Annotated in this window: 39 protein-coding genes and 1 riboswitch; of the genes, 7 read left to right on the top strand and 32 right to left on the bottom strand. The window is 45.1% G+C overall.

The features are described from left to right. Positions 1-103: 103 nt before the first annotated feature. From DV872_RS21580 to DV872_RS21555, 6 genes are read right to left on the bottom strand one after another with little or no spacing between them, the layout of a single operon-like run. Positions 104-637 (bottom strand): VOC family protein, encoded by a 534-nt coding sequence (locus tag DV872_RS21580; RefSeq protein WP_114632044.1) that lies wholly within the window; start codon positions 635-637, stop codon positions 104-106. Positions 638-670: 33 nt separating this feature from the next. Next, a complete protein-coding gene (locus tag DV872_RS21575) occupies positions 671-1,474 on the bottom strand; it encodes a hypothetical protein (protein ID WP_114632043.1) in 804 nt (267 codons plus the stop codon). A gap of 2 nt (positions 1,475-1,476) precedes the next feature. Then, positions 1,477-2,484 carry a transketolase family protein gene (locus tag DV872_RS21570; RefSeq protein WP_114632042.1) on the bottom strand — a complete coding sequence of 336 codons (1,008 nt, stop codon included), beginning with the start codon at positions 2,482-2,484 and terminating at the stop codon, positions 1,477-1,479. Between the two features lie 30 nt (positions 2,485-2,514). Then, on the bottom strand, positions 2,515-3,366 hold the full coding sequence (locus DV872_RS21565) for a transketolase (protein ID WP_114632041.1): 852 nt from the start codon (positions 3,364-3,366) through the stop codon (positions 2,515-2,517). A 40-nt stretch (positions 3,367-3,406) separates the two neighbouring features. After that, positions 3,407-4,690, bottom strand: coding sequence for an aminotransferase class III-fold pyridoxal phosphate-dependent enzyme (locus tag DV872_RS21560; RefSeq protein ID WP_114632040.1), 1,284 nt, complete (start codon positions 4,688-4,690; stop codon positions 3,407-3,409). 18 nt (positions 4,691-4,708) lie between these two features. Beyond that, on the bottom strand, positions 4,709-5,464 hold the full coding sequence (locus DV872_RS21555; protein ID WP_114632039.1) for a hypothetical protein: 756 nt from the start codon (positions 5,462-5,464) through the stop codon (positions 4,709-4,711). Between the two features lie 205 nt (positions 5,465-5,669). Between DV872_RS21555 and DV872_RS21550 the strand changes: the two genes are divergently transcribed. Then, a complete protein-coding gene (locus tag DV872_RS21550; protein ID WP_114632038.1) occupies positions 5,670-6,344 on the top strand; it encodes a TetR/AcrR family transcriptional regulator in 675 nt (224 codons plus the stop codon). On the opposite strand, the gene DV872_RS21545 is transcribed toward DV872_RS21550, so the two are convergent. The 6 genes from DV872_RS21545 to DV872_RS21520 all read right to left on the bottom strand — a co-directional run bounded on the left by DV872_RS21545 (position 6,341) and on the right by DV872_RS21520 (position 11,013). Beyond that, positions 6,341-7,948 carry a methyl-accepting chemotaxis protein gene (locus tag DV872_RS21545; protein WP_114632037.1) on the bottom strand — a complete coding sequence of 536 codons (1,608 nt, stop codon included), beginning with the start codon at positions 7,946-7,948 and terminating at the stop codon, positions 6,341-6,343. The genes DV872_RS21550 and DV872_RS21545 overlap by 4 nt on opposite strands. A gap of 245 nt (positions 7,949-8,193) precedes the next feature. Continuing rightward, positions 8,194-9,069, bottom strand: coding sequence for an ATP-binding protein (locus tag DV872_RS21540; RefSeq protein WP_114632036.1), 876 nt, complete (start codon positions 9,067-9,069; stop codon positions 8,194-8,196). Beyond that, a complete protein-coding gene (locus DV872_RS21535) occupies positions 9,069-9,923 on the bottom strand; it encodes a P-loop NTPase (protein WP_147283235.1) in 855 nt (284 codons plus the stop codon). The genes DV872_RS21540 and DV872_RS21535 overlap by 1 nt, the downstream gene beginning before the upstream one ends. 3 nt (positions 9,924-9,926) lie before the next feature. Next, positions 9,927-10,292: a NifB/NifX family molybdenum-iron cluster-binding protein gene (locus tag DV872_RS21530; protein WP_114632034.1), complete on the bottom strand. Its 366-nt coding sequence runs from the start codon at positions 10,290-10,292 to the stop codon at positions 9,927-9,929. After that, positions 10,292-10,543, bottom strand: a complete 252-nt coding sequence (locus DV872_RS21525; protein ID WP_114632033.1) for a DUF5320 family protein — start codon at positions 10,541-10,543, stop codon at positions 10,292-10,294. The genes DV872_RS21530 and DV872_RS21525 overlap by 1 nt, the downstream gene beginning before the upstream one ends. 116 nt (positions 10,544-10,659) lie before the next feature. Then, positions 10,660-11,013 (bottom strand): NifB/NifX family molybdenum-iron cluster-binding protein, encoded by a 354-nt coding sequence (locus DV872_RS21520; RefSeq protein ID WP_158547108.1) that lies wholly within the window; start codon positions 11,011-11,013, stop codon positions 10,660-10,662. A gap of 145 nt (positions 11,014-11,158) precedes the next feature. On the opposite strand from DV872_RS21520, the gene DV872_RS21515 reads away from it, so the two are divergent. Further along, positions 11,159-11,455, top strand: a complete 297-nt coding sequence (locus tag DV872_RS21515; RefSeq protein WP_114632031.1) for a DUF134 domain-containing protein — start codon at positions 11,159-11,161, stop codon at positions 11,453-11,455. Here the strand turns inward: DV872_RS21515 and DV872_RS21510 are convergent. Then, positions 11,445-12,425, bottom strand: coding sequence for a Gfo/Idh/MocA family protein (locus DV872_RS21510; RefSeq protein ID WP_114632047.1), 981 nt, complete (start codon positions 12,423-12,425; stop codon positions 11,445-11,447). The two genes, DV872_RS21515 and DV872_RS21510, sit on opposite strands and share 11 nt — an antisense overlap. A 164-nt stretch (positions 12,426-12,589) precedes the next feature. Here DV872_RS21510 and DV872_RS21505 point away from each other — a divergent pair, with 164 nt between their 5' ends. Continuing rightward, positions 12,590-13,162 carry a manganese efflux pump MntP family protein gene (locus DV872_RS21505; protein WP_114632030.1) on the top strand — a complete coding sequence of 191 codons (573 nt, stop codon included), beginning with the start codon at positions 12,590-12,592 and terminating at the stop codon, positions 13,160-13,162. Here the strand turns inward: DV872_RS21505 and DV872_RS21500 are convergent. Then, positions 13,144-14,496 carry a chloride channel protein gene (locus DV872_RS21500; RefSeq protein WP_114632029.1) on the bottom strand — a complete coding sequence of 451 codons (1,353 nt, stop codon included), beginning with the start codon at positions 14,494-14,496 and terminating at the stop codon, positions 13,144-13,146. The genes DV872_RS21505 and DV872_RS21500 overlap by 19 nt on opposite strands. A gap of 73 nt (positions 14,497-14,569) precedes the next feature. Further along, the gene (locus DV872_RS21495) at positions 14,570-15,721 is read right to left on the bottom strand and encodes an ROK family transcriptional regulator (RefSeq protein WP_114632028.1); all 1,152 of its coding nucleotides are present in this window, start codon (positions 15,719-15,721) and stop codon (positions 14,570-14,572) included. A 191-nt stretch (positions 15,722-15,912) separates the two neighbouring features. Here DV872_RS21495 and DV872_RS21490 point away from each other — a divergent pair, with 191 nt between their 5' ends. After that, positions 15,913-18,351, top strand: a complete 2,439-nt coding sequence (locus DV872_RS21490) for a GH36-type glycosyl hydrolase domain-containing protein (protein ID WP_114632027.1) — start codon at positions 15,913-15,915, stop codon at positions 18,349-18,351. A 6-nt stretch (positions 18,352-18,357) separates the two neighbouring features. Here the strand turns inward: DV872_RS21490 and ribH are convergent, their stop codons facing one another. From ribH to DV872_RS21460, 6 genes are all read right to left on the bottom strand, one after another. Then, on the bottom strand, positions 18,358-18,831 hold the full coding sequence (ribH, locus tag DV872_RS21485) for a 6,7-dimethyl-8-ribityllumazine synthase (protein ID WP_114632026.1): 474 nt from the start codon (positions 18,829-18,831) through the stop codon (positions 18,358-18,360). Positions 18,832-18,867: 36 nt separating this feature from the next. Beyond that, positions 18,868-20,067 carry a GTP cyclohydrolase II gene (gene ribA / locus DV872_RS21480; RefSeq protein ID WP_199563522.1) on the bottom strand — a complete coding sequence of 400 codons (1,200 nt, stop codon included), beginning with the start codon at positions 20,065-20,067 and terminating at the stop codon, positions 18,868-18,870. After that, positions 20,064-20,696, bottom strand: a complete 633-nt coding sequence (locus tag DV872_RS21475; RefSeq protein WP_114632024.1) for a riboflavin synthase — start codon at positions 20,694-20,696, stop codon at positions 20,064-20,066. The genes ribA and DV872_RS21475 overlap by 4 nt, the downstream gene beginning before the upstream one ends. Continuing rightward, positions 20,681-21,685 (bottom strand): bifunctional diaminohydroxyphosphoribosylaminopyrimidine deaminase/5-amino-6-(5-phosphoribosylamino)uracil reductase RibD, encoded by a 1,005-nt coding sequence (ribD, locus tag DV872_RS21470; RefSeq protein WP_255526177.1) that lies wholly within the window; start codon positions 21,683-21,685, stop codon positions 20,681-20,683. Before ribD ends, DV872_RS21475 begins: the two co-directional genes overlap by 16 nt. A 184-nt stretch (positions 21,686-21,869) precedes the next feature. Next, positions 21,870-22,000: riboswitch (FMN riboswitch) on the bottom strand. A gap of 54 nt (positions 22,001-22,054) precedes the next feature. Next, positions 22,055-22,783 (bottom strand): hypothetical protein, encoded by a 729-nt coding sequence (locus DV872_RS21465; protein WP_114632022.1) that lies wholly within the window; start codon positions 22,781-22,783, stop codon positions 22,055-22,057. Beyond that, positions 22,780-23,613, bottom strand: coding sequence for a 4Fe-4S binding protein (locus DV872_RS21460; protein WP_233516444.1), 834 nt, complete (start codon positions 23,611-23,613; stop codon positions 22,780-22,782). The genes DV872_RS21465 and DV872_RS21460 overlap by 4 nt, the downstream gene beginning before the upstream one ends. Positions 23,614-23,773: 160 nt before the next feature. Between DV872_RS21460 and DV872_RS21455 the strand changes: the two genes are divergently transcribed. Beyond that, positions 23,774-24,403 (top strand): ThuA domain-containing protein, encoded by a 630-nt coding sequence (locus DV872_RS21455; RefSeq protein ID WP_114632020.1) that lies wholly within the window; start codon positions 23,774-23,776, stop codon positions 24,401-24,403. Between the two features lie 38 nt (positions 24,404-24,441). On the opposite strand, the gene araA is transcribed toward DV872_RS21455, so the two are convergent. The 3 genes from araA to DV872_RS21440 are packed head-to-tail and all read right to left on the bottom strand — an operon-like array spanning position 24,442 to position 27,779. Further along, complete coding sequence (gene araA / locus DV872_RS21450) at positions 24,442-25,959, bottom strand: L-arabinose isomerase (protein WP_114632046.1); 1,518 nt, start codon at positions 25,957-25,959, stop codon at positions 24,442-24,444. 41 nt (positions 25,960-26,000) lie between these two features. After that, positions 26,001-26,702 carry an L-ribulose-5-phosphate 4-epimerase gene (locus DV872_RS21445; protein ID WP_114632019.1) on the bottom strand — a complete coding sequence of 234 codons (702 nt, stop codon included), beginning with the start codon at positions 26,700-26,702 and terminating at the stop codon, positions 26,001-26,003. A 3-nt stretch (positions 26,703-26,705) separates the two neighbouring features. Beyond that, positions 26,706-27,779, bottom strand: coding sequence for a LacI family DNA-binding transcriptional regulator (locus DV872_RS21440; RefSeq protein ID WP_114632018.1), 1,074 nt, complete (start codon positions 27,777-27,779; stop codon positions 26,706-26,708). Between the two features lie 142 nt (positions 27,780-27,921). Between DV872_RS21440 and DV872_RS21435 the strand changes: the two genes are divergently transcribed. After that, a complete protein-coding gene (locus tag DV872_RS21435) occupies positions 27,922-29,508 on the top strand; it encodes a xylulokinase (protein ID WP_114632017.1) in 1,587 nt (528 codons plus the stop codon). 38 nt (positions 29,509-29,546) lie between these two features. On the opposite strand, the gene DV872_RS21430 is transcribed toward DV872_RS21435, so the two are convergent. The 7 genes from DV872_RS21430 to DV872_RS21400 form a co-directional block, all read right to left on the bottom strand. Further along, a complete protein-coding gene (locus DV872_RS21430) occupies positions 29,547-32,348 on the bottom strand; it encodes an HD domain-containing phosphohydrolase (RefSeq protein WP_158547107.1) in 2,802 nt (933 codons plus the stop codon). Positions 32,349-32,396: 48 nt separating this feature from the next. Continuing rightward, on the bottom strand, positions 32,397-34,889 hold the full coding sequence (locus DV872_RS21425) for an ATP-binding protein (RefSeq protein ID WP_147283234.1): 2,493 nt from the start codon (positions 34,887-34,889) through the stop codon (positions 32,397-32,399). 97 nt (positions 34,890-34,986) lie between these two features. Next, complete coding sequence (locus DV872_RS21420; protein WP_114632014.1) at positions 34,987-35,985, bottom strand: GGGtGRT protein; 999 nt, start codon at positions 35,983-35,985, stop codon at positions 34,987-34,989. A 17-nt stretch (positions 35,986-36,002) separates the two neighbouring features. Beyond that, positions 36,003-36,698 carry an iron-sulfur cluster assembly scaffold protein gene (locus DV872_RS21415; RefSeq protein ID WP_114632013.1) on the bottom strand — a complete coding sequence of 232 codons (696 nt, stop codon included), beginning with the start codon at positions 36,696-36,698 and terminating at the stop codon, positions 36,003-36,005. Positions 36,699-36,897: 199 nt separating this feature from the next. Then, positions 36,898-37,548, bottom strand: coding sequence for a GNAT family N-acetyltransferase (locus tag DV872_RS21410; RefSeq protein ID WP_114632012.1), 651 nt, complete (start codon positions 37,546-37,548; stop codon positions 36,898-36,900). A 13-nt stretch (positions 37,549-37,561) separates the two neighbouring features. After that, on the bottom strand, positions 37,562-37,891 hold the full coding sequence (locus DV872_RS21405; protein ID WP_114632011.1) for an AzlD domain-containing protein: 330 nt from the start codon (positions 37,889-37,891) through the stop codon (positions 37,562-37,564). Next, positions 37,888-38,622: an AzlC family ABC transporter permease gene (locus DV872_RS21400; protein ID WP_114632045.1), complete on the bottom strand. Its 735-nt coding sequence runs from the start codon at positions 38,620-38,622 to the stop codon at positions 37,888-37,890. Before DV872_RS21400 ends, DV872_RS21405 begins: the two co-directional genes overlap by 4 nt. A 168-nt stretch (positions 38,623-38,790) precedes the next feature. Between DV872_RS21400 and DV872_RS21395 the strand changes: the two genes are divergently transcribed. Then, positions 38,791-39,363 (top strand): class I SAM-dependent methyltransferase, encoded by a 573-nt coding sequence (locus tag DV872_RS21395; protein WP_114632010.1) that lies wholly within the window; start codon positions 38,791-38,793, stop codon positions 39,361-39,363. 15 nt (positions 39,364-39,378) lie between these two features. Here the strand turns inward: DV872_RS21395 and DV872_RS21390 are convergent, their stop codons facing one another. Then, the gene (locus tag DV872_RS21390; RefSeq protein WP_114632009.1) at positions 39,379-40,779 is read right to left on the bottom strand and encodes a glycosyltransferase family 4 protein; all 1,401 of its coding nucleotides are present in this window, start codon (positions 40,777-40,779) and stop codon (positions 39,379-39,381) included. Positions 40,780-40,944: the final 165 nt, after the last annotated feature.

Here is a 40,944-nt window from a genome sequence, read left to right as displayed (position 1 = left end):
CTGTCCAAACGTTGTAGTATGATGACTCATAGCCGATTTCCTTTTGTTGTATTGTTTTAGTCGACTTAAGAATAAACGGAGATCGGCTTTTATAAAACCCCTTTCAAATTATCTTGGACAGCTGTGAACTATAATAGGATTTATAAGGACCTTTTCTCATCAGGAAACCTGCAAGCTTCCCCAGTCTTCTCATAAGGAAATAATTAAACTTCAGGTCTATCAGCTCAATCAGATTTCCATCGGGATCTCTAAAGAAAAACCACTCATTTCCATCTGTTGTCTGAGGAGGACAGAGAACGTCCACATCATCTCTGGCTGATAATTTTGCATGCCATTTCTTGATATTTTTAGCATCAAGAGTGAAATGAGTGACCCCGGGGGCATTCCAGCGGTGACTGGCTGCTTCAGTCCGGGAAAACTCAAAAATCTCCACTACTCCACCCTTTGGACAGAGAAGAAAACCGAGGCGCACAGAACAGTCCTCCAGTCTATAGAGATCCTTTTTAGCTTCAACTTCCTCTTTTGTAAGCTCACTTACACTAACCAGGGGCATTTTAAATACATCCCAGTACCAGCGAGCGGACTTCTCAATGCTGCTGACTGTTATACCGGCATGACTTAATGACTTAATTCTCATTATACATTCCTTTATTCATAGAACCCTGAGATCCTACTGAATCAGACCACCGACCATAAGCATATGTTCACCCAGCTGAGCTCCATATTCAGGAGCACCCTTCATGGTCAGCTTACCGCTCATGGTAGACTCAATCATGTCATCCGTATCAAGGAGGATTCCCAAAGCACTGGCCACAGAATCAAAGTGCATAGTAAAGAAAGGCATACTCCTGCGGTAAATACCCCGGGAAGCTTTGCTCTTACCAGCCTTAATTCTGATATAGGCTGCCATCTCTTCATCTTCACCCACAGTCCATGCATACACACGGTCGGGACTTTTCTCGGTCCAGGCCTTAACTTTAGGATGTCCCAGCTTATTCAGGGTACTTATCCCCGTCGAGAGGAGATTAAACATACTTTTTACCAGTACTCTCTGATCTTCTTCTGTCTTGGGAGCCTCAGTTGAGGCGAGCAAACCACCCATACCAACAAGTGATTTCATGAAGGGTAAAAATAATCCCTTCCCTTTGATCACACCTTTCATGGCAGGAAATGGAAACTGTTTCCCCTTAAAAAACTGATTCAGATGAGCCCTGGATTTAAAAACCAGCTCCACATTGGGCTTTTCATCACAGAGCCCTCTTTTAACGGTCCATGAACCGTCTTCTATCAGAAAATGAGTTCCATCATCTCCATCATCTGCCATGCATCGGATCTGACAGATACCGCTTTTTCCTTCCCAGACTTTTTTGAGTGATTCCTTTCCTTCCGCTACGGTCTTCAACAGGGGAAGAACGGCATTAAGAAAGACCTGATTGGCAAAATACTCTTCAGTTTGTTTATATTCTTCACTCATGATTAAATCTCATCATTCCAGTCGTCATCTTCTTCGAAATCGGCGCCCATCACTTCCCTGACAGCCGCTATGATTCCATTCACATCATAACCGTAGTGGGCCATCAGATCTTCGTGGAGTCCGATGATGGAGAAGGTATCTGGAACACCCAGGCGTTTGAAGGCACAGGCTTTTCCACTTTCTGCCATAACCTCGGCAACTGCAGAACCCAGACCGCCGATTATATTATGATCTTCAACAGTTATGATTCTTCTTGTTTCATGAACTGCCTTGAGAACAGCCTCTTTATCCAGAGGCTTAATGGTATGCATGTTCAGGACACGGACACTGATGCCGTCGGTAGACATCAGAACCTTAGCCGCCTCACGGGCACTCCAGACAGCAGAGCCACAGGCAATCAAGGTCAGGTCCGTACCCTCATGAAGCTCTACAGCTTTACCGATTTCATAGTCATATTCGGTTGTATCATACACCTGCTGGTCAAAGCCGCGATTGATCCGGATATAGATAGGTCCGGGAGTCTCATATGCAGCCTGAACGGCGTTGGCGGTTTCCATTCCATCTGCCGGGATAATCACCTTACAGTTGGCCATGGACCTCATGATACTGATGTCTTCGGTACAATGGTGGGTTGTTCCCGCCTGGCCGAAGGAGAGACCGCCATGTGTGGCAATCATCTTCACATTCAGGTTTTGGTAACAGATATCTGTATGAACCTGATCCAGGGCTCTCATTGTTGTGAATACCGCAAAAGTAGAGACAAAGGGTACCATGCCGTTCAAGGCCATTCCCGCCGCTGTCCCCATCAGATTTTGCTCGGCAATTCCGACGTTGATAAGTCTTTCTGGATATTTTTCACCCAGAACACCGATTTTTGTCGACTTAGCGAGGTCACTGGTCAAACCTACGACCTCGGGGTGCTGATCTGCCAGATCAACCAGGGTCTTTCCATACAATTCAGCTGTAGACAGCTTGGCTGTATCTTCCATTGTATAATTTAATCCGCCCATTTTTTACTCCTTTATTTAGCCGCTCAGGGTCTAAGCATTCATCCGTTCATCGTGGTAACGGTCTATTTCTTTTTTACAGTGCTCAGCCCGTTCTGCATCAAAACCGGCATAGTGGTATTTATAATTTCCGCTCATAAAATCTACACCGCATCCCTTCAATGTATTCATTATAATGACAGAGGGTTTTTCTGTTTCCTTATGAGCGGCCTCTATGGCATCATAGAGTTCATTCATATCATGACCATTGGCTTCGATCACATTAAAACCAAAGGCTCTCCATTTGTCGGCAAAGGGTTCCAGAGTCATGACATCCTTAGTTTCGCCATCTATCATACAGCGGTTTCTATCAACGATAGCAACGACATTAGTAGCTTTATAATGGGAGATGGCCATGGCTGCTTCCCAGACGGAACCTTCATCACATTCACCGTCACCCATGAGACAGTAGGTCTTGAAATCCTGTTTTTTCAGGCGGGCCGAAAGAGCCAGACCCAGAGAGAGAGGCAATCCGTGACCCAATGAGCCTGTTGAGGCATCCAGACCGGGAACCTTATGCTTATCCAGATGCATACCCAGCAAACTGTGAGTATGATTATATGTTTCCAGCCACTCCTTGGGAAAATAACCCTTGTCTGCCAGAACCGGGGCAAGACCCACACCGATATGACCCTTGCTCAGGATAAATCGGTCTCGATCTTCCCATTCAGGACGCTCAGGATCAATCTTCATTACTTTATGATACAACAGAGTCATCATATCGATGGAACTCAATGCACCGCCGACATGTCCACTGCCGGCCCATACAACTGTATCTATTATCAATTTCCGAAGTTCTCTGGATTTCTGTTCCAGCATCTGGAAATCATCTTTATCTAAAGGCATAAATTACTCCTCTTTCAGGGCTGTTGAATGGCCCGAATTGTTATTTGTTTAGTTTTCCAGGGTTATTTTTGGCCACAATGCTGAAAGCATCGGCCGCCACATTCACGGTGTCATTGATATCATCATCTGTAAGAGAACAGTTGATAAAATGGTTATGATGACTGGTGAAAAAGACACCCCGCCTGGCACATTCAGATGTAAATTCCTGCTGCATCATCAGAGAGTTATCATTGGTCAGTCTCATATAAAACATCGAAGGAATACCGCTGATCTGAAGATTAAGATCTACAGCAGAAGCCGCTTTCACAAGGCCTTCTGTCAGTTTCTTACCCATAGCCATCATCAGATTGGCACCATCCAGTCGTTTAAGCTCGTTGATACAGGCAACTCCTGCGGCCATGGGTGCTGCACTTGACCAGTAACTTCCTGTATAGAACACTTTGGCTGCAGAGTCTTTCAGGGAATCAACTCCTACGACTGCCGAGATGGGATATCCGTTGGCAAGGGCCTTGCAGTAACATGTCAGGTCCGGTTTGAACCCAAAGTATTTTGCCGATCCCCCAAGATCCAGTCTGAATCCACAGCGAACATCATCTATGATCAGCACAATACCGTTATCAGTACAGATCTTGCGGATCTTCTGCCAGTACCCCTCTTCGGGCAGTGTATTATCAGTAAAAACCCGATGATCATAGGGAGTAGCCATAAATGAGGCGATTCTACCGGGATATTGTTTAACCAGGCGTTCAACAGCAGCCACATCGTTCCAGGGAACAATCAGATTATTTCCAACATCCCCTTCGGTTACTCCGGCATGAGTCAATGGCTGTGTCCAGGGAGCAACTCCGTGGTATCCGCCCTCAACCATGATTGCCATATCCCGACCTGTAGCGGCATGAGCAATCATTCTTGCAAAACCAGTGGCATCCCCTCCATTCTTCATAAAGAAAGCCCAGTCGGCCATCTCGATTGTATCTACCAGAAGTTCAGCAAACTCCACCTGTTTCTTTCCGGGAAGAGCCATGCAGTTCCCCATATCGTACTGTTCACGGGCAGCCTGATCTACAACATCATTGTTATAACCAAGAACATTAGGACCGTAGGCACACATGTAATCGATGAACTTATTTCCATCCAGATCCCAGAAATAGGAGTTCTTTGCCCTTTCTGCATACAGAGGATAGGCTGATGTCGGGATAAACTGGGACTGAACAGGTCCAAGATGTCCGGGGATTCCCGCAGGAATAACTTTCAAAGCTCTCTTATAGAGCTCCATAGATTTTTCATAGCTGTTTAAAGCTTCAGTTTCTTTTAATTCTGTCATTTTTTTTTCTCCTCAGTCTCAGCTCAGATACAGTGGGACAAGATCCAGCAGAGGATTCATATTATCCAGCATGGGAATAAATCCGCGCATAGCCATTTCGCCGTTTCCGAGACCTGTATAAGTATCCAATTGTCCGTTAAGAACCCTATGAGCAACATCAAGAGTCTTAAAACTGAGAATGGCCCGGGGATCATCATGATGTCCCTTTGTACAACTGAGTGTCCCATTTTTCACATGAACCTGGACACCAAGGCCATCTTCCACCATGACTTGCAATACACCATCAGGCATATGATGAGCGCTCATACGTCCCATTCTGTCATAATTTCCGATTTCAGCCAGAGCAAAAAATGCTGCATAGGCTGTCATTTCTGTATTCATCTTGAAATACTCAGGATCTTTTAACAGATCCCCCTCAGGACGTAGATAGTAATTAAGTTTATCTGCGAGTTTCATAAAAGGGCCGGTGAGGAATCCTATTTTTGTAAATCCCTTGAGAGGGATAGGATTACCCGTTCCATCAATCATCTTATTGAAGTGATCAGGGGATGTGAAAAACAAGAGAATAGTGCTTCTATGCTTCCCCTCTTTCATCTCGGCTTTGCCGTCTTTAAAACTCAGGTTTCCGCTGGGTCCATTCTTTACATTGAACTGAATGGACAGATTCTTTCCTTTTACCAGTTCTGCACATTCACTGTCATTCTCCACCAGGTATTCAATACCTCTTAAAACAGCAAAGAGATTACATCTGGCTTTGACTTTTGAATCAGTCATTTATTCCTCCTGTACTTATTGTTCACACCTTTTCAATAAGAGTGCGAGCGCTCGCTCTCTTTTTATGATACAATAGATCTGAAATAACGCAAGGCCTTTTTATCCTCCAGGTCAAGTCAAGTCATAGCTCTTGTGTTTTATCCCCGAATTTGCAAGAATTCCGGTGATAATGGATGACTATCCAATATTTTTGTAAGGAATAAAGATGAAGAAAACCGGTGAAACAGGTTTAAACGAACATTACCATAAGAAAACATTTGAAAATATAGCTCCGGAAAAACGGGAAAGAATATTAAATATTGCCATAACTGAGTTTGCTGCAAAGGGTTACAATGCGGCCAGTATCAATACCATAGCCAAAAATGCGGGGATCAGCATCGGAGGGATGTACAGGTATTTTGACTCCAAAGAAGCCCTGATCATGACCGTTCTGGACTGGGGATATGCTCTGCTGGAGAAGGCTCTCAGTGAAATAGTTGAGATGGAAGGTGACATCTTCGTATGTATTGAGGCCCTGCTGAGAACAAGTATGGATTATTCCAGAAAATACAAAGAGATTAATCAGATTTATCTGGATGTTTCAACCGAAGGACTCAGTGCCCTGGCCAACAAAATATCTCTTAAGATGGAAGGAATTACTGCAAAGCTGTACAGAGAATACCTGGATGAGGCAAAAGAAAAGGGAATTATCCGAAATGAGGTTCATCCAGGCATAATATCCTTCTGCCTGGACAACCTGATCATGATGGTTCAGTTCTCTTCTTCCAGTGCCTACTACAGAGAAAGACTCAAAGTCTATGCCGGCACAGACATCGCCGATGATGACGATGCCCTGATCGCCGGAATCATGGATTTTATCAGAAACGGGCTGGCGATCTAAATCTGCTCGAGATTTCTGTTCAGATCTTTCATAGACCCGGTAGTCTTCTGTCCCAGTTCCTTCACTTGCTCGATGCTGCTGATTATGCCCAGGAAGGACGTTAGAGTCCGATCGATCTTCTCCTGGCTGCTTCCGGACATCTCAGAGATTCTTCCTACTTCCTCGTCATTTGATGTAATTTTTTCTTTAAGCTCAGTAACCATCTCTCCAGTCTCTACAGAAATATCCCGAAGGGAACTTACAGCTGTATTGACCTCATGGGTCCCGTTGGCAATCTCCTGAAGGCTGTCAATTATCTCACTGATGATTTTTGCGAAGTCATCCACATCTGTACGAATTTTTTCAATAAGAGTGCCTACCTCACTGTTTTGTACACTGGCGGTTCGGATATTTTCATTTGATGTTTCTATTGTTCTTTTTATCCGTTCGGTATTTTCATTTGTCGTTACAGAGAGCTTTCTAATTTCATCGGCGACTACCGAAAAGCCCTTTCCGGCATCCCCTGCATGAGCTGCTTCGATAGCGGCATTCATTGCAAGAAGATTGGTCTTTGCAGCAACATCCTCAATAATGCTTATTACATCCATAACCTCATTGCCGGTTTTTTCGATGTTTCCCATGGCCTGTTTCATCTGTCTCATCATACCCCGGCTGTTATCGGCAAGATTTACCAGATTTTCTATATTGGATTTTTTACTTTCGGAGACACGGGAGATATTAACGATAGACGCTGACATTTCCTCTATCGACGAAGCAGACTCTGTGATGGCGGAACTCTGATCCTTATTGGAGGCATCCAGTTTCTCTGCCACATCCAGGGCGGCCTCAGAGTTGCGGCTGTAATTGTCTACAGTATTTGAAAGGGAAAAGATCCCCTCCTGAACTTCCGAAATATCGATTCTCATATCATTAACCGCATCCAGAGTTGTGTTGGATGTTTCCTCCAGTGTGTCTCCAATCAACATGGAGCTCTGGGACTGGACCACCAGTTTCCGAACCTTCTGATAACGCTGTTCACTGCTTTCTGCTTCAGAAAGTGTCATGGACAGGAGATTTTTTGAATCCCGGAATTGTACAATAATGATTAATCCTACCCCCATGGCCATGATTAAAAGAGTGCTCAGATCTATAAGGGTCATTCTCTCGGCTTCTTCCATGAGGGGGTCCATCAGAAAAAGGTAACTGGACAGTATGGGAGTGAGAACAATGAGACTGGCCATAAAGTACAACCGCCAGGACTTTGTTGTTGTAAGCAGAATATCCATAAGAAAGAAGGTTCCTGTTATAGTAAAAAAGGCAACATCATATATCCTATCGGTTGCAAAAAGAAGCAGGACTGTATGGGTGATAGCCAGAGACAGGAAATGCAGATTTTCTGAGACCGATAGCTTTCCCCTGATGACCATAATTATGGCCGCGCCGTTGGCAATGGCCAGAAATATGATTGTGATAAGAATGGGGATATATATATATACAATCGGCAGTATCAATATTAACAGTCCGAGGATCAGACATTCCAGAAAAAAAAGCCGTTTTACTCTCAGTTTCCTTGATAGAGGATCATTTTCAAATTTCTTCAGGATTTTTGGTAACTTGACAGTCATATATCTGTTCCTTAATGGTTTTTAAATAAGTGAGCGTGTGCTCGCATATTCAGATATAATAATTCAGCTATTGCAGACAGGCAAGACATTTATAAATTGAAATAGAAAAAATAGTCATTTCTCTAATATTGTATCAGATACCACTCTTCAGGCCCCAACCACTCCGCAGGCCCCAACCACTCCGCAGGCCCCAACCGCGGTAGTAGAATCACTTATCCCCTGAAGGAACAGGGCATTAAATACTTTTACTGAATCTCAGAAGGATTAAGCTTTTTAATCAAATCCTCCCATCCCAGATCCCGAAAAAACTCTTTTTCAGCCAGTGAAGGGATCTGTTTATCCGAGAGAGCCTCAATTATCTCTTTTCGAAACGGAATTTTCAGGGTTACGGGTATATCATTTTCAGCGGCAAAGGCCTCAATATCGCTGCATACTTTTTCAGACAAATCCGATTTATTAATGATGATAAAAACCTCGGGATTAAAACGTAAAATCATGGTGTAAACACGCTTTAAATCGTGCAGTCCGGAGAGTGTAGGTTCGGTTACGATACAGACTGAATCGGCTCCGGTTACAGATGAAATTACAGAACAGCCGATTCCGGGAGGTCCATCAATCAGGATGCGGGATTTACCTGTCTCTTCGGCAACAGTCATAGCATTTTTACGAACCTGAGACACAAGACGTCCTGAAGTCTCTTCCCCCGGTATAAGCCTGGCATGAACCATGGTGCCATAGGGAGTTTCGGATTCAAACAATGATCCTACTGGGACATCTTTCATCGTCATGGCTCCCGTAGGACAGACATGAACACACACAGCACATCCTTCACAGGACGGTGTAATTACAGAAAAATCATCCCTGATAGCCCCGAAACGGCAATATTCAAGACATTGACCGCAACTGCTGCACAAATCTTGATTGAATACAGCTCTTTTCATACCGTAAAAGAGTTCTTCCTTCTTCCTTTCAGGCTCAAGAAGGATAGAGAGATTAGGAGCATCTACATCACAGTCTGCAAAGACAGTATCCTTCATAAAAGGGATAAGAGAGGCCGTGACTGAAGTCTTCCCAGTACCGCCTTTTCCGGAAATAATTACTGTTTCTTTTATTTTATTCATCAGACAGAAACTCCTGCTTCAGCAGTAATCCGGATCATACTATCCAGGATTTTTAAAAATTCACCCTTTACATCAGATGGGATATTATCAAGCATTTCACCAACAGCATAATACCTGGCGAGGTCCATACTGAAGGGGATTTCTCCCAGGATTTCAAGCCCTTCCTGTGTGCAGTAATTATATACTTCCCGATCTCCGATTCCCGATTTATTAATAACTACAGCCATTGGCAGAGACATTGAATGGAGCATTTCTACAACCATTTTCATATCACTTAGGGCAAAGGGTGTTGGTTCTGTCACAATGACTGCCAGGTCACAATCTTTAATGGCAGCCACAGTCGTACATGCCGTACCCGGTGGACTGTCAATTATTTCGATTCCCTCAGAGGGTGCCAGACTCTGAACCTTCTTTACTACAGGGACACCTGTAAATTCCCCGACATTCATTCTTCCTGTTAAAACAGGATTTCCATAGGCCGATGTTCCCTTCATGACTTTGCCTACAGTTCTTTCACCGTATGTAATAGCTCCCGTAGGGCAGATCAGAGCACAGCCCCCACAGCTGTGACAGATCTCTTTCATGGAGATAGTCATGGCCGCTCCGGCAATCAAGGCATTAAACTGACAGAATGCTGCACATTTCCTGCAGTGAGTGCACTTGTCATTATCAATAACAGGGTAGGAAACATTGACGGGGATCTCTTCCTCCCATTCAGGTTTAAGAAAAAGATCTCCATTGGGTTCCTCCACATCCAGATCCATATACAGAGCCTTGGGATACAGACTGGCCAGATGAGTGGAAACGGTTGTTTTACCGGTTCCGCCCTTTCCACTGAGGATTGCTACTTTCATCAATCAGGCCCGGTGCATCCCGGCAACGGATGCCTTGTGCTGCTCTTCCAGACGGTGATTTTCCCAGGCATCAATTACATTTATACCTGTGATCTGTTCACCCTGTCTGAAAACTGGAATGTTCATTGCAAGAAGGGCATCCATGGCCTGAGGACCGACTTCCGGAGCAATAAGGACTCCGGCACCATGGTTAACCAGCTGCTGAACAGCCTGAGCACCGGCACCGCCTGCAACTTTTTTCGCTGTGTTTGTCTCTGAAACAAAGCTTCGCTTCTCGGTGTCAAAAAATACGAAATTTGAACAGCGTCCGAAACGGCTGTCCAGTTCTGCGTCCAGATCTTGTCCTGTACTGCATAGTGCTACAATCATTATTTATTTCCTTTTAAGGCCTGGATTTCTGCTTCAAGTGCTTCAATTCGCATCATCAGAGCAGATTCTGCCTGCATTCCCTGTACTGCCATACCTCGACCCATGCCTCGACCCATGCCGTTTCCCCGGCCCATTCCACGTCCGGCAAATCCGGCATTCGTTGTATTAGAAAGGGAATCTTTATTACAGTTTCCCATACCACGACCTGTTAAGGGTCCTGAGTTCTGAGGTCCCATTCCATTTTTGTTCATAAAAGTTCTCCTGATTTTTAAAGAGTTCTTACACTCTGCAAAGGCTTATTTGAAGCCTTTGTGCCTGATGACCCAAGGCCTGTAGGCCCGGGGTCAGTCAGACAGACCGTATTAAATCAGTCGTGATTGTGATCACAGACTGAACCTGTGGATTCCAGATTTCCATCCACATAAAACTTCAGGGCTTCCTCAATACTGCCTTTAGCACCAAGGATGACATCAATTCCGTTGTCCTTGAAAATCTTTACAGCCATTCCACCCATTCCACCAGTGATGATGGCAGTGGCTCCCTGGCTCTTTACGAATTCAGGAATAACACCGGGCGCATGAGCAGGGGGAACAACATATTCTGTATTCACCACTTTGCTGTCTTTTACTATTGCGAATGCGAATTCCTTTGCATGTCCAAAATGTTCTTCCACACTTACTCTGTCGTTTGTAGGAAATGCTACTTTCATATCTTTAGCCATAATTGCCTCCATAATTCCCCATGTGCATATGCACTTTGGGCATATGCACAAGATACCACTATGTAAAACAGAAGGCAAGAGCTGGAATAGAAAAATTCGAAAAGAATGGTTAACTTTCAAGGGAGAATGGATTATAATATTTCTAATGCCGAGACGATACAAACAAAGAAACTGCCGCAACCTTGATTCAAGAAGGAATTTTAAGCCCTCAGGGATACCATCCCGGGAACTTGAAACAGTTGAGCTTAACCTGGATGAGTTTGAAGCAATAAGGCTTTGCGACTACGATGGTTTCAACCAGATTGAAGCTTCTGAGTCAATGGGAGTTTCCAGAGCTACTGTTCAGAGACTGCTTCAGTCAGGGAGAAAAAAAGTAGTGGATGTTCTGTTAAATACTAAAGAACTTCTGATCCATCAGGACCAGGATGAGTCTAGCGAGTAAAACTGTCAAGGATCTCCATACAGGCGATTCCCTCATCCATAGAACAGGGATTGTCCCCTGCTCCCAGGAAGTAATCGACAGCCGACTGAATCATAGGCTGCTGTATATTCACAGGATTTGTAAAATTAAGTACTTTCTCACTGCCTTTACGGAAAAAACTGAGTTTCTCTCCGAAAAATGAAAATGTCAGCTTTCCCTCAGAACCGTAGATTTCACAACAGTCCAGACAATGATCTTCATGATCTATAGTGAATGACCACAATCCCTCAAAGGGAATACCCGATTCAAAAAGTATACGGCCGGCGACATAGTCATCCGAAGCAGTCAGCTTTGATCGGTTCAGAGAACAACCCGAAGATTCTTTCACATCACCGAAATAGTGAAGCATCAGATCTATCTGATGGGGAGCAATATCTGTGAACAGGCCACCCCCCGAAACAGCAGGATTCTCCCGCCAGTTATCATCTGTAATTGTCAAAAAGGAAGCGTCCCTTCTTTGTAGTACCCTGATCTGAACAAACTGTATATCTCCGATTTCTCCTGCATCGAGAATCTTCTTAACTGTTTTGAATGAATCAAGTCCTCGGCGATAATGAGCCACAACAAGTTTCTTTCCTGACTTGTCGAGAACAGGCTTTATCAGCCTTGCTTCATCAGCTGTAAGACAGACAGGTTTTTCGAGATATACATGCTTTCCTGCTTCAAGGGCTTTAACAGCCAGTTCCCTGTGAGACGAGGGAGGGGTCGCAATATAGACCGCATTGATATCATCACGGGCAAGAATTTCCTCAACTGAACTGTACCAGGAGGAGACTCCATGCCTCCTTGCAAAATCTTCGGCTTTATCAGGATTTCTTCTCATAACAGCCAGCAGTTCTGAACCGGTCACCTTATTAAATGCGGGTCCGCTCTTTACTTCGGCCACATCTCCGGCACCGATGATACCCCAGGATATTCTATTTTCATTCATAAATTTTATTATAAACATTATTCAAATCAGATGTATATAGATTTCATTACTAAAACCCCATACTTCAGTATGGCCGATTTGCGTCCAGGCTCCCGGCTTCTTGCATCGAAGAGCTCCAGACTGTAAAATGGCCGACAGACAGATAATATACGGAGAGTGATCTTTTGAATCTGATTACATTAATTATAACAGCTTTTGCTCTATCGGCAGATGCCTTTGCCGCCTCCCTCTCCTGCGGCTGTACCATGGATGATTTCAGACACAGACACTGCCTGATCACAGCAGCCCTGTTCGGACTTTTTCAGGCTCTTATGCCTATTGCAGGGTGGCTGGGAGCCTCTCTTTTCAGAGGATCATGGCTGGATATAAATGGACACTGGGTATCCCTTGCCCTCCTCTTACTTATCGGTGGAAAGATGATATGGGAAAGCCTCCATCCAAATGGAGAATGCCCTGATCCCGATGAGACTTTCCGATTGAAGAATCTACTGCTTCTGGCTGTAGCCACCAGCATTGATGCCCTTGCCGTTGGTGTGAGTCTCGCCTTTCTCGGCTCTTCAATTCTATTTGAAGCCCTGGTTATCGGAGTGATTACATTTGCCGTATCCTACATGGGAGTCCATGTGGGTCATAAATTAAGTCATCTGTTTGGAGAAAGAATGGAAACCGTCGGTGGAATCATTCTTATACTGATCGGAGTCAGCATAGCATTAGAGCATTACGGCATTATGGGCTGATCTTCCAGCTTCTCTTCCCGCTCCTCAAGAGCCATATCATAGAGTGTATGATTCTGATTCACCATATATCCCACAACTGCAGCAAGGCCTGCAGGCAGGCTGTAATAGAGGCCGAATAACTCGACAACAATAATCGCAGCAGCAATGGGAGTATTCATAATGCTGGCAAAATATCCGGCAAAACCTGCAGCAAGAAGAGCAAAATATTCTGGAGAACCCGGAATTATATGAAAAAGATCGGCAAAGCAGGCACCCAGGAGCATACCCATCATAACCGCAGGTCCCGTAAATCCGGCGCTCATCCCGGAACCCACAGTAAATATATTCCCCAGTCCCTTAATCAGAATCAAAATAAAAAGGACCCCAAACATGGGGAGCCCCGGAGGCAGGAATCCTCTCAGGATATCAGGATTAAATATCATCAATGCATCTGTTATCTGAAACCCCTTACCCAGAAGATAGGGATTGGCAATAATCAGCAGTGATGAGACAGCCGATCCGGCTATCAGAAATGAGGTCTGCTTCAGTGGGGAGAGAATCGTATCACGTTGAAAAAGCTTTGAGACTCCTGTATAAGTGAGAATAAATGCCTTCCCCGAAAATCCGGCAGAAACAGTTACAATAAGAATCTCAAGAAGTAGAATTATCTCCATATGCACCTGATTGGCGCGGATCACAAGAATAGGATCAAAACCGAAATATTTCGCAATATAAACTGATACGGAACTTGCGAGAATTGCCGGAAAAAGCTGCCTGTAGCGCATATTGGTTTTGAGGATTATCTCCACAGCAAAGATACCCGCACCGATGGGACTGTGCATGAGAGCCCCTACGGCTGCGGCCATTCCGCAGATTGGAAAGAGTAACTGCAGAGCCGGATCAATTGTCCGCCGCCCCCCGATTCGTCCCGCGACACGCCCGATGAACGACATAAAACCGGCACTCATACGGCCGACAGGTCCCAGGAATCCTCCGTTTCCATAAGTTCCCAAAGTAATGAGGGCTGCCATAAATTTAAAAACAGTCTCCCTTAAGGAGAGAATGCCACCCCGCTTCCTGACTCCTTCCAGGTATGAAGGAATTCCCTCTCCCATTGAAGAGGGAACGATGGAGTACACAAAAAATCCTACCGGGACTGCTCCGATTATGGGCCATACCCAGAGAGGGATTGCATGAACAGATGCCAATGCCGCGGTTATCCTGTGATAGAGGAAAAGAAATCCCTGCACCGTTACATTGGCGACAACAGCAGAAACTATTGCAATCAATGACCAGAGCATCAGGTTGTAAAATGAACTGTTTTTCTTGAAGATAGAAGCAATAAACGTAGTCATATATGAAGATTCCTATCGGCAGGAGGAGGGATAAAATTTACTTATAGAATCCATCTGAAAAACTGCTATGATTTCAGACAGTCAGTTGGGACTGAATGAATTCCCAGCCCTTGGCAGCCGGCTTTTCAACATCGGGAAGTCCGAAAACCTGCTCCAGATAATAACCACAGGCACCGTGTGCAACAGTAAAATCACCCTTTGATGAAAACTCTATCTGACAGTTTACATGGTCATCATAAGGCCATGAATCATCAATACACTCTCCCAGAATTTTTTTAACATCCTCACTGTACTGCTGAAGTACGCCACCGATAACAATTCGGCTCAGATTCAGTGTATTCACAAGAAAGGCGATATTCCGTCCTATCTCAGTAACAGTTCTTAAAACCTGATGCTTATCATGCCAGAGGAGTCCCAGCTCCTCCGGGTCCTGTGAGAACTGACCGTTATGGCCCATCTCCCGCAGGGCAGAGGTGAACTCACCCGCAGAATAATCTTTCCCGTAGTGTACCTGCCCTCGCAAAACCAGGCCTATTCCCACAGAGAGACTGGGATGACCGGGCTTATGAATATCCCGGTCTCTGAATTCCGAAAGAAGAAAGAGACTGTTCTCCTCACGCCCCGACAGCTGGCCTGCCAGATCTCCCCAGCAGCAGCAGTTTGCATCATTCTCGACCATAACAGGAATACCGGCTATCTCCGAAGCGATAACAGAAAAGGATAAGGGTTCTTCAATACCAAAAGACATGGAGTGGTGGATAATTCCCTCATCTGCATTTACAACCCCCGACACACCGAGAGCTATTCCGCTAACCTGGAACTCCTTGATAAAAGACCGGAGCTCATCAATGGAGTGCCTGAACTGATCCAGAATAGAGGATTCCCCTTCCTTGAGCCTGTTGGCCCGGGTAAAGACAACTTCGCCTCTGGCATTACAGATCACTGCTCTGTAAAACTCGGTCTGAATCTCCAATCCCATGATATAGCAGAAGTCCTGACGGATTCCCAGAGCAACAGGCCGCCGTCCGCCGAGGGGAGAAGAATCTCCTTCTCTGATCTCTTCGGCGATTCCCTGATCCAGAAGAATCTGAACATTCTTTGTTACAGTTGATTTATTAAGTCCCAATTCACGGCACATATCCGCTCTGGAACAGCCGCGATTCAGCCATATACTGCGAAGAACACGGGACATATTGATGTTGTTAATGTGATTCTGTGTAGCCATAATACTAATATTGATTGTAGAAGCAGTAGGCCTTGCTGTCAATTTGCCTCTATTGAGCTTGACTTTCCCCGGTCCTCATGTAATTATCGTTGGTATGTTTGAGACTCAAACATACCAACGATATAAACTTCCGGGCCCTCATAAAATGAAAGTTTTCACCCCCCTCCCGGAACCTATAAGGAGAAAACCCGATGAAATACGGTTTTTTTGACGATCACAACAGAGAATATGTCATAAATGAAGCGGCTACCCCCTACCCCTGGATCAACTATCTTGGAAGTCATAACTTTTTTTCCCTGGTTTCAAATACAGCCGGAGGATACAGTTTTTACAGAGATGCACGTCTAAGAAGACTGACCCGCTACCGTTATAACAATGTCCCAGTGGATACAGGCGGACGTTATTTTTATATCAACGATGGAGAATCCGTCTGGAATCCCGGCTGGAAACCCAGCAAAACCGAACTGGACAGCTATGAGTGCCGTCACGGTCTGGGCTACTCCAGAATAACCGGTTCAAAAAACGGACTGGAAACAGAGACGACCTTTCTTGTACCTATTGATGAGAGCAATCTGGAGATGCAGAAAGTTGTAATCCGGAATAAAGGAACAGAAGATAAAACTTTTCAGCTCTACTCCTTTATGGAATTCTGTCTCTGGAATGCCTGGGACGACCAGACAAACTTTCAGAGAAACTTCAGTACCGGTGAAGTTGAAGTTCATGGAGCTTCGATTTATCACAAGACAGAGTATAGAGAGAGAAGAGATCACTACGCCTGGTACCACGCCAGTGAAACTCCCCAGGGCTTCGACACAGACAGAGAGACCTTTACGGGTCTCTATAACAGCTATGAGGCTCCCCAGCAGGTCATGAAGGGTACCAGCGGAGATTCAATGGCCTCCGGATGGTCCCCTGTTGCCTCACACCGTTTTGATATTACCCTGAAGGCGGGAGAGGAGAAGGCTCTGGTATTTCTCCTTGGTTACACCGAAGTTGATCCCGAAGATAAATGGGAATCTCCCGGAAAGATAAACAGAAAACCCGCCGAAAAAGAGCAGACAAAATATGGAACAGTTAGGGCTTTTGATGAAGCACTGGCTGAACTTAAGACTCACTGGCAGGAACTTCTCTCCCGTTTTACCGTTTCCACACCCGATGAAAAAGTAAACAGAATGGTAAATATCTGGAATCAGTATCAGTGTACAGTCACCTACAACATGGCCCGCTCCGCCTCCTATTTTGAATCAGGAATCGGAAGGGGTATCGGGTTCAGAGACACAAGTCAGGATATGCTCGGCTGTGTTCACCAGTTCCCGGAAAGAGTAAAAATCAGACTCCTTGATGTTGCATCCACACAGTTCTCTGACGGAAGCGCCTATCACCAGTTTCAGCCCCTCACAAAAAAGGGTAATGCAGATGTGGGTGGAGACTTCAATGATGATCCCCTGTGGCTTATCATGGGAATCAGCCGTTATATAAAAGAGACCGGAGATTTCTCCATTCTCCATGAGAAAGTAGCCTTTGATGATATTCCCGATGTACCCGAAACCATTGCCACCCACCTGGAGCGCTCCTTCAGTTTTACACAGAATAACCTTGGTCCCCACGGACTGCCCCTGATCGGCAGAGCCGACTGGAACGATTGTCTGAATCTGAACTGCTTCTCCACGAACCCCGATGACTCCTTCCAGACAACCACAAACAAGAAGGGTGATACAGCCGAATCATTGATGATTGCCGGTATGTTCTCCTACATCGGTAAGGAATATGCCGAACTCCTGGAAACAATGGGAAAAAAAGATAAAGCCGCTGGAGCCCTATCCGCTGTTAAAAAGATGGACAAGGCTGTAGAAAAAGCCGGCTGGGACGGAGAGTGGTACCTGAGAGCCTATGATGCCCTTGGTAATAAAATTGGAAGCAAAGAGTGTGAAGACGGTCAGATATTTATCGAGAGTCAGGGATTCTGTTCCATGGCCCGTATCGGTGAGAACAAGGGATGGCCCAGAAAAGCTCTAGATTCTGTTGAGGAGAAACTGGCTACAGATCACGGAATCATGATCCTCCAGCCTGCCTATAAGGAATATCATGTAGAGCTGGGTGAAGTATCCTCCTATCCCCCCGGATACAAGGAAAATGCTGGCATTTTCTGCCATAACAACCCCTGGGTCATGATCGGTGAAGCCATGGAAGGTAACGGAAATAAGGTATTTGACTACTACAGTAGAATCTGTCCTGCATTCAGGGAAGATATCAGTGATGTTCACAGAACAGAACCCTATGTCTACTCTCAGATGATTGCCGGAAGGGATGCGGTAAACCACGGTGAAGCCAAGAACTCATGGCTCACAGGTACTGCCAGCTGGAATTTTGTTGTTGTCAGTCAGTGGATACTGGGAATACGTCCTCAGCTTAAGGGTCTGGAAGTAAATCCCTGTATCCCTTCAGACTGGCCTGAGTTCAGAGCATCCAGAACCTTCAGAGGAAACTGCTACAATATTATTGTACGCAACCCTGAAGGTCTGAGCTCCGGAGTAAAATCTATCACAGTCAACGGAGAGAAGATCGACGGAAACATCCTGCCCCTTAAAGAAGCTAAGGAAGAATGGGACGTCGTTGTCACCCTGGGTTGAGAAATCTTACTGATTAAAACTATTACGGAGGTCTGCCATTTCCAATGCTGTTATGGCGGCCTCCCAGCCTTTATTACCTGCCTTACTGCCGGCTCTCTCAAGGGCCTGCTCCAGGGTATCGCAGGTAAGAACTCCAAAACTGACGGGAATGGATGATTCCAGTGATACTGAAGCAACTCCCTTGGAAACTTCAGAACTCACATAGTCAAAATGAGGAGTCCCCCCTCTGATTACCGCTCCCAGGCAGATCACGGCATTCGGCTTTTCGGCTGCTGCCCATGAGGCTGCCAGAGGAATTTCAAAAGCTCCGGGGACACGTATTATCTTTATCTCTGATTCATTCACTCCATGCCGATAAAGGCAGTCTTTCGCACCCTCTTCCAGCCTGGACGTAATGATGTCATTGAAACGGCTCACCACAAGGGTGAAGCTATACCCATCTCCTCTAAGTTGTCCTTCTCGAACTCTGTTATCTTTCATTGTCTGATTCTCCTATTTATTTCTTATCTCTTTGATTTATGCAGACAGGTGTCCCATTCGATGCTGTTTTGTTTCAATGTACTTTCTGTTCTCTTCTCCGGCTTCCACCACAAGAGGGACCCGTTCCACCTGGATACCAGCTTCTTCAAGCTGATGAATTTTATCAGGATTATTTGTAAGCAGTCTTATCTTCTGAATCCCTCTGCTCTTCAGAAAGGAGGCAGCCCCGGCATAATCCCGATCATCTGCGGGATACCCCAAATGAAGGTTGGCATCCAGAGTATCCATGCCCTCGTCCTGAAGGCGGTAGGCCTTCATTTTGGCTCTGAGACCGATACCCCTCCCCTCCTGGCGTAGATAGATAAGATATCCATGTCCTTCCGAATTGATCTGCCGGAGAGACTCATCCAGCTGTGTACCGCAGTCACAGCGTTTTGAGCCAAAAAGATCTCCCGTCAGACACTCAGAGTGTATTCTCACAAGGGGTACAGGGATCTCTTCCTTTTCCATAAGAAGGCAGAAATGATCCTCTTCTGATTCACATCCCTTCAGGCTGTCTGACTCCCGATTTTCAATAAATTCCATCTGGAAATTTCCATACTCCGTAGGGATAATCACAGCTTTATCGGATTTTCTTCTCTCATGTTCCACAAGATCTGCTACAGACAGAACGCCCATATCCCACTCACGGGCCAGATCCTCGATCCTTGTTCCCCGTACCATTTCTCCGTCATCATCCATCATCTCGCAGATAACAGAAGCTGCCTGAACCCCGGCCTGTCTCATAAGATATATGGAGGCTTCCGTATGCCCCTGACGGGCAGCCAGACCACCCTCAGCTTCCAGAATGGGAAACATATGACCGGGACGTGCAAAGTCTTCAGGTCGACAATCCTCCGCGCAGAGTCTCAGCAGAGTGGTTGATCTGTCAAAAGCTGAAATTCCGGTACTGCAGTTTTCGATGGCATCTATGGGAGTACAGAAACGGGTTCCATGCATGGCCTCGGGCCCTCCCGAAGACATCAGCTTCAGTCCTGCCTTATCGCAGTGTTCCTGATCCAGAGCACAGCAGATAAGTCCTCGTGCATTGCGCGCCATAAAATTTATCATCTCCGGTCCGGCAAAAGCTGCTGATCCCACCAGATCCCCCTCATTCTCACGGTCCTCATGATCAGTAACAATGACCATGCCTCCCCCCCTTATTATCTTTGCTGCCTCTTCGACTGTTATTTTCATACATATCCCCATTGCAGAAGTTTCTGCTCTGTTATTCCTTTATTTACTACGGATATCTGTGCCCTTTGACGTAAAAGCAGATCCCCTTCCACATTGACTTTTTCACTTATCTTTAGACCGGCCAGACAAGTGGATCTTAAGGTTTCACCGATAAGCTGAATTGAAAAGCTGGTCGAATCCAGAGAGGCGATTGTCAGACTGACTCCATTCAGGGCCACTGATCCTTCACGGCATATCTCCCGGCGGACTTTGCCGGGCAGTTCCAGGGTCAAAGTTCTACCCCGTCCAACCGGCTTATTTCCCTTAACGGCAGCCATTGCACTCACATGCCCCTGAACCAGATGGCCGTCTACGGCACTGGCCAGAGTCATTGCAGGTTCCAGATGAACTCTATCTCCCGGGCGGCAGTACTGCAGATTACTCTTCTTCAGAGTTACATGGTGGCACTCCACAGTGAACTGAGATTTATCAGCTCCCTCCAGCACTGTGAGACAGACACCCTGTACGGCAATGGAGGCTCCCTGCAGCGGAATATCGGGAAAGCTGTGCGTTATCCACAGAACTCTGGACTCTCTGCCGTCACGAATGCTCTTTACTTCGCCGATACAACGAATCAAACCCGTAAACATCTGAATCCCTCCCTGTATCCGTCTATCTCAATATCACGGCCTGAAATTCTTGTTTCTCTGTCCTCAAGAACCATCTTCCCGTCTATTCCGCTGATACCCAGGTCTCCACAGAACGGAACACCCCTTCCCAGAAGATCGGGAGTCTGAAAAACTGTGAGTCTGTCCCAGTACCCGGCTTTCAGAAAGGAGTTGAAGACCTCACGGCCCCCTTCCACCAGGATACGGAACAGCCCGCGCTGCCTGAGGGTAAGCAGGAATTCCTCCAGAGATTGTTCAGGGTTTTCATTTCTTGAGATCACAATTTTTTCGGGCTGTGGTCCAGGTAGATCCTGCCCATCCTCATCATGGACAGAGAGAGAAGGACTATCTATTTCGAATGTTCTTCTCCCCACCAGGACTGCATCCGACTCTCTGCGGAATTCCATGACCCTCTTGCGGGATTCCGGACCACTGATCCATTTTGAACTGTTGTCTGCAGCCGCAATAAAACCATCCATGGTAATTGCCGCCTTGAGGTGAATATAGGGTCTTTTATTCTGAATAAGGACTTCATAAATCCTGTTTAAACGGGCCGCCTCTTCTTCCAGCACAGCCCATTCCACAGCGATACCTGCATCCCGAAGAGCCCTGATCCCTGCGCCTCTGACGAGAGGGTTCGGATCGGCCCTGGCAATGACCACCGTCTTAATTCCGGCAGCAATGATTTTTTCGGTACAGGGTCCGTTATGCTTGCCTGCATTGCTGAAACTGCATGGCTCCAGAGTGACATACATCTCAGATTCAGCCGGATCATAGCCATTTATACGGCAATGAATCAGTGCATTCTCTTCGGCATGTTTACCGCCGTAGTTCTCATGCAGTCCCTCGCCCAGGACCTTCCCGTCACGGACAATGACTGCTCCCACCATCGGATTCGGCAGAACCGTATTCTGCAGCTGTTCCGATAAGTACAGAGCTCTTTTCATAAACTTTTCATCTTGATTGTACAGAGCATCTCTCCCTTATCGGGGCTCTGTTAAAAGGAAGTGCAGAGTATAGACCTATTCTTATCCACCAGAGCCCCGTAGTTTCACCGGGAGAATCCCCCCAATGAAACAAAAATAAAACAAAGCGTCTGAAAATAAAAAAATGCCCCGGACAGAAAACTGACCGGGGCATGGCAATCCACTCTAACAACATCTTCTCACGTCCGGACTATACCGTCGGCATTGGAATCTCACCAATTCAATCAGATAAATCTGACTCGCGGGCTTTAACCGCCGGTAGGGAATTGCATCTCAGCTCACCCTGCCCCGAAGAATTAATTTTGTCTTACCATAATCAGGGCTGATTTTTTTGTCAAGAGTCATCAGTCGTCGTCAAGCATTATCAAGAAGAGACTGGATAGCAGCTTTGACAGATGAAAATTCTATCCCCTGTTCAGAGCAGTAATCCCGGACAGTCATATTCCTTGGACCCATGGGGACACCCCCCAATGCATCAACAATCTGCTCTTCTGTAATTCCTGAATCAAGAACCTCGGAAAAAAGAGTCTTTCCCCTGATCTCAAGGAGCATGTCATGATCCTCGGGCCCCTCTTCTCCGCCCTCAGGCATATGAACAGAAGAAAGAGAGACAACAGACTCCATAAGGCCATCCAGGATATCAGGATCAAGGCCCAGCTCTTTCTTCAGAATATTATATGCGGGCTGAGGAAGAGCCGTGTCTTCACCGGGTGTGAAAGGCCTGTCCAGATAGAGGGCTACAAAATACCTCATACTGTCTGTCCCCACTTCCCTGCCGTCGATAAGACCGAAGCTCTCCTCAAACTCTTTAATCCTCAGATCTCCAGGGTTCTCCATATCTGAGATTCCAAAGGCTCTTGCAAGGATTTCGACAGGTATTTCAAAGGCATTCTCCACATCCTGTAGAGAGTATGACCCCCTGATATCTGCAGGATCATATTCCCCGGCGGCATCCCCAGCAGCCAGCTTGACTGGTGTCTTGGAACTCTCGGTCTGCCAGTAACCATTGATCATTGTAAATCCTATTCCCAGAACAAATAAAAGTGATAATATCAGGGCGGCGTATTTTGCTGATACTTTCATTTTGACTCCTCCTTGAAGGCTCCGGCATGGAATTCAAGTGTTGCCGGAACAGGACAGTCTCCATCTTCTGAGGTACATTGATAACAGCTGATGCATTGATGATCCCGTACAGTTCCCAGGCTGGAAACAGAGATATTCATGGGGCAGCTTTTATCACATTTCCTGCAGCTGATACATGTCTTTTCATTTCTTTTCAGAGGGATGATTCTAAACAGATTAAACAGTCCCAGCACAGCACCATAGGGGCAGAAATACTTACAGAAAGGACGCTCCACAAAGAGCGACAGCACAGTAACGACAAACAAAATGATGAATCCTGAAATGGCGACTTCTCCTGTCCAGAACTGAAAAAGTGCATAATAGGGATCGATATCTGCAAAGAAAAGCTGACCCGATCGGGCTGTCATAAACAATACCCATATCAGCACAATATATCGGATAAATCGCAGATACCTATCATATTTATAGGGGATAAAATGGTTATGTTTCTTCCGAAAAATCTTTCTGCCGATCCGGCTGATCCACTCCTGAAAAGTTCCAAATGGACAAATCCATCCACAGAACAGAGGGCCCATCAGCAAGGCTGCAGCAAAGACGATATACATAAGAACCAGGCTCGACTCATGCACCTTTTTAACAAAAGTTCCCGCCGTAAGAAGGTTATAAATACTGACTACACCGCCGAAGGGGCATACCCCATGAAGTGATGCTTCGGCTACAAGGGGGATTCCTTTTCCAGACTCTGCCAGTGTGTGGTTAACAGCAATAAGCGCAATCAGCAGAAAAAAAAGGATCTGAATGATGATCCTCAGTTTCGGTTTCCTTTTCACAGAATGTTCTCCTATTTGTTTCAGATAAATGACATAATTGAATATAGTTGATTTCTTATTCATTATACAATTTTTCCACTTAAATGTATGAATTAAGTATGAAGGGAATATATAAATATAAAATTTGTGAATTGACTGTACCATGGAATAGAATTAAGTCATGAAAAAGAAATATGTCATGATTATTGCTACTGGATTTTTCAGACCCGATATTAGAATACTCATGAAAATTAAGAGTTCCATAAGCCGCACCTGGGCAGGCCCCGCCCGTATATTCTGGAGCAGCAAGGGACTGGAACGGCTGAATACAAGGCGGCATTCCGTGGTAATTCTGCTTTTTAACTCACAGAATATAAACGGTCATGAGATGGACCGCCTGAGAAAATTCATCCATGCAGGGGGTGGCGCGATCTTCCTGAACAGGGCCGTTTCATCTCAGAATGAATCAAAAATATTCAGTGATATGATTGGTGCCAGATTCAAAGAGCATCGGGAACTGAGGGAATATAAGTTTATTCCACTTGATAACAGTCTTATTGCTAAAACAGAAGAGACCTTGATCAACGAGAGCTTCAGTGAGTTTACAGTACAGGAAGATGCAGTACTTTGCAGTGAAGCTGTATATGACGATGAGACTCCACTCCCCTCCTCATGGGTAAAAACTTTCGGCAAGGGAAGAGTGTTTTGTTTTCTTCCGGGGGAGCGATTATCCACATATAAAAATGAAAAAATATGGAATCACCTGAGTAAAGCCTTCCTCTGGGTGAGTGATTCCAAGAGAAGGGAATAGAGCCTGAAAAGCCCCCTCATTTGTATTAGAAAATGATGTCACACTCCGCCGGCAAATCCCTTAATAGTGTAATAAAGGTCATTCCACTTCAGTTCATTCTTGAAGCCGCGTATTTCGGTATTATCATCAATAACCACTGCTTCAAGACCGCATATTTCGGCATAGTCCAAAAGCATCTCTGTTGTGACATCCTTACTGTAGCCTGTATGATGTGCTCCGCCTCCCAGTATCCAGGCCGCTGCTGCCGTCTTAAGATCGGGCTTAGGCTTCCATACCACCCTTGCCACCGGAAGTTTAGGCAGATCTTTAACTGAATCCACAGTTTCAACTTCATTAATCAGCAGCCTGAAGCGGTTTCCCATATCCATTAGAGAGGCATTCAGTGAATCACCTCCGCCTACATTGAAAACCATTCTGACAGGATCTTCCTTCCCGCCTATTCCCAGAGGATGGATCTCCAGTTTAACCTTTGTCTCTCCCCCGATACTGGGACAGACCTCAAGCATATGAGAACCCAATACCAGAGGATTCTCAGGGTCCAGATGATAGGTGTAATCCTCCATAAAAGAAGTTCCTCCGCCTTTTCCCTTTCCCATAACCTTCATGGCTCTCACAAGAGCTGAAGTCTTCCAGTCTCCCTCGGCACCAAAGCCGTAGCCCTTCTCCATCAGTCTCTGACAGGCAAGTCCGGGAAGCTGTGCCAGGCCGTGAAGATCTTCAAAGGTTGTAGTGAAAGCACAGAAACCGCCCTCTTCCAGAAAGGAGGTCATACCGGCCTCAAGGCGTGCCGCAGTTCTCAGATCATCAGCACGGGATGCTCCGGGAAGTAGCTCTGGAGAAACATCATACCGGACCTTGTATTCCTCAATAAGGACATCTATTGTCTTTTCATCAACCGCGGCAATCACTGCTGCCAGATCTCCCACGGCATAACCGTAGACATCGTATCCAAGTGCAATCTGTGCTGCCACTTTATCACCTTCAGTGACGGCTACATCTCTCATATTGTCACCGAAACGGGCAATTTTCCCGCCTCTCATATCTTTTACTGCAGCACAGGCTCTCACCCAGGCATCGATTCGCTGATGTACTTCCTCATCCTGCCAGAATCCAACAACAACCTTACGGCTCAGTTTCATTCTTGCATTGATAAATCCATGCTCCCGACCCCCGTGTGCGGACTGGTTGAGGTTCATAAAATCCATATCAATCTCATCCCAGGGGATGTCTCTGTTATACTGCGTATGGAGGTGCAGGACAGGCTTATTCAGAATATTGAATCCATTGATCCACATCTTGGAAGGGCTGAAAGTATGCATCCAGAGAATGACTCCACCACAGGAGGCATCGGAGCTTGCCTTTATACAGAAATCTGTAATCCCCTCAGGAGTCGTAAGGATTCCCTTATACTCAATTTTAGAAGCAATTCCATCCTGAGTACTCAGATAATCTGCAATTTCCTCTGTATGTGCCTTAACCTGGTTCAGGGTCTCTTCACCATAGAGGTGCTGACTGCCCGAAACCATCCAGATACTCATATCATCATAAACGTTCATATCATATCCTTCCCTTTTTTTTATCATCCAGGTGTTTAGGTTCACGCCTGTCCGTAATAAGCATCCTTGCCATGTTTTCTCTGATAGTGTTTGTCTATAAGACTCTGCTTCAAACGGGGAGCTCCCGGTTTTATCTGTTCAGTAAACAATGCCATCCGGCAGAGTTCTTCCAGAACGGCGGCATTATATACAGCTTTCTCAGGAGTAGAGCCCCAGGTAAAGGGTCCATGTGAGGCAACAAGAATCATCTGCACTTCATCCACCGAAAGATTCTGATCTTTCAGTGCTGTAAGAATCTGATATCCTGTCTGCTCTTCGTAATCCCCCTTTATCATGGTGTCACTCATAACATCTGTGACAGGGATATCTCCGGCCAGATGATCGGCATGGGTAGTTCCATAAATTGGAACAGAACAGCAGGCCTGTGCCCAGGCGACAGCATAAGTGGAGTGGGTGTGAACGATCCCCCCCAGAGAAGGGAAAGCCTTATAGAGCACCGCATGAGTCTTGGTATCCGATGAGGGACGCATAGAGCCCTCCACGACCTTGCCATCCAGATCCACCAGAACCATGTCATCCGCTTTCAGCTTCGAATACTCTACTCCGCTTGGTTTGATGGCAAAAAGCTTCTCATTCGTATCATAGGCACTGACATTCCCAAAAGTATAGATGGCCAGATTCCTCCGGGGAATCTCCATATTGGCCTCAAAACATATCTCTTTAAGCTCTTTTATACGACTCATTTGTCATCCTCCCTTTTTATCAGATGTCTTTTTGTAATTCTCAAAGGTGTGCAGATTTTCTTTAGTAATAATATTCAAAGGAACAATCATCTCCTTCTGTACTTCTTTATTCAGAACTAGCCTGTCATAGAGCTGAAGTACTCCTCTGTAGCCCTGATCCTCAGGCTGCTGTGTAAGGATGAAATCGATCAGACCATTCTCGATATACTCTTCCCTGCCGGGAATAAGGTCGTAACCGATAAGAGGCACTTTTTTAAAGGAGGGCCCTTTTTTATCCAGCCATGAGGCTGCGTAATAGACCGTGGAGTTGGCAACAAATATACCCTGGGGCAGAATTTCAGATTCCTTTTCAAAAGCATCCAGATAGCGGTGAAAACTAGCCTCATCATCTACCTCTTCCTTCACATCAAGGAGGCGGCAGTCCGGACGGTTTTCTGCCATATAGTCACAGAATCCCTTTATTCTCTTTTTAAGATGAGGGTTACTGCCGGGAGGCTCAATCAGCATGACAGCCGTATTTTCTCTGCCGGCAAGGAGCAGACTCATCAGTTTTCCCGAGAGGATTCCACTTTGATAGGAATCCTGACCGATATAACTGATTTTTTCGGTCAATTCCGGGATATCGGAGTCAATGAAAAGATAGGGAATAGACTTATCATACAGGCAGTTCTTCACTTCCTCCGGACGTACGGGAGCAATAAGCAGGCCGTCCGGTCCCAGGCGGCAGGCTTTTTCCATCACATCACTGCATGATTGAGGAGAATATCGGTCAAAAGTCAGAACTTCAATATGGCTTCCGAAGCTGCTGAGCTCAGCGGCTGCATGACTGATTCCCCGAATGACCAGTTCCCAGTAACCGCTGTCCTGTCCGGCATGGGGAATAACGGCAGAAAAGTTGAAATGTCTGGTCTTCTTTAATCCTCTTGCATGGATATTTGGTGTGTAGTTCATCTCCACCATAGCCCGCCTGACTTTTTCAGCAGTTTTTTCTGAATAACGCCCCCGCTTATGGATGATCCGATCCACCGTCCCGATGGAAACCCCTACAGCTTCAGCAATATCTTTGATGGTAGGCATTCTATGCAATTCCTCCGCTTATCAGCTTATCCGTTTCTGTAATACCCTTTTTAATTGACAGAATCAGAAAGTGATATTAAAATGCGTTATCGATAACGCAAATGATAGATGCTAAATATAAATATGTAAAGAGGTTTTTTTGATGGATATTAAATCACAGATTGAATCAGGGCAAACCGTTCTGGGAATTGAGCTGGGGTCTACAAGGATCAAGGCTGTCCTTATTGATATGGATAATAAACCTATTGCCTCCGGGGGGCACGGCTGGGAAAACAGTCAGGTAAACGGAATATGGACCTACTCACTTGATGAGGTCTGGGATGGTATAGCTAAGGCCTATGCCGGTCTTAAAATGGATGTGGAACAAAAATTCTCAACCGGGATAAAATCCTTCAAGGCCATAGGTTTCAGCGGGATGATGCACGGGTATATGGTCTTTGATAAAGATGACAAACAGCTTGTCCCCTTCAGAACATGGAGAAATAATATAACCTCTGATGCCGCCGAAAAACTTACAGAAACCTTCTCCTACAATATTCCCCAGCGCTGGAGCATTGCTCATCTTTATCAGTCTGTTCTGGCTGATGAACCACATGTAAAAGATATCGATTGCATCACAACCCTTGCAGGTTATATCCATTACAGACTGACCGGTGAAAAGGTCATGGGTGTGGGAGAGGCTTCCGGAATGTTCCCCATCAAACTGAAAACAAAAACCTTTGATAAGGAAATGATGCAGAAATTTGATAATCTGCTTAAGGATAAATCTTATTCATGGAAACTTGAGGATATTATGCCGAAGGTACTTGTTGCCGGAGAGCAGGCCGGAACCCTCACAGCAGAAGGTGCCGGGCTTATTGACTCCTCCGGAGAACTGGAGGCAGGAATTCCCCTCTGCCCCCCTGAAGGGGATGCAGGCACGGGCATGGTAGCCACCAATTCTGTAGCCGTTAGAACAGGAAACGTATCAGCAGGGACATCTGTTTTTGCAATGCTCGTTCTGGAAAAGGATCTTTCCAGGGTACACAATGAGATTGACCTGATCACAACCCCTGACGGACAGCTGGTGGGTATGGCTCATTCCAACAACTGTACATCCGACTACGATGCCTGGATTTCACTCTTCGGTGAAGCGGCAAAAGCACTGGGAATGGATGTATCCACTCCCGTTCTCTACGATACTCTCCTTGAACAGGCACTCAAGGGAGATCCCGACTGCGGAGGACTTCTGGCCTACGGTTATATCTCGGGAGAACATATGACAGGATTCAGTGAAGGAAGACCTCTCTTTGCCCGTTCAGAAGGAAGCAGTTTTACACTGCCCAACTTTATAAGGACCCATCTATTTACATCACTCTGTGCTCTGAAAACCGGTCTCAATATTCTTATTGATGAAGAGAAGGTGGACGTAGATGAAATACGCGGTCACGGCGGTTTCTTCAAGGCTGCGGAAGTAGGACAGAAGATAATGGCTGCAGCCACAAACACCCCCATATCCATACTGGAGACTGCCGGCGAAGGCGGAGCCTGGGGGATTGCCCTTCTGGCCTCTTTTATGGTGAATAAAAGTAAAGAATCACTTCCTGAATACCTGAATAAGGTCTTCGCCGAAAGCATGGGAACAGCAGTAAAACCCGATCCTTCCGATGTCAAAGGATTCAATGCCTTCTTTGAGAGATACCATAAGGGACTCTCCATCGAAAGAGCAGCGGTTGAGACATTAAAATAGAAGTTCAAAGAGGAATAGCAGCTTTGAATTGAGACCCTTTATTCAGCTGAATCCGGAAGTTCCAGGTCAACCTGCTCCGGGTTCAGTTCTTCATCGGCATAACGCTTCATGGCGCCGCTTGATTTGAACGAAGTAAACACATCGGCGTCTATATGACCGTCTTTTATCATAAAATCCATGATACTGAGAGCCTTTGAGAGTTTCATTGGCTGTCTGTAGGGTCTATCTTTTGCTGTAAGGGCTTCAAAGATATCGGCAACAGATATAATTCTGGCCTGCAGAGGAATATCCTCACCCTTCAGCCCTTCAGGATAACCGGAACCGTCCAGTTTTTCATGATGCATGGAAGCATAGTCTCCTACCATGGAAAGATGACCGGGAAATTTCAGTTCCGCCAGAATATTTCTTGTCATTGCCGCATGATGTTCGATCTGTTTTCTTTCTTCAGGAGTTAGATTCCCCTTTCTGATAGACAGATTATAGAGTTCATTCTCTGTAATATAGGGATACTCCTGCCCCTCTGCGACATAGGTCTTTTTACTGATGGTCTTAAGCCTTTCCAGTTTATCATCGGAAAGGAACTCTCCACTGAGATTACACTGTCTCAGGAACTCCATCTCCTCTTTCATTTGCTCATGATCACAGTTATCATCGGCTGTCTTGATGGACCCGCAGATCATCCTGTAACGGGATTCGATAAGCTCGATTCTGTCCTGCATTCCCTCAAGCTTGGTCTTCTTATCCATCACACTCTCTGGAGTCGTGACTTTACCAATATCATGCATCCAGGCCGCCATTTTCAGTTCTTCCATCTCTTCCTGATTGAATGTTTTACCTGCAAAAGCTGTGGAATCATCTCTGTTCATACCCTCTGCAATAAGCATGGTAAGAATTACAACCCTGGTGATATGACCGCCGGTAAATGCCGACTTTTCATCAACAGCCGTGGCAATACTCCGCATAAAGGCGTGGAACAGCTCTTCCAGATCCTTGTTAAGCTCAACATTAGTCAGAGCAACAGCCGCCTGAGAAGCCAATGAGACAATCAGTGTCTCTGAAAATTCACTGAAGGGCTGAACACGGGGCGTATCCCTCTCACGGGCATTAATAAGCTGGATTACACCGATGAGGAGCCCGGACATATTTTTCATAGGAATTACAAGCATTGATTTAGAATGGTAATTGTTAAGACGATCATAGGTCTGGGTTCCTGAAAAATCGAAATTTTCCGCTTTATAGACATCATGAATATTGATAATCTCACCCGTAATGGCAGCATGAGAGGAGGCATTTGATTTATTCGGTGTTCCGTCTTCTTTACTCAGGGGTACAGGTGGAAGGGTTACCGGATTGCCGCTGGTCCCTCCCAGGCGGGAGCCCATGGTCTCGTTGTGAAGTATTGAAAACTCCAGACAGTCATCCTCTTCATTGTAAAGGTAAAGAGTACCGCCATCGGCTCTGGTAAGCTTTCTGGCTTCATCAAGGATCAATTCCATTAATTTATCTACATTCTTCTCTGTGGAGAGAGCCAGCCCTATATCGGCAAATGCCTTATATCCGCCTTCACTCTCTTTCAGAAAATCCACTTTGTTCTTTAGCTCATTATTGGCATCGGCCAGCTTACGCCTCAATCGGTTATAACTGCTGGAAAGAAGAGAAAACTCATCATCCGTAATCAGATCGATCTCTTCAAAATGCTCAAAATCGAGATCCTTCATGGAATCTATCAAAACTTCCAGTGGAGCGATAATATTTTGATTAAATCGTCCTTTAAAAATATAGTAAAGAATAAGGATGATGGAGAGGATAAAAATTAGAATATAAATAAATATGGTGTTTCTGGTTCGCAGAATCGGTGATCTGTCATGCACCAGAAAAACGACATAATTGGAATTCATATTTACGGTTCCAGACAGAGCAATGGGAGCAAAATAAACATTCTGTGCACCCTCAGGGAAAATTACATTTTCATAAAAACCCTTCTCTCCGGAAATTCCCCTAAGCACTGCCTCTCTCATCTCTTCAGGCCAGTTAATATCACTTACTTCCAGATCCCTGTATCCACCAACATTAAGTGATGAATCCTGATCTTTGAGAACTGAGCGGGTCATATCCTTGAGATTATATATTTCAGAACTGTACTGAGAATCCGGATGTGCGATTACCACACCTTCCATATCTGTGACGATGGCATATATATCTTCCAGAACCATGTAGGATTCTACAATTTCCTGAAGCTTATCAAAATTGATATCCATCCCCATGATCCCGATAAACTGACCTTCATCCATTATGGGATGAAAGATTGAGGCGACCGGCTTGCCTCCGGTCAGGGAATAATATGAGTGTGATAAGAAGGATCTATAGTCCTGATTGACCGCCATCTTCTTAAACCACCAGCGGTCGGTCCTCTGACCTAGGGCACCGAAAGAGCGGGCAGTCTGAAACCCCTGTTTATCCTGAACAAAGAAAAGTTCAACAAAATCATATTGCTGCTGCAGCATGCTCAGTAATGGAGTTCCGAAAAGATCCTGTACTGCTGTATCAGTATTATAATTTCTGCTGTAGTTCTCTCTTCTGGTATCCCAGTCTTCTTCTGCTTCCAGGATGGAATCTTTAATCTCCGGATTTATGGAAAGCTGATAATTCAGAGTGACACCATGGTCCAGGAATGCCCGGATATTTTCAGCTAGCCCCTGGAGATGAATCAGATTCTTTTCATGGGTATCTTTTTCAGCGCGAAAAAGAAGATAAACCGTTACGGTCATTGAAGAAAAGAATACTGACAGTGCTACAGACAGGATGAGCAGAGTATTAAACTTTCTTGAAACCTTACTCATCATTTAAACTTCGGATAAATTGCCTTTCTCGTCAAGCTGTTTTTCTTTTTAATCAGCCAGTGGATAGTAAAGAGAGAAAACTGTCCCTTTATCCTCGGTACTTTTCAGATGGATAAATCCGTGATGTTCCAGAAGAGATCCATACACTGCAGACAATCCAAGGCCGGAGCCCTGACCCAGATCTTTTGTAGAGAAAAACGGTTCAAAAACATGATTGATAATATCTGCAGGGATGCCGCTGCCTGTGTCTGAAACCCTGAGATAAAAGAAATCAGTCTCAAGCCGGACTGGCCCTGTCAATGTCTCAATTTGTGTCCCTTCGGCCAGATTCACAGTAGAATAATTCAAGATTCCTTCACCCTGTATCGCATCTCTTGCATTAAGGGCCAGATTCATCAGAACTCTCTGGATTTCTGTCGGGTCACCCTGAATATGACTTTCTGAAGCATTTAATTCACACTCAATCTTTATATTCCCGGGAAAGATATGCAGCAGTAGATCTCTTGTTTCATCAATAATGGAATGAAAATCAAAAGAGTTGCTTACCATCTTTCCCTTTCTGGAAAATGAGAGCAGCTTGGATGTTAGATCCGAGGCCCGGGAAATAAGCTTGGTAATCTCACAGAGTCTGGCACTCTGATCACTGACATCCTCAAGGTCCAGCTCCATAACACTGATCATCCCCTGGATTCCCCCCAGCAGATTATTGAAATCATGGGCTATTCCTCCGGCAAGCTGACCGACAATTTCCATTTTCTGAGATTGTCTGAGCTGTTCTTCAAGCTCCCTTGATTCGGTAATATCCCTGAGAATAATAACCGCTCCCCGGATAACAGAGTTCCGGCTCATCCTGATGGGAGCAGCACCAATTGTTACAACAGAGACTTTCCCATTCTTATTCTCTATAAGATACCTGGCCGCAGAATCTATAACTTCACCTTTGTGAAGAACCGCATTAAGGAACCCTGTATAGAATTCGCCTGTAAATTCATCCTTCAAGTTCAGAATATTCTGGAGAAAAATATAATCATCAAAATCCTTTTTATATCCACACAGCCTGGAAGCAACAGAATTAATGGATAGCAGACGGCCCTCCGCATCACTCACAAGTACTCCGTCGGTTATGGAATTCAAGGTAATCCTCAGATTTTCCTCACTCCTTGCCAGAGCAGAATTCAGATCTGAAAGAGCCTTGTTCTGTTTGCTCAAAAGAGAAGTGGCCTTTGTCTGATGAGACATAATCTCTTTCAACCTGTAACTGAGATGGCTGAATTCCCAGATACGACTGTCCGGCCAATTCTCATTCTCCCCGGGATCATCCAGACCGTACATATACCTTGAACTCTGGAGAATCAGACTATCCAGAATATTACTGAAACGCTTCGACATCAATTTCAATACAGGAATCAGGAGCAGAGAAACCACTGAAATCAGGAAGAGAATAAGACTGATATTCCTTAGATGACTGTACATCATCTCATGGCGGGACATCTCAGACTGTATAATCCAGCCTGTTGATTCCATTTCATAAATATAGACAAAGCGTGATTCAAAAAAACTGCTGCTCCGGTAATCCTGTACAGAAGGCATCCATAAGGAAATACCCTTATCAAGGGAAGTCAGGGTTCCCTCTGAGAGACCGATCAGCTCCATAGTATCCGGGAGAAAGGGTGATGATTCAGAAGAAGAGACTATCAGCCGGCCTGTACTGTCTTTCAGAGCAATACTGTGTTCTTTATCTTTTCTATGATACTCAAGGAGGTATTGCAGCTCTTTATAGATTCCCGGATCTTTTCCGTCTCTCAGCTGCATACTCATTTCACGTGGATTGTCCCTATATTCAATAATAAGGCTCTCAATATCACTCTCCAGATTTTCCGAAGAAACTAACAAAAGTTCTGATGAATAATCAATATTCCTATCCATGAGAATACGGTTCTCCAAACTCAGAAGAATGAATACCACTGTAATAACCAGTATAAGCAGAGAGGATGAAATGATATTAAAATAACGGTTTAAACGGAGCCTTCTCACCATATGAAGCTTCTGAACATGAGAACTGGCCAGAATTGCATTTGCCGCTGCGGCAGCAAACAGGGCGTTTAGAAAGTAGACCTCCGCTCTCAGCAGGATCAGAAGCATTGGAAGGTTCAATAATTTTAAGAAGAGGAGAAAAGTCAAAGGGATTCCAATAAATAGCCAGTAGAGGGATATCAAAATCAGGGGTATTCCGGTTTTTTTCCTGTATACAGCCAATGAGAGAAACAGGGCTTCCAGAACAAAAATGGGAACTGCCAGATAATGGCCACAGCTGAGAGAGTACAGCAGTGCTGAAATCAGACCTGCAGCAGCAGCCCATGCAGGATGAAAGAGCAGTGCAATTATAAATACAGGAATATTCCCGAATATAAAATCCACAGACTCAAAAAACTGTATAGAAAAATAGCTTCCTGGTATTATCAATAGAAAAAGAATAGTGAGAATAAGGTATTTTTTAGTTTTAGCATTCATTTCAGCATATCCGGTAACTGTATCTGACACATAGTATAGTCTACAAAGAGATCACTTTTGATTCAAAAAAAAAGCCTCCGGAATATCCGAAGGCTTTCATATTAATATAAAATAAGCTTAAAAGGTCTTAGACCATTGCTTTTTCAACAGCTACCGCTACGGCAACAGAAGCACCGACCATGGGGTTGTTACCCATACCGATGAGTCCCATCATTTCTACGTGAGCGGGAACAGAAGAAGATCCGGCGAACTGAGCACTGGAGTGCATCCTTCCCATGGTGTCTGTCATACCGTAGGAGGCAGGACCGGCGGCCATGTTATCGGGATGCAGAGTTCTTCCTGTTCCTCCACCGGAGGCTACAGAAAAATATTTCTTTCCCTGTTCGTTACACTCTTTCTTATAGATACCGGCTGTGGGGTGCTGGAATCTTGTGGGGTTTGTAGAGTTACCGGTAATGGAAACATCAACACCCTCTTTATGCATGATAGCAACACCTTCAGAAACATCATCAGCGCCATAGCAGTTGATAGTTCCTCTGTCACCATCGGAGAATTTGGTTTCTTTAACTACAGCCAGTTCACCACTATCGTAGTCATACTGAGTCTGAACATAATTGAATCCATTAATTCTGGAGATAAGGTATGCCGCATCTTTTCCAAGACCGTTCAGGATAACTCTTAAGGGAGCTTTTCTTACGGTGTTGGCATTCTGAGCAATCTTAATTGCACCTTCGGCGGCTGCAAATGATTCGTGTCCTGCCAGGAAGCAGAAACAGTTGGAATCATCACTCAGCAGTCTGGAGGCCAGGTTACCGTGTCCGATACCAACCAGTCTCTGGTCGGCAACAGATCCGGGAATACAGAAAGCCTGCAGGCCTTCACCCAGAACTTCGGCAGCCTTGCTGGCTTTTGTTATGCCTCTTTTCACGGCAATTGCCGCTCCGAGGACATAGGCCCAGCTGGCATTCTCAAATGCAATATTCTGAGTATCTTTTACAATCTCATAAGGATCAAATCCTTTATCTGTACAGATCTTTCTGGCTTCTTCCAGAGAGGCGATTCCGTTCTCTTTCAGAACGACTTCGATCTGTTTAATTCTTCTTTCGTAACTTTCAAACAGTGCCATAATTTCTAAGCTCCTCCCTACTCGTGTCTCGGGTTAACAAATTTAACCCCTTCGGTAAATCTTCCATAGCTATTGGTACATACCTTAACAGCTTCGTTGGCATCCTTACCATCTTTAACAATCATGTCCATCATGGGTCCGGTTTTTACATACTCGTAACCGATAATTTCATCATTCTTATCCAGGGCCAGTTTGGAAATATAACCTTCGGCCAGGTTCAGGTAACGGGCACCTTTGGCTCTAGTTCCATATGTGGTTCCAACCTGGGAAACAAGACCTTTACCAAGGTCTTCAAGTCCGGCACCAACAGGAAGTCCGCCATCTGAGAAAGCAGTCTGTGAACGCCCGTAGGCAATCTGCAGAAAGAGTTCTCTCATGGCTACGTTGATAGCATCACAGACCAGGTCGGTGTTGAGAGCTTCCAGGATAGTTTTTCCTGTCAGTATTTCTGAAGCCATAGCGGCTGAGTGAGTCATTCCGGAACAGCCGATTGTTTCAATCAGACATTCTTCGATAATTCCTTCCTTGATATTCAAAGACAGTTTACAGACACCCTGCTGGGGTGCACACCATCCGGCTCCGTGTGTAAATCCTGAGATATCTCTTACATCTTTAGCAACTCTGAATTTTCCTTCCATCGGAATGGGAGCAGATTCATGTTTTGGTCCTCTGGAAATGGGACACATTTCGTTTACTTCTACAGAATATTCCATTTTTCCTCCTGTATACGACCAAAGCTGTCGTACAGCCCTGGTGTCAGTTTTTTCAAAGCCCAAGGGCCTTGTGTTAATAAGTCTTACTTAGACATGTGGTGACATGCTAAGGATAAATGACATAAGACCTTAGTTCCCGACCATAGTATTGAAAATGAGGGAGTTTGAAAAGAACTTAAGCAAATTAATAAGTAAATTATTATCTTTTCTCTGTGGTTTTAACACCGTAGATGATACCGTTCTTTCCGGCAGGGAAAATCTTCAGAAGTTCAGTGAATCCGTATTTCATATAAAAACCGATTCCCTTCTGATTTTCAGAATCAACAATAAGATGAAGCCCTTCAATGCCTTTTTCTTTCAGATGCCCGAGAAGACTATCCACCAGCAGATGCCCAAGTCCCCTTCTCTGAAAATCAGGATGAATATTGATATGAAGATGAGCAGGATAATCTGAATAGATTTTTTTCATTTTGAAGAAATGTATCAGATTGAGTTGAATCCCCTCTCTATGACGGTAATAAGCCATATTGTGTTTCTTTATGGTTCCAGGATGGTCAGACTCCATATCTTTAACTGCTTTTTGAATATTCCTGTAATATTCCCGATTAAAGATCTTCTGATACTTCCCGGTATCAACAGCACAGAGAATTATACCCACAGCACGGTCTGATTCCGACTCGGCAGCAACAAAACAGTTATCCCGGCTCTGCTCATAATAGAACTCACCCCATCGCTTATAAATAATTGCCGGAAAAGGATGTGCTTTACCATGAGGATCTGCAAGATGGAGAATCTCTATCAGAGCATCCCTGTCTTTTATCTGCATTTTTCTTACTATAAAATCTGACATAGGAGGAAGTATATCAGGAGAAGAGAAATCTCCATACAAAAAAAATGACAAACCCGCTGACTATCGAAGCCATTAGAGTATGTTTTCTTAAAATAACCCCTCCCGCAACAGCTGCAAGGGCACCGAAAATATAGGCATTTGAGAAACTGATATCCCACTCTCCCCGGGGAAGAAGTACCGCTGGAACCAGTATGGCTGTCAAAACAGCCGGAGGAACATAATAGAGAGCTCTTTCCATCAGATCAGGCATCTGAAAGCGATCGGCAACAGCAAGAAGAATATAGCGGATAAAAAAAGTAACAGCAAACATTCCGGCAAGCATTATTATTTCAGGCAGAGTCATGTCTGTTCTCCTTTGAGAAACTCTTGATATTGAACTGATTTGTCTACAAGCAGACCTGCTGAAACTCCCGCCAGAGCTGCGACTATAAGTCCAAGTTTAAACGGCATGAATCCAGTCATCAACGAGACCGCAGCAGCGGTTATAACACAGACCACGGTGGATCTATTTTTAATAAAGGGAATTGTCATACCTATAAAGGTGACAGGAAGGGCAAAATCAAGCCCCCAGGCTCCGGCATCAGAAATACGGCTGCCCAGAATAAGACCCAAGATACACCAGATCTGCCAATTAACGTACATGGCCAGAGAAGCACCAAGCTGGTACCAGTGTTTCCAGGGAGAATCATCATCCTCCCGGTAGCGGCTTATGCAAACAGCAAAGGCTTCATCGGTCAGCCAGAAGGCCAGTGCTATCCGCCAGCGCTGTGGAACTGTCTTCAGATAGGGAAGCAGAGTGGCGCTGTAGAGCATATGCCTCAGGTTTACAACGACTGTGGTCAGAATAATAATGGCAACAGGGGCCCCTGCACCCACAAGGCCGACGGCTATAAACTGTGCCGACCCGGCAAAAACAAACAGGGACATGGCAACGGCGGCAGCATTGGAAAGCCCCGCGGTCACAGCAAGAGTCCCGTATATCAATCCAAAGGGCGCTGTTCCCATAAGGAGAGGCAGAGCAGCTCGTGCTCCTGCGGTGAATTCACTTGTTTTACTGTACTTTTGATTTCCCATTTCGAACATCATATCAGGGAAAACCCCAAGAAAAAAGTGTCTACCATGCAGTCATGAGAGGGCTGGGCTGCTATATAAAGACAAAAGAACCGGAAAACCCTGAACATTCGTAATAATCCATTCATTATTCAGGAAATCACCGGATTCAGGGATTATATTATTAGGAGTATGAATGAGATGATTTTTAATCCTGACAAACTTGAGAAATTGAACAACCCGGTTAGAAAGAAGTGGCTTCCTCCAGAACTGATATGGAAATCCCTTGATCTTGAATCACCTGAAGTCCTTGTAGACTATGGTGCAGGAACCGATTTTTTTACACAGGAATTTGCCTCCTCAGCTCCTGAAGCCGTTATTCACGCAGTGGATATACAGCCGGTGATGATAGAATATCTCAATGCCAACATGCCTGAGAATATTCGCCCTGTTCTTGTAGACAGTACTCATATACCCCTGAAAAACAACTGCGCTGACGCCCTGTGGAGTATTGCTGTTTATCATGAACTTGAAAATACAGAAACTTTTCTGAATGAAGCATACCGCGTACTCAAACCTGGGGGAGTCTTGCTGATAATTGACTGGGAAAAGGAGAATCCTGAGATGAGCTCAGGACCTCCCATTGCCGAGAGGATAGGATCTTCCGAACTTATCCGGGAAATAATTGATAGTGGTTTCAGAGAAATTACATCCATTCAGGAATTCAATTCCCATATATGTATAAGAGCCCTGAAACCACTCTGAATATTCCCGGCAGCTCTATACTGAGAATGTAGTTTTCTTCTTGGCCAGACGTCTTCTGGACGCAAGGATTTCATCTCCATAGGATTCCAGAATACCCTTCAGCTTTTCCTGAAGTACGGGCATCCCGAATGCTTTTTTCATGGCATTGAAGCTGTGCTCAGTCATCATGGCCCTGACAGCAGGATCAGTAACAATCTGATAGATCTGTTCCAGGGAATTATCAGGTATCAGCAGGCGGCCGTTTACATCGTAATCATCTCTGATTTCAACACAGTCCAGACCCCGGTTCATAATATCAGTCTTATATACCAGATATGTTGCCACTGCCAGAGGAATACGGGCGGCTACTGTCTCAAGAAGAGCATTCCCGAATCCTTCCCACACAGGAAGATAGGTCACAAAATCCGCATTTACAAGGACATCCCTGTTTGTATATAAACGCCTGCCCTGATCATCCGTACCACGAACCGATGCGACCCGCTCTGCAATCAGATCCAGTTCAACACCCTCTGTATCGGCAATCTTCTGAATACCGTGGACATAACTGTCATCCAGCTCATCTCCCTGATATAAGGAGATAATAAAGCGGATATGTTCTTTCAACTCCGGATATTTCTGCTGAAAACGGGAAACCAGATAAATGGAATCTTCGATTCTCTTACGTGGTACAATTCTTGTGGGCTGCAGAAAGAGGATATCATCCTTACTGTATCCCAGGTCTTCCCTGAACTGTCTGTTATAATCATCCATTACGGGAGGATTACTGAAGTCCTCACAGTTGGGAACAATATGGGGATGGACCCTTCGTATGGTTCTCAGGTTGTGAGCGGCATAGGAGGATATCACCACATGTTCCAGAGAAGGATCTGTGGGAGGCATTATCTCTTTTAGAAGATCTTCCATATAATTTCCGCTGAAACGGCTTCTCTCCCACCAGAAATCATGATGGTGGAAAATAACGGCCGTTTTGTATTCTGAAGACAGCTTGTATACAGCCATGGCACCCACTAGAGTCATGGGCATGGCGTTTGTATTTTGAGCGATAAGGGCATCTATATCATTTTCCAGAATAAACTGATGGATCTGCTCTGCTGCATCGGAGCCGATAATATTAAGGCTCTCCATTAGTTTTTTACGTTCCTTGGAACTTCCGTTTGATCTATTCCCCGGTACTATATGAGGGAACATCACAGGTTCTATACGTTTCTGAAAATCTGAATCAAAACAGAGTTCGGGGACCGTGAGTCTTCTTTCTGCCGGAACCCGAGGCAGATCGGCTGCATATACACCCGAGACTGTATAGATTTCATGGCCCATATCACAGAGTACATCAATCCATTTATCAACTTCCAGAGAGACGCCGTCAACATCTCCCAGCTTGCCGCAGACAACGGCGAGTTTATATGACTGTTTCATTTACTATCAACCTTACAAGAAATATTTTATATTTATATTCACAGCTGTCCAAGATAATTTGAAAGGGGTTTTATAAAAGCCGATCTCCGTTTATTCTTAAGTCGACTAAAACAATACAACAAAAGGAAATCGGCTATGAGTCATCATACTACAACGTTTGGACAG

It is taken from the genome of Oceanispirochaeta sp. M1, assembly GCF_003346715.1.
Lineage (GTDB): Bacteria > Spirochaetota > Spirochaetia > DSM-2461 > DSM-2461 > Oceanispirochaeta.
Note: the sequence above shows the minus strand (reverse complement) of the source record. Positions and strands in the feature narration are given on the sequence as shown.

Excerpts from the sequence above, each read along its gene's own strand:
- DV872_RS21515 (WP_114632031.1), top strand. The coding sequence starts at position 11,159 with ATGCCGAGACGATACAAACAAAGAAACTGCCGCAACCTTGATTCAAGA.
- DV872_RS21525 (WP_114632033.1), bottom strand. The coding sequence starts at position 10,543 with ATGAACAAAAATGGAATGGGACCTCAGAACTCAGGACCCTTAACAGGT.
- DV872_RS21580 (WP_114632044.1), bottom strand. The coding sequence starts at position 637 with ATGAGAATTAAGTCATTAAGTCATGCCGGTATAACAGTCAGCAGCATT.
- DV872_RS21560 (WP_114632040.1), bottom strand. The coding sequence starts at position 4,690 with ATGACAGAATTAAAAGAAACTGAAGCTTTAAACAGCTATGAAAAATCT.
- DV872_RS21405 (WP_114632011.1), bottom strand. The coding sequence starts at position 37,891 with ATGACTCTGCCTGAAATAATAATGCTTGCCGGAATGTTTGCTGTTACT.
- DV872_RS21415 (WP_114632013.1), bottom strand. The coding sequence starts at position 36,698 with ATGGAATATTCTGTAGAAGTAAACGAAATGTGTCCCATTTCCAGAGGA.
- DV872_RS21440 (WP_114632018.1), bottom strand. The coding sequence starts at position 27,779 with ATGCCTACCATCAAAGATATTGCTGAAGCTGTAGGGGTTTCCATCGGG.
- ribH (WP_114632026.1), bottom strand. The coding sequence starts at position 18,831 with ATGAAAGATAACAGAGTTCGAGAAGGACAACTTAGAGGAGATGGGTAT.
- DV872_RS21410 (WP_114632012.1), bottom strand. The coding sequence starts at position 37,548 with ATGTCAGATTTTATAGTAAGAAAAATGCAGATAAAAGACAGGGATGCT.
- DV872_RS21530 (WP_114632034.1), bottom strand. The coding sequence starts at position 10,292 with ATGATTGTAGCACTATGCAGTACAGGACAAGATCTGGACGCAGAACTG.
- DV872_RS21465 (WP_114632022.1), bottom strand. The coding sequence starts at position 22,783 with ATGAAAGTATCAGCAAAATACGCCGCCCTGATATTATCACTTTTATTT.
- DV872_RS21575 (WP_114632043.1), bottom strand. The coding sequence starts at position 1,474 with ATGAGTGAAGAATATAAACAAACTGAAGAGTATTTTGCCAATCAGGTC.
- DV872_RS21495 (WP_114632028.1), bottom strand. The coding sequence starts at position 15,721 with ATGGCTACACAGAATCACATTAACAACATCAATATGTCCCGTGTTCTT.
- DV872_RS21420 (WP_114632014.1), bottom strand. The coding sequence starts at position 35,985 with ATGGCACTGTTTGAAAGTTACGAAAGAAGAATTAAACAGATCGAAGTC.
- araA (WP_114632046.1), bottom strand. The coding sequence starts at position 25,959 with ATGAACGTTTATGATGATATGAGTATCTGGATGGTTTCGGGCAGTCAG.
- DV872_RS21435 (WP_114632017.1), top strand. The coding sequence starts at position 27,922 with ATGGATATTAAATCACAGATTGAATCAGGGCAAACCGTTCTGGGAATT.
- DV872_RS21520 (WP_158547108.1), bottom strand. The coding sequence starts at position 11,013 with ATGGCTAAAGATATGAAAGTAGCATTTCCTACAAACGACAGAGTAAGT.
- DV872_RS21430 (WP_158547107.1), bottom strand. The coding sequence starts at position 32,348 with ATGAGTAAGGTTTCAAGAAAGTTTAATACTCTGCTCATCCTGTCTGTA.
- DV872_RS21570 (WP_114632042.1), bottom strand. The coding sequence starts at position 2,484 with ATGGGCGGATTAAATTATACAATGGAAGATACAGCCAAGCTGTCTACA.
- DV872_RS21510 (WP_114632047.1), bottom strand. The coding sequence starts at position 12,425 with ATGAATGAAAATAGAATATCCTGGGGTATCATCGGTGCCGGAGATGTG.
- DV872_RS21490 (WP_114632027.1), top strand. The coding sequence starts at position 15,913 with ATGAAATACGGTTTTTTTGACGATCACAACAGAGAATATGTCATAAAT.
- DV872_RS21500 (WP_114632029.1), bottom strand. The coding sequence starts at position 14,496 with ATGACTACGTTTATTGCTTCTATCTTCAAGAAAAACAGTTCATTTTAC.
- DV872_RS21555 (WP_114632039.1), bottom strand. The coding sequence starts at position 5,464 with ATGACTGATTCAAAAGTCAAAGCCAGATGTAATCTCTTTGCTGTTTTA.
- DV872_RS21540 (WP_114632036.1), bottom strand. The coding sequence starts at position 9,069 with ATGAATAAAATAAAAGAAACAGTAATTATTTCCGGAAAAGGCGGTACT.
- DV872_RS21455 (WP_114632020.1), top strand. The coding sequence starts at position 23,774 with ATGAAAAAGAAATATGTCATGATTATTGCTACTGGATTTTTCAGACCC.
- DV872_RS21390 (WP_114632009.1), bottom strand. The coding sequence starts at position 40,779 with ATGAAACAGTCATATAAACTCGCCGTTGTCTGCGGCAAGCTGGGAGAT.
- DV872_RS21535 (WP_147283235.1), bottom strand. The coding sequence starts at position 9,923 with ATGAAAGTAGCAATCCTCAGTGGAAAGGGCGGAACCGGTAAAACAACC.
- DV872_RS21475 (WP_114632024.1), bottom strand. The coding sequence starts at position 20,696 with ATGTTTACGGGTTTGATTCGTTGTATCGGCGAAGTAAAGAGCATTCGT.
- ribA (WP_199563522.1), bottom strand. The coding sequence starts at position 20,067 with ATGAAAATAACAGTCGAAGAGGCAGCAAAGATAATAAGGGGGGGAGGC.
- DV872_RS21395 (WP_114632010.1), top strand. The coding sequence starts at position 38,791 with ATGAATGAGATGATTTTTAATCCTGACAAACTTGAGAAATTGAACAAC.
- DV872_RS21545 (WP_114632037.1), bottom strand. The coding sequence starts at position 7,948 with ATGACTGTCAAGTTACCAAAAATCCTGAAGAAATTTGAAAATGATCCT.
- DV872_RS21445 (WP_114632019.1), bottom strand. The coding sequence starts at position 26,702 with ATGAGTCGTATAAAAGAGCTTAAAGAGATATGTTTTGAGGCCAATATG.
- DV872_RS21550 (WP_114632038.1), top strand. The coding sequence starts at position 5,670 with ATGAAGAAAACCGGTGAAACAGGTTTAAACGAACATTACCATAAGAAA.
- DV872_RS21565 (WP_114632041.1), bottom strand. The coding sequence starts at position 3,366 with ATGCCTTTAGATAAAGATGATTTCCAGATGCTGGAACAGAAATCCAGA.
- DV872_RS21400 (WP_114632045.1), bottom strand. The coding sequence starts at position 38,622 with ATGGGAAATCAAAAGTACAGTAAAACAAGTGAATTCACCGCAGGAGCA.